Below are 47,779 nucleotides of genomic sequence, written 5' to 3'. Positions count from 1 at the left end.
AGGGACAAAAAAAAGACTTCATTGCTGAAGTCTTTTTAGATATATCAAATACAATTAAGCATCGATCTTGGCATACTTGGCATTTTTCTCAATGAAATCCCTTCTTGGCGGAACTTCATCTCCCATCAGCATAGAGAAAACGTTGTCCGCTTCTACGGCATTATCGATAGTGACCTGTTTCAGTATCCTGTGTTCAGGGTTAAGCGTAGTTTCCCACAGCTGCTCAGGATTCATTTCCCCAAGACCTTTATAACGCTGAATTTCAACTCCTCTTCCATCCGGAGACATTTCCAGCGTAAATTCTTCACGTTCTTTTTCATTATAGGCATACTGCTTCTTGTTACCTCTTTTCAATAGATATAAAGGAGGCTGTGCAATATAAATATATCCGTTTTCAATCAGTTCCTTCATATACCTGAAGAAGAAGGTAAGGATAAGGGTCGAAATGTGGGAACCGTCGATATCGGCATCGGTCATAATAACGATCTTATGGTATCTCAGCTTAGACATATTCAATGCTTTACTGTCCTCTTCCGTTCCTACGGAAACACCTAAAGCCGTATAGATATTCTTAATCTCCTCGTTATCGTAAACCTTGTGCAACATCGCTTTTTCAACGTTCAGGATTTTACCTCTTAATGGAAGGATTGCCTGGAAGTGTCTGTCGCGACCTTGCTTAGCCGTTCCACCCGCAGAATCTCCCTCCACCAGAAATAATTCTGATTCGGCAGGATCTTTAGAAGAGCAGTCTGAAAGTTTACCCGGCAGCCCGGAACCTCCCATCGGAGATTTTCGCTGAACCATTTCACGGGCTTTTTTTGCAGCCTGTCTGGCTTTTGCGGCCAATACGACTTTCTGTACGATGATCTTGGCCTCGTTAGGATTTTCTTCAAGGAAGTTCGTCAGCATTTCCCCTACGATTTTATCCACCGCACCGGAAACTTCGGAGTTCCCAAGTTTTGTTTTGGTTTGCCCTTCAAACTGAGGCTCCATTACTTTTACGGAGATTACAGCCGTTAATCCTTCACGGAAATCATCTCCTGTAATTTCAACTTTTTCCTTGGCAGGAAGCCCTAATTCGTCAGCATATTTTTTCAGTGTTCTCGTTAAAGCACGTCTGAAACCGGCAAGGTGGGTTCCTCCTTCATGGGTATTGATGTTATTTACATAAGAGTGAAGATTTTCTGTAAACGAGGTGTTGTAACGCATGGCTACTTCCACCGGAATATCGTCTCTTTCCCCTTCCATGAAGATTACGTTTTCCATGATCGATTCACGGTTTCCGTCGATATAGGCTACAAACTCCTTCAACCCTCCTTCGGAGTGGAAAACTTCCGTTCTGAAAGATCCGTCTTCCAGTTTTTCCCTTTCGTCGGTCAGGGTAATGGTAATGCCTTTATTTAAATAGGAAAGCTCGCGCAGACGGCTTGCCAATGTATCGTAATTATAAACGAGTTCGGTAAAAATCGTATCGTCTGGCTGGAAAAACTGCTTGGTCCCTCTCTGGTCGCTGTGGCCGATCTCTTCGACACCCGTTTGTGCTTTTCCTCTGGAATAGATTTGCTGATAAACGTTTCCGTCTCTATAAACGGTAGTCACCATTTCGTTGGAAAGGGCATTCACACAAGATACACCCACCCCGTGAAGACCTCCGGAAACTTTATAGGAATCTTTATCGAATTTACCTCCGGCCCCGATTTTGGTCATTACAACTTCAAGCGCAGATTTTTGCTCCTTTTCATGGAAATCTACCGGGATTCCTCTACCGTTATCGCTAACCTCAATCCCGTTTCCTTCTTTGATGCTGACGAAAATCGTGTCGCAGTACCCTGCCAACGCTTCATCAATAGAGTTATCTACTACTTCATAAACCAAATGATGGAGACCTCTTACTCCCACATCACCAATGTACATCGAAGGACGCATACGTACATGCTCCATTCCTTCTAATGCCTGAATACTACTCGCTGTATATTGTTTCTGACTCATATAAATATTAAAAAATTCTGCTGTACGCAGAGACCTACAAATATCGTGATTTTTTTCGAGTTGTGAAAGTTAAAATATGTCAAAAAAGACAGCATTTTCCGATAAATAAAAAGGAGTATTTTACTTAAAAAATATCAAAGTTAAGATCTATTTCTCAAATGATTGCTGTTGTAAATCATACGGTGCTTCTCCAATTTATACGTACCTTTAATTACCCAAAAATTCAATTCATGGACGACTTTCTTGCAGCCCGCGCCCAGATGGCCATGTCACTGGGATTTCATATCATTTTTTCCTGTGTCGGTATGGTGATGCCTTTTCTTATGGCTTTTGCGCACTGGAAGTATTTAAAAACAAAAGATGAAGTCTACAAGGGATTAACGAAAGCATGGAGCAAAGGCGTAGCGATTCTCTTTGCAACAGGTGCGGTTTCCGGAACCATGCTTTCTTTTGAGCTCGGACTTCTCTGGCCTCAATTCATGAAACACGCCGGGCCGATTTTCGGAATGCCTTTTTCGCTAGAAGGAACCGCTTTCTTCATAGAAGCCATAGCTATTGGCTTTTTCCTGTATGGATGGGACAGGTTCAATAAATGGTTCCACTGGTTCTGTGGATTTTTGGTAGGGCTGAGCGGACTGGTTTCGGGTATTCTCGTGGTTGCAGCCAATGCCTGGATGAATTCTCCCGCAGGATTCGATTACATCAATGGGGAATATGTAAATATAGATCCTATAAAAGCGATGTTTAATGAGGCGTGGTTCTCACAGGCACTGCACATGACGGTAGCTGCCTTTTGTGCCACAGGGTTTGCCGTTGCGGGGGTTCACGCTTTTATGATCCTGAAAAAAAAGAATGTGGAATTCCATATGAAAGCATTTAAAATTGCAGCAGGATTTGCCCTGATCGGAGCATTCGGAGCACCTTTAAGCGGCGATACCGCAGCTAAGTCAGTGGCTGAACGGCAGCCAATCAAATTAGCGGCGATGGAAGCTCATTTTGAAACAGAAAAAGGAGCGGCTTTCGTCATCGGCGGAATTCCCGATGAAAAGAAAGAAGAAATAAAATATGCCCTCAAAATCCCGAAGCTCTTAAGCTTCCTTGTAAGCAGCGATTTCAACAGCGAAGTAAAAGGCCTTAAGGACTTCCCAAAAAACGAATGGCCACCGGTAGCGGTAGTGCATTATGCCTTTCAGACCATGATTTTCTTTGGGGGTATTATGATCATCATCGGAGCTCTTTTTTTATATGCAACGTTTTTCAAAAAAGAATGGCTGACCAAAAGCTGGCTGCTGAAAACCTTTTTAATCGCGACACCTTTTGGATATATTGCCCTGGAAGCCGGCTGGACGGTAACCGAAGTGGGACGGCAACCGTGGATTATCTACGGAATCATGCGCACGGTGGACGCTGTAACACCAATGCCGGGCATCCAGTATTCGTTTTATTTCTTTACAGCAGTTTTCGCTTCTCTCTCCCTTCTGATGGCCTTTCTATTAAGTCGTCAGATCAAAATGGTCCCGAAATTATATGATCCGAATGATCCTAATTTTAACCCTAAAAGCAAATAATCATGATATATGTAGTAATAGGTTTTCTCTGGCTTTCCATCTGCCTCTATGTTATTCTGGGCGGGGCTGACTTTGGTGCTGGAATTGTGGAACTGATGACCAGGAAAAAAAACCGTCCGAAAACACAGGTAATCATGTACGAATCCATTGCTCCGGTATGGGAAGCCAATCACATGTGGCTGATTATTGCGGTCGTCATTTTATTTGTCGGGTTTCCTGAAGTCTATACTACTCTTTCCACATACCTTCATATTCCGCTGGTGATGATGCTTATCGGTATCATCGCACGGGGAACCTCTTTCACGTTCCGGCATTATGATGCGATAAAAGATGAATGGCAGAAGGTATACATACAGATTTTCTATTTCTCAAGCCTGTTCACACCGTTTTTCCTCGGGCTGATTGCTGCGGCTACAATTTCACGTTCCATTCAGCCTGACGCGAATAATTTCCTTGACCTGTATATCTTCAGCTGGCTGAACTGGTTCGGTGTGGCTGTGGGATTATTCACCATCTCGATCTGTGCTTATCTGGCCTCTGTTTTTGCATTAAGGGAGACCTGCGACCGCATGGAACTCAAACTGATGATCAAAAAATCGAAACAGACCATGGTTTTCGTAGTCATTACCGGGATTTTGGTTTTTGTAACCGCCTATATTTCAGGAATCCCTCTCGTTATGTGGGTATTTTCCAAGCCATTGGGAATTATGGCAACCGGTTTTGCAACCATCTGCCTGTTGCTGATTCTGAGAGCGATACATACCGGAAAAATGCTCCCTGTTCGTGCCCTGGCAGGCTTTCAGGTGATTATGATTCTTGTAGCTGCAACATATCAGCACAATCCCAACATCATTTTGTTTGGAAACGGGCAGCACCTTTCTCTGCTGGAGCATGTCGCCGCCCCGAAGACTATTAATGCTCTGGCATGGGCACTGATGCTGGGTTCGCTATTTATTCTTCCCTTTCTGTTTTACTTAATGGTTTCTTTCAGTAAACAGAGAAGACAGCTTAAAGAAACAGCAAAACCTGAAACGCCGATTAAGCCGTAATTAATGTCTGGCAGATAAGAATGCCGCGAAATATCAGCTTAAAGATTCAACGTTTTGTCTGTAGAACCCAAACATAGTATTAGAAGAGAACAGATGGGAGAGATACCCCAAATGACGCTGATTCTCACAGACTTTTGCAGGCTGCTTTATCAGATTCATTTACAAAAATATCAATCCGTTACTATTTTAAATTCAAAACCATCAACAGTAAATACGATATAAAACTTCCAGCATGCGGATTTCCTCTTCCAGCCTCCTACTTTTTAAGTAGGACAATTTCTACCCTCCGGTTTTTGCTGAAATCGTCTTCCGTTCTTTCGGGATAAACAACTGGATTAAGATGTCCCTGGCCGGTAGCTTTTATCCGTGATGCGTTAATTCCCTGCAATTTCAGGAATTCTTTGATCGCATTAGCCCTAGTGAATGACAGATTAAATGTTTTCAGATCAAGGTCCTGACCGTCAAAATTATCATAGTCACAGCAGATATGCCCCTGTAATTCCACTTCAAGAGACGGATTATTCTTTAAAAGATCCGCAAGCTGGGCGAGAACTTTATTTGCTTTGGGAAGCCAGACGTGACGTCCTCCGATAAAATTCACCTGGGGTAAGGAAAACGTATCTTTTACTTTCATCTCAGAAATCTTTTTACTGAAGAAACTCGCATATATTTTTCCGGATCTAATTTCCCCAGATGCCATCACGCGATCAATGAATATGTCGACCCTTCTGTTTCTGCTGCGCAGCTCCTCCGTACTGTTGTCGTTGATCTGTTTTTCCTTTCCCAGCCCTTTTACACTCTGCAGTTCGATATTACGTCCGATTTTTTTCTGAAGATAGGCACTGACACTGCGCGCACGGTTTTCCGACAATATTTGATTATAATATGAAGTTCCGGAAACATCACAATTTCCGAAAATCCTGAATTTCAACTCCGTGTTTAAACGGCTTAGGCTGTCGAGTTTTTTTTCTGAATCTTTGCTGAGTTTCGTACTGTTATAATCAAAATATACCGAAGTGAGCATCTGCGCCTTACTGTTAAGACATAAGAAAATCAATATGATAAGAATTCTCATCTTATTTGTTTTTCATTAAACGGGAAATTGAGGAAAATAGTTTGTTGGCAGTCTTTATAAATTTTTAATTCAGTGAAATCAGATATTACTTTTCACAGACAAATGTAAAATCTGATATGAAAGTCATGACATGCCAGAAATAAAGAAACCGGCGAAAGCTTGCTTTCACCGGCACTGAAATACATTATTAATCTACCCCCCTACTAATTAAGCATTCCAGATGAAAATATTATTCTGCTTTGATTAATTTGCAACTGCTTTCTTGAACTTTTTTTCGGATACCGTAATGATTTTCACAAAGGGTCCCTTTTAAAAGTGATGATGGATCAAGCTTGCAGAAAACATACTTTTTAATTCACACAAATGTACAATATTTTTTTAATCCCAATATGGGCATTTTAAAAAATATTTTATGAAAAGTAAATTAAAAAAGGTCGTCTGACGACGACCTTCCAGTATTTTTACCTGATAAAACTTACATCAGTTTCATCAAAATATTCTCATCTGTTTTCTCGACCTTTACGAGATTATTCTTTGTTAATACTTTGGAGGCTTTATCCCATTTTTTACCGGACAACTGACTTCTTTCTTTTACCTCAGCCAATGAAAACGGCTCTTCACGGGAGTTTAAAATTTCCAGAATCACTTTTTCATCCTCTCCAAGTTCGATCTGCGGCACTGCTTTTTCCGGTCTCATCTGCGGGAAAAACAATACTTCCTGAATGGAAGCGTTGTTGGTAAGGAACATGATAAGTCTGTCCATACCGATTCCCAATCCTGAGGTCGGCGGCATTCCGTATTCCAATGCTCTCAGGAAGTCCTCGTCGATAAACTGCCCTGCTTCATCATCTCCTTTCTCAGATAACTTAAGCTGATCTTCAAAACGTTCTCTCTGGTCGATCGGGTCATTAAGCTCGGAATAGGCATTCGCGATTTCCTTTCCGCAGACCATCAATTCGAAACGCTCCGTAAGGCCTTCTTTGCTTCGGTGCTTTTTGGTTAAAGGTGACATTTCAACCGGATAATCGGTAATAAACGTCGGCTGGATGAAGTTTCCTTCACATTTCTCACCGAATATTTCATCGATCAGTTTTCCTTTCCCCATCGTTTCATTCACTTCAATACCGATTGATTTGGCAAAGTCGAATAACTCCTGTTCCGTTTTACCGGTAATATCGAAACCTGTGAATTTAAGAATCGCATCTGTCATTGAAATTCTCTGGTAAGGTGCCTTGAAATCTACCTCGTGCTCACCGAAAGTCGCTTTGGTCGTTCCATTTACCTGAACAGCACAGAATTCCAATAACTTCTCCGTGAAATCCATCATCCAGTTATAATCTTTATACGCCACATAGATTTCCATAGCGGTGAATTCCGGGTTATGGGTACGGTCCATCCCTTCATTCCTGAAGTTTTTGGAGAATTCATACACCCCGTCGAAACCTCCTACGATCAGTCTTTTCAGATATAATTCGTTGGCAATTCTTAAATATAACGGAATATCCAAGGCATTGTGATGCGTAATAAACGGCCTTGCTGCCGCTCCGCCAGGGATGGCCTGCAGAATCGGCGTCTCTACTTCAAAATATCCGGCATCATTGAAGAATGTCCTCATCGCGTTGAAAAGTTTTGTTCTTTTCACAAAAACCTCCTTTACCTGAGGGTTTACCGTCAGGTCTACATAACGCTGTCTGTATCTCATTTCCGGATCGTTGAAGGCATCATAAACGACTCCATTTTCATCGGTTCGCGGTTGAGGGAGCGGCCGCAAAGATTTGGTAAGAAGCGTAAAGTTCTTTACCAGAACCGTCTTTTCGCCTACCTGTGTAGTGAAAAGTTCGCCTTCTACCCCGATGATGTCGCCTATATCCAAAAGGTGCTTATACACTTCATTGTACAATGTTTTATCTTCCCCGGTACAGATTTCATCCCGGTTAAAGTACACCTGGATGCGTCCGGTAGAATCCTGCAATTCAGCAAAAGAAGCTTTCCCCTGAATTCTTCTGGACATCAATCTTCCAGCGATTTTTACCTGTTTACTTTCTGCGAAATCCTGTTTTATCGATTCTGTAGTATCTGTAATGACATATTCATTCGCCGGGAATGCATTAATTCCCATTTCAACAAGCTTATTCAGCTTTTCTCTTCTAATGATTTCCTGTTCTGATAATTGCATTTCTTATTTTTCTAAAAGCGTACAAATTTAGTGATTATTTATAATAATTAAGTTTAAAAGTTGGATCAAATATGATATCCATTAAATCAAAAATATTTAAAAAAGTAATTAATCAGATATCAAATGGTATAAAAAATTTAAAATTAAATTTAAAATTTCACTAAATAATGAATTAAAAATCACTATCTTTGGATTACACCACGAATCAAAAATAAATAAAGTATGAAAAAATGATGACTTTGTTTCCCCGTATTTTTATTATGTCCTAGCTGAATATGCCGGAATTGATTGATACGGGCGGGTTAGAGAAAAAAAATACAAAAACCCGATTTTTCAGGATGATTCTAGAAACACAATGCTCTAAGCACCTTACCATCCGTAAGGTGTTTGCTTTTGGTTAACATTCAGCCAGTTCTTCTGCTTTTGCTGCGGAACAAATGTCCATGCAAGCGCCCGGCTTATCTTCTGGCCCTGCGCCATTTCAATTACCCTGAATTCTACAGCTTTTACCTTCTTCAGCAGAGAAGTGAGTTTAAAGAGGTTGTCTTTTTTGGAAACCAGACAGGTAAACCATAGGACCTGTGAAGGATACAGCCTGCTTTCCAGTATCATTTTCGTGATAAATGCCAACTCACCGCCTTCACACCACAGTTCGGACTGCTGTCCTCCAAAATTCAGGACGGGTTTACGGACTTTTGATTTGCTCAGATTCTTTGTTTTTCTCAGGTTTCCTTTCAAGGCCGAAACTTCGGAATCGTGGAACGGCGGGTTACATATGGAAAAGGCAAACCGGTCTTCAGGTTCAATGATATTTTTAAAAATATGATCCGGTTCCTGCTGTTTCTTCAGACGGATAACCGGTAACAGATCCGGATTGTAATCCAGAATTTTTGCTGCATTATTTAAAGAGTATTCATTAATATCGGTTCCGAGCATGGTCCAGCCGTATGACCGGTGCGCAATTAAAGGATATACCAGATTGGCACCCGTCCCAATGTCAAGACCTTGTATCTTTTGGCTTTCCGGAAGTTCACCGAAAGATTCCGCCAGCAGATCGGCAATGTAATGAATGTAATCTGCCCGGCCGGGAATCGGCGGACATAGATTGGTATCGGGAATATCCCAGTGCTGAACCTTATAAAAGTGTAACAACAAAGCTTTGTTCAGGAGCTTAACGGCCTGCGGAAGGCTGAAATTAATCGTTACACTTTGATAAGCGTTCACAAAAACATATGGTTTCAGTTCGGGTACACCGGCAATCAGCTGATAGAAATCGTACGGATCCCGGTGGAGATTCCTGGGGTGCAGGTTAGACTTTTCAGCCATTCCTTANTATGGTTTCAGTTCGGGTACACCGGCAATCAGCTGATAGAAATCGTACGGATCCCGGTGGAGATTCCTGGGGTGCAGGTTAGACTTTTCAGCCATTCCTTATTTTTTCAGGCTTAAAATATACTTCACCATTTTTTTGGCATGTTCTTTAGAAACCTGAGGATGAGGAGACATCGGTACCCCGCCCCAGACTCCGCTGCCACCTTCAATGATCTTGGAGGCCAGCAGTTCCGTATCTTTTTCAGAATATTTGTCTGCAATCTGCTGATACGACGGGCCGATCATCTTTTCGTTTACGGCGTGGCATCCGGAACAGTCCAGCGTCTCGATGATCTGGTCCCCGGAAAGATTGCTTTTTCCGGGATCCGGAGCCTGTGCTGTTTCTGCACCTGAATCAGCAGAAGAGGTTTCTTTTTTAGAACAGGAAAACATCAGCATGGCCATACCTCCTGCTAAAAACAGATTTCTCACCATTCCCGTAATTATTTTTTGGCAGCCGTAGCCGTATCTGGTTTTGCCTGGCTGGCCGGTAAAGATTCCGCTGCATTCACCTGGGAATTTTCTGTTTTTCTGGCGGTGGAATCCACTACCGTAGGGGCATCCGGTTCAGGCAACATCGTGTTGCTGTCCTGTAAGTCATGATTTGGCTTCTTTGAGCAGCTTGCTGCTACCAAGCCACCGATAAACGCGATTGCTAATACTTTTTTCATTATTTTTTCCTATAAAAATTTAGACAAAAATATAAAAAATAAACGTTCAAACTCATGATAAATGTCCATTTAAAGATATTTACGCAAGAATAAATTCAGGAATGATTATCTTTAATATTGTTTTTTAAAATTAAAACATGGTTTTCATTTCAAAAATTCTCTTTTTCATGAGCCATCACGGTTTTCTGACGGTGGTGTTTTTATTTATCATTTTCGGGGGGGGTATCCGCTCTTACCAAAAAATGGTACTTGTTGGGCATTGCCTTTATTTTGTCCATTGGAAATGTGATAGGAGGACAGTTCCTGAACGCATGGTTTTTAAATAAATACGGCACAGAAAGCACGGCTGTTATTACCTCCGATGTGGAGACCAGCTCTACCCTTAATGATCGGTATATCCATGATTACGAAGCCATTGTGAAGAAACAGAACGGCAGCTATGTTACGACTTTCTTTTCTACGACAACAGCAGCCATTTACCCTATTAAGAATGCGATCAGGATTCCCCGTAAAGAAACACGGTTTCCCGTAAAATTCATTCCAGGCTATGAAAAAAACATCGTGATCCTTTATGACAGATCCGATGAAGGAAAGATGCTGCTGAAATACGAAAAACGTAAACCGTTGAAAAAGCAAGGATACAATACGAAGCCGATCCCGGGAATCCTGAATTTATCAGCCACTACCGCTCTGCCCTCCAAAACTATTTGAAAGAATACGATGATCCTGAATATCGGGAAAGGCTTAATCAGCTTGAAAACAGATCTTTCTAGAGCTTTAATTTAAATTTTTTAGCTTAAAAACTGATTTGAATTCCAACATTAAGCAGTTAAGATATTTTAGCTTAAAAAAGTCAACTTTAATGCATACCGTTTTTAACCATTAAAATTGAGTTTTTCAGGCAAAGATTCTGCAGCGGTAAAAGTTAAGGATAAACAAAGTTTATTTTAATTCAGAAAATTAAGATGAAGAGAGAGAACGAAAAATTTCTGAGTTAAAATTTAAACGGGCTTTGAGATCAAGAGGCAGGAAATTTTAACAAACTACAAAAAAGGAACGGGATTTGTTGTAAGGTTTGAGATTTATTTTAATCATTTTGTTTTTCGTATTAAAAAAATATATACATTTGTACCATGTTTAGTAACAGCAACAATATTTGGTGGTGGCTTTCAAACTCTTCGTCGGGTCTGAGGCTGTTGTCGTGCTGTTAATCCATCTTAACGCATCAATAATAAAACAATATACAAAGAGACTTTGACGGATACCGTTGAAGTCTTTTTTATTTAATCCCAATTAAAAATAAACTGCAGATGTTCAGTAAAAAAATAAAAGTAAAAACCGTTTCAAGAAAAACCTTGGGCGATCTCCGGACGCCAATGACCATTTATCTCCAGATCCGCGATCAGTTCAGGGATACGATCCTGCTGGAAAGCTCGGATTCCAAGAATATCGACAACAATTTTTCATTTATTGCCGTTAATGCCATTGCCGGAATCGAGATTAAAACCTTAACGGATTTTGAAGTGAAACTTCCCGGTCAGGAACCGGTAAAGCAATCCATCGGCGGACAGAACATTACTCAGATCCTGCAGGATTTTGCCCATGTATTTGAATGTGGAAGCACAAGTGATCCGATTGAAAAAACGGCACAGAGCCTTTTCGGATATACCAGTTTTGAAGCCGTCCAGTTTTTTGAAAACCTGAGTTTCAAACCCCAGAGTCCTGAGGTGGAAATTCCTGTGCTACGGTACCGGCTGTATCAGTATGTTATTGCCATTAACCATTACAATGATGAAATGCACATCATCGAAAACCAGATGGAAGGGGTAAAACCTGAACTGTATGTGCTGGAAAGTCTGATCAAAAACCACAATTCCGTTATTTATCCTTTTGAAAAGGACGGCGGGGAAACTTCAAACATCACCGATGAAGAATACACCGATCTGGTAAAGACCGCCCAGAAGCACTGCATGCGGGGCGATGTCTTCCAGCTGGTTTTAAGCAGAAGGTTTGAACAGAAATTCAAAGGGGATGAATTCAATGTATACCGGTCTTTGAGAAACATCAATCCCTCACCTTACCTCTTCTTCTTCGATTATGGAAGTTATAAACTCTTCGGATCCAGTCCGGAAAGCCAGCTGATCATCAAAAACAACAAAGCCATTATTCACCCGATTGCCGGAACCTTTAAAAGAACCGGACATCTCGAAACCGATCTTCAGTCGATTGAAGCCCTGAAAAATGATGAAAAAGAAAATGCAGAACACACCATGCTGGTAGATCTGGCCAGAAACGATCTTGGAAAACTCGGAAAAAACGTTACGGTAACTAAATTAAAGGAAATCCAGCTTTTTTCCCACGTTATCCACATGGTGAGCGAAGTAACGGCTGATCTGGCAGAACAGACCAATCCCTTTGAAATGGTGGCAACCACTTTCCCACAGGGAACGTTGAGCGGAGCCCCGAAGCATAAAGCCTTACAGCTGATTGATAAATACGAAAAGGATTCCCGCGGCTATTACGGCGGCTGCATCGGAATGATCGGTCTCGACGGCGAATGCAACCAGGCCATTATGATCCGTACTTTTTTAAGCAAAAACAACACTTTATATTACCAGGCCGGTGCCGGACTGGTAGCGAAATCCAATCCCGAAAGTGAGCTTCAGGAAGTAAACAATAAGCTGAATGCGCTGAAAAAGGCTGTAGAGAAAGCAGAAAGACTGGTAGAAAAATACTAATAAAGAAGAACAAAATGACACATACCGAACCATCAACCGTTAATCAACTGTCAACCGCCAGAATCCTTGTATTCGATAACTACGACAGCTTTACCTATAACCTCGTTCAGATGATCGAAAGAATTCTTGATACCAAAGTGGACGTAGTGAAGAATGACCAGATTACTCTGGCTGAGATTGACCAATATGATAAGATCGTGCTTTCGCCCGGTCCTGGAATTCCTGAAGAAGCGGGAATTTTACTGGACGTAATCAGAGAATACGCACCAACTAAAAGTATCCTGGGTGTATGCCTTGGTCAACAGGCGATTGCAGAGGCTTTCGGTGGGAGTCTGATCAACCTTACCGAAATTTATCATGGGGTCGCTACACCCGCAGATTTTGTAAAGGATGATACAAAAATTTTCAGGAACCTTTCCAGCGGGATTGAAGTCGGACGATACCACAGCTGGGTGGTAAACCGTGAGGATCTACCGGAAGAACTGGAAATCACCGCTGTAGACAAAGACGGCATGATCATGGCCCTGCAGCATAAAACTTACGATGTGCACGGGGTCCAGTTTCACCCGGAAAGCATTCTTACCCCAGAAGGGGAAGTGATTATCCGAAATTTTTTAAATAATTAAATGACCAGAATAGAATTTGACGAAATATTCAGTTCAAATGTAAATAACAAAACAAAAAGTAAAGATTCTGAGTTGTTGGAAATTTATGCTTATCTGCTTGAACATGAGAATTTTGACAGCGACTGGTGGAATGATCATCATGGTACTAATGATCTAATGTATATCATAAGAAATTGCAGTACTAATATTTTTGAAAAGATAAAGACCGATATTTTTAACTGGACTGCCTATCAAATTGAATTGTTTGCCCAAACCTTAAATTCAAATGATTTAAAAGATTTTAAAGTAAATGAAAGAATCGAACTTTATCTTCATTTATTTGAAATACAAAGAACAGATTTTGATTTATATGATGCTTTTTATTACGGCAGAAATATAAATTTAAGTTTAGGAAGTAATGATCTTTTAATCCGATTAGCAGATCGATTACATTATGAATCAATAGAATGTCTATTAAATTCGAAGTAAAAAAATGACACCTAAAACAATAAAAAGAAACCTCAGATGAAAGAAATTCTTCAATATCTTTTCAATCACCATACGCTTTCCAAATCGCAGGCGAAGGCCATCATGATTGAAATTGCACAAAATAAATTCAACGCAACGGAAGTAACGGCTTTCGTAACCGTTTTTCTGATGCGGAATATTACCCTGCCGGAACTGGAAGGTTTCCGTGAAGCCCTTCTGCAAATGGCCGTTCCGGTGAATGTTGATGCAGAAGATACCATCGATATCGTAGGAACCGGAGGTGACGGCAAAAACACCATTAATATCTCTACCCTGGCGAGCTTCGTGGTAGCCGGCACCGGACAGAAAGTAACGAAACACGGAAATTACGGAGCTTCTACCATCACGGGATCATCCAATGTACTCGAAGCGCTGGGTTATGAATTTAAAAACAGTCCCGAACAGCTTCAGGAAGAACTGGATAAAGCCAATATCTGCTTTTTGCACGCTCCGTATTTTCATCCGGCCCTGCAATCCGTCGGTGCGCTGAGGAAATCATTGGGACTGAGAACTTTTTTCAATCTCCTCGGCCCGCTGGTAAATCCGGTGAAGCCGCAGTTTTCGGTGATTGGCGTTTATAATCTTGAGATTGCACGGATTTACCAGTACCTTCTCCAAAAAGACAGCCGCCAGTTTACTTTGGTTCACGGCATGGACGGCTATGATGAAATCAGTCTGACAAGTGACAGCAAGATCATCAGCAAAGAAGGCGAAGCGGTATACACAACCGAAGATTTAAGTTTTTCAGCTGTAACACCCGAAAGCATCCTGGCTGCCGATACGCCAGAGGAAACGGCAAAGATTTTCAGGAATATCCTTGAAGGCAAAGGAACGGACGAACAAAATTCCGTGGTATTGGCCAATGCAGCCGTTGCCTTATTTTACACCGCTAAATTCGGAAGTTATGAAGACTGCCTTTCCATGGCGAAAGAGAGTTTATACGGCGGAAAAGCTTTGCAAAGCCTGAAATTGTTGTTGAATGAATAAATGACCGGTTATGAATATTTTAGATAAAATCATCCAAAAGAAAAAAGAAGAAGTAGCCTTATCGAAATCGAAAGTTCCGGTTCAGCAGCTTAAAGATTCGGAATTTTTCGGGAGAAAGGGTTTTTCGTTAAAGGAAACCTTAAAAACCAAAAGCGGAATCATTGCTGAATTTAAAAGGCAATCTCCTTCCAAAGGAATCATCAATGACAAAGTTTCACCGCTGGAAGTGGCCTCTGCTTACGAAAATTCCGGGGCCAGCGCAGTTTCGGTTCTGACAGACCGGGAGTTTTTCGGCGGAAGTTTTGATGATATTTTAAGCATCAGAAACCATATCGATATTCCTGTTTTGCGAAAGGATTTTATGGTAGACGAATACCAGTTCTATGAAGCCAAATCTATCGGTGCAGATGTTATTTTACTCATCGCCGCCTGTCTTTCCCCTCAGCAGGTGCAGGAATTTACGGCTCTCTCTCATGAACTCGGACTGGAGGTACTACTTGAAATCCATTCGCAGGAAGAATTGAAACATATTAGCAATGACATTGATTTTGCAGGCATTAACAACAGGAACCTGAAAGATTTCAAAGTGGACCTCCAGCATTCCGTTGATCTTAAAAACAAACTACCTGAAGGAATTCTATCTGTGGCCGAAAGCGGCATTTACAGCGAAAAAGATTTTAAATACCTGAAAGAAAAAGGCTTTGACGGATTTTTAATGGGCGAATACTTTATGAAAGACGAAAACCCGGGAAATAAATTCACAGCATTTATTTCCAATGTAACAATATAACAGTTTATTAATATCACAATGATGGAAAGCCAGAAACCATTAGCCAAAAGCCATCAGCTAAAACTTAAAGTTTGTGGATTGACTCAGATCGAACAAATTCAGGAACTGATTTTGATGGAAACCGATTTCCTTGGTTTCATTTTCTATAAAAAATCACCGCGGTATGTACTGAATCATCTGACGTTGGAAGAAATTTCAAGGATTAGGCATCAGGCAAAAGTCGGGGTTTTTGTAAACGAAAGCCTGGAAAAAATTACAGAAACAGCAGAAACGGCAAAACTGGATTTTATTCAGCTGCATGGTGATGAGGATGAATATTTTATTGCTGAACTAAGAAAATTAATCCATCCCAAAACCGGAATTATTAAAGCCATCCGGGTAGGAGATCAGAGCCGGGATGAATTACAGGAAATCATCGACAGCATTTTGCCGACGGTCAACTATCTGCTGTTTGATACCGATTCCAAAGCATTCGGCGGGACCGGGAAAACATTCGACTGGAATGTATTGAATACAATAGATATTGCCCTTCCCTATTTTTTAAGCGGCGGGATTTCAGATGAAAATTTTGATAACATAAAGACATTGCATCAGCAACCTTTTGCTTTGGATATAAATTCAAAATTTGAAATTGAACCGGGTAGTAAGGATTTGGAGAAAATAAAAAAATTTAAAAAAGAAATAAGAACAAAATGAATTATAAAAACCCGGATGAAAACGGATATTACGGAGAATTCGGAGGGGCATTCATCCCCGAGATGCTGTATCCGAATGTAGAAGAATTGCAGAAAAGCTATATTGATATTATTGAATCGGAAGATTTTCAGCAGGAATACCAGGAACTGCTGAAAAATTATGTCGGCCGTGCAACACCACTGTACTTTTCCAGGAATTTAAGCAAGAAGTACAACACCAAAATATACCTGAAACGGGAAGACCTCAACCATACCGGAGCACATAAAATCAACAATGCTTTGGGGCAGGTTTTATTGGCCAAACGGCTCGGGAAAAACAGGATTATTGCAGAAACCGGTGCCGGACAGCACGGCGTGGCCACCGCAACGGCCTGCGCGTTGCTGGGACTGGAATGCATCGTTTATATGGGAGAAGTGGATATCCAGCGGCAGGCCCCGAATGTAGCGCGGATGAAAATGCTTGGGGCAAAAGTCGTTCCCGCCACTTCAGGTTCGAAAACCCTGAAAGACGCGGTGAATGAAGCCCTGCGAGACTGGATCAATAATCCCGTAACTACCCATTACGTGATCGGGAGCGTGGTTGGTCCCCATCCTTTTCCGGACTTGGTGGCAAGGTTTCAGAGCATTATTTCAAAGGAAATCAAAGAACAGCTTCTGGAGCAGGCCGGGCGGGAAAATCCGGATTATGTGATTGCCTGTGTCGGCGGCGGAAGCAACGCAGCGGGAACCTTTTACCATTTCGTCAACGAGGCAGATGTCAGAATCATTGCGGCTGAAGCCGGAGGTTTCGGCGTGGACTCCGGGAAATCGGCCGCGACGACCTTTCTTGGAACATTAGGCGTTTTACATGGCAGCAAAAGCCTGGTGATGCAGACACCGGACGGACAGGTGATCGAACCGCACTCCATTTCCGCAGGACTGGATTATCCGGGAATCGGACCCTTCCATGCCAATCTGTTCATGGAAAAACGCGCGGAATTTTTCAGCATTACGGATGACGAAGCATTACAGTCGGCCTTTGAACTCACTAAACTGGAAGGTATTATCCCTGCACTGGAAAGCGCCCATGCCCTGGCTGTCTTGGATAAAAAGGAATTTGACGAGAACGATATTGTGGTCATCTGCCTGAGCGGCCGCGGCGATAAGGATATGGAAACGTATTTGAAAAAGCTGGATGAAGGAAGCAGGAAGATGGAGGATTAATCCACAATAAAAATAAATCAATTTAAGCTAAACTAACTTTATGAATGATAATAACATCCAGCACCCGGCCTCCGGCTTCCAGCTTCAAAAAAAACTAAACATCTACTTCACCGCAGGAGTTCCGCAACTGGAAGATACTGCCGATATTGTAAGACTGATCCAGGCTTCGGGAGCCGACATGATGGAAATCGGGATGCCATATTCGGATCCGGTAGCGGACGGCCCGGTGATCCAGCAGGCCCATGAACGCGCCCTGCAAAACGGAATGACGATCGAAAAACTGTTTGCCCAGCTAAAATCCGTTAAAGACGAAATTACTGTTCCCGTGATTTTAATGGGATACATCAATCCCGTTCTGAGTTTCGGATTTGAGAATTTCTGCCGGGAATGTTCGGAAAGCGGGGTGTCAGGACTGATTATTCCCGATTTACCGCCGATCGAATTTGAGAAAAAATACCGTGACGTTTTACAACAGTACCAGCTGAACTTCACCTTCCTGGTCACTCCGGAAACTTCGGATGAAAGGATCCTGTACCTGGATTCTTTAAGCTCGGGATTTCTGTACGCCGTCAGTTCCTCATCCACCACAGGAAATGAAAATACGGTTCTGAAAAATGAAAGTTACCTCTCAAGGCTGGCTGCTCTTCCGCTGAAAAATCCGGTGATGATCGGTTTTGGCATCAAATCCAGGGAAGATTTTGAAAACGTGACCGAAAAAGCGGACGGCGGAATTATCGGAACTGCGTTTGTAAACGTCCTTTTACAGCATGAAGACTGGAAGAACAAAGCCGCTGATTTCATCCGTTCCATTAACGGGTAAAAATCACTAAATTTGTACAGTCAAAAAACGATATGAATACCATTCAGAATAAAACCGTCGCATTTGAAGATTTAGGAACCCGCGAATACCAGTCAGCCTGGGATTACCAGGAATCGCTGATGAAGAACATCATTGATCTTAAAATCAAAAACCGTTATCTTCCTGCCGAGCAGCATCTGGCAACGCCCAACCATTTTTTACTGGTGGAGCATCCGCACGTTTATACGCTGGGGAAAAGCGGCCACGAAGAAAATATGCTTGCCGGAATCGATAAGCTGAAGGAAATCGATGCCACTTTTGTGAAAGTCAACCGCGGCGGCGATATTACCTATCACGGTTACGGACAGATTGTCGGCTATCCGATCCTGGACCTGGAAAATTTCTTTACCGATATCCACAAATACATGCGGAACCTGGAGGAAGTCATCATCCGCACCATCGCCGAATACGGTCTGAAAGGAGAACGTTCCCCGGGTGAAACCGGTGTATGGCTGGATGTGGGAAAACCGTACGCCCGGAAAATCTGTGCAATGGGCGTAAAAGCGTCCCGCTGGGTAACACTGCATGGTTTTGCCTTAAACGTAAACACCGATATGCGGTATTTTGAATACATCATTCCGTGCGGGATCAAAGACAAGCAGGTGACTTCGCTGAAAAGGGAGCTTGAAAGGGCACTTGAGCCTGAGGAAATGGAAGGGATCAAAGCGAAAATCCGGAAACATTTTGAAGAGGTTTTTGAAGCGGAACTGCAATTCAATAATTTGTAACGATAACAGTAAAACATCAGGTGGTTTTTTAAACCGCTTTTGTTTCATCAATAACTTATCCCGTCATCTGTATGGCGGGATATTTTTTTATCCGTTCCCTGATTTTTAAGGCAGGATTGAATTATTAATTTTATTTTTGCCGCTTAAATAAAAACTTAATGACACGGACTTTTAAATGCATCTGCCTTCTCCTGTTTTTGTCGTTCATCAACTCATTTGCGCAAGATCAATATGTTTTTGAGATCGACAGCCTGATCGGTACTAAAAATCCCAGAAACTTTAACGGCGTTGTCCTGATTACCAAAAAAGGGAAAGTACAATATTCCAGAGCTTACGGGATTAAGGACATCTACAATCCGGTCCCGCTGAAGATGGATGATCAGTTCGAAATTATGTCGAATACAAAACAGATAACAGCCGTCTTGGTGTTGCAGGAAGCAGAGAAAGGAAAAGTCGATCTGCAGGCACCTGTCGGAAGGTATCTGGATGACCTTACCCAGCCCTGGGCAAATTCTGTTACCGTCCATCAACTGCTAAACCACACCCATGGAATTACGGATCTTAACAAACCGCTGGCGTTTAAGCCCGGATCGGATTTCAAATATGGCAATCTTTCCAATATTCTTTTAGGAAAAATCCTAGAAAAAGTGTCGGGGCAGTCCTATAAATCTGCAGCTGAAAATTTATTCCTGAAACTGGGCATGAATGATACTTTTTGCTACTCCAAAGAAGATAAAAGAAAACTGGTAACCGGACACATGGCAGACCGTAATGTGTTCAGTGCGGTTGAAGAATCTTTTATTACGGACGAAAACCTGCCGGCAGACGGCATCATCACGACCGTAAAAGACCTCTCGATATGGAATGATGCCCTTCACAAAGGAAAAATCCTGACTCCTGAAATGTACCGGTTGATGACCACTCCATCTGCAAAATCCCAACATGATGTATTCGGAAAAGATAAAGTGGGTTATGGTTACAATATCAGAATAGTAGACGATCAGGAAATTCCATACTTCGGGCATACGGGTTTGGGTGACGGTTTTGCTTCGCTCAATGTTTACTTTCCCAAAAGTGAAGTAAGCCTTATTATCCTGGAAAACCAGATGAATGAAAACAGTGATCTGTATTATTACTTTGAAAAAGAAATCAAAAACATCATTTTAAGCAGCAATCTGGTGAAAGAATAAACCATTCGCACATTTTAAAAACCGGTGTCCCACAGAATTTTCTGCCTTCCGTATCTCTTGTTATTCCTTTAAATAACAGGAATTTACCTGTATTCCTGTAAATATTCAGCATCCGGTTATTTTTTTAATAAAAATCTTTTTTGTATTCTTTTTTTTGCTACATTTAATATCACAATGCAGTGAACTAATACTCACTAAATACTAACCAAACAAAATAAAACTATGAAACAACTTCTGTTATCCATGATGGCATTTGTGACCATTGCGTCCTTCAATGCCTGTGCAGATTCCAATGCGGGCCAGGATCCTGTGCTTGCAAAAGAATTCAGTGAAAATGTCCAAAACTTCGGAAGAACGGTTCCGGTAACCATGGAAAAAGAAAACGGCAAATACCGGGTGAACTTTATCATTACCGCCCAGAATTTTGAAATCCGGGACAGCAAAGAAAATGCAGTCTACATTTCCATGATTGGGGAAGCCGTAAAAAATGAAACCCCAATCCAAATTTTCCTGAAAGCCAATACTAATGAAATTGTAAAAGTAGGCCAACCGACGGAAGAAGATATACGTTATTTTAAATCGCTGCTTATCAGGGAAACAAGTACGGAAGCACAGAAAGCCGTAAGCGTGATTCCGAACCAGGCGACGCTGAACAGCCTTTTCACCCAGATTAAGAACCAGTCCTGCGGAACATCTACCGCATCTTCTCCCTGCATCACCTTCAGATATGCCGTCGACGGATGTTATGCCAGGGCTCATAAAATGAGACAGATCCTTCTTAACGCCGGTTACGACTGTGAAAAACAATTCGTCTACGGAAACCTGAAAGCTTCTACCGGCACCTGCTGTGTATCCTGGGGATACCATGTGGCCATATTGGTCAGCTTCAAAAATTCTTCAGGTACAGTTGAAAAAAGAATCATCGATCCTTCCCTTTTCACCAGCGGACCGGTAACGGATACGGCGTGGAGAAATGCTTGTGTAAATACCAGCTGCGGCTCTGCCTCGGCTTCCTCTTACGCCAACACGGCAGGAAATGTGTACTACAGAAGCCCATCGGGATCTTTACTGTATGACAACAATTATGTGAATACCAATTGTGTACTGACTACTTTCGCGTCTCTTTCCGGATGCTCTCCAAGCCCGGCACCAAGCGTGGCCAGTTGTGGATTTTAAGTTAAAATGATTACGATACAGCTCTTGCCTTTTTACGTAAGCTTAACTGATATAAAATGAAATTGTTAATCCCTACAATCTGTTTCCTCATGATAACAGCTTCCTGTTCTGGAAATTCGTCCCCTCAGAATTTAACCTGGTATAATGATTCTTCCATCACAAACATTATCGAAGATCCCGAACACCCGGAAGAGCAGATGCGGATTTCCATCGGGATAAGTGCACAGGTATTTTATATTTCAAAAAAATCTCCCGATTATAAAAGCCTGATGGAAAAGGCTGATCTGAGTCTTAAAAAAAACATATCTTTTGACATCAGGATTGAAAATAAAACCAATATTATTAAAAGGATTAAATAACCAATCAATAAGAATTTGTACTCAATTGTATTTCAATGTCCGGCCTTGGCTTATTGCCATGGCTGGTTTTTTTTACCGTTGAAAAGCTTTTCCAAATTTAATTTAAATAAAATTTAACAAAATTAAATTGCACACAATTTAATTTGGCAATATCTTTGCAGTATAAAATTCACTAAAAATTTAAAACAATGTCATTAATAGAAGATTTAAACTGGAGACACGCGGTAAAAGCTTATGATCCGACTAAAAAAGTATCGGAAGAAGATGTAAATAAAATTTTAGAAGCAGCAAGGTTAGCTCCCACTTCATCGGGCTTGCAGCCGTTCCGTGTCATCGTAGTGGAAAATCAGGCGCTGAAGGAGGAAATGGTAAAAGGGGCTTTAAACCCGGAAGTGATGAGAGACTGCTCCCAGGTATTGGTTTTTGCAGCATGGGACAGCTATTCTGATGAAAAGATCGATAAGGTGTACGATTATCACACGGACGTTAGGGATTTACCGAGAGGACGTTTTTCAAGCTACACTGATAAAATCAAAGAAATCTACGGAGCGCAGACCCCGGATGAGCATTTTGCACATACGGCCAGACAAACCTATATCGCTTTAGGACTGGCCATGGCACAGGCAGCGGAACTGAAAATCGACAGTACGCCGGCAGAAGGGTTCAGCAATGAGGTGGTGGATGAAATTTTAGGATTAAGAGATTTAGGACTAAAAAGTGTGAGCCTGCTGTATCTGGGTTACAGAGACGAGAAAAATGACTGGCTGTCCCACATGAAGAAAGTAAGAATTCCAATGGAGGAATTTATCATCAGAAAATAACAGTAAACTTTTCATTTTCAAAACATGGAAAAACAGGAACCTTTAAAACTGGAAAATCAGCTCTGCTTTCCGCTGTATGTGATTGCCAAAGAAATTACGGGCATGTACCGCCCGTTTCTGGAAGAGCTTGATATGACCTATCCGCAGTATCTCGTTATGATGGTACTCTGGGAGAACGACGGGCTTCCTGTAAACCATATCGGCGAAAAGCTGTACCTGGACAGTGGCACTTTGACGCCGCTCCTTAAAAGACTGGAAAACAAAGGCTTCATCCGCAGGGAACGAAAGAAAGAAGATGAACGGGTGGTTGAAGTTTATATTACTGATTCCGGGAAAGCCCTGAAGCAGAAAGCCTGTGAGATTCCCGGGAAAATCCATAAAAAAGTGGACGCTTCGCCTGAAGACTGGATGGCACTGAAGGAAAGCGTACAAAAAATATTAAGCAAATTAGAAAAATAAATGAAAACCTTATACACAACAAAAGTTACCGCCACAGGAGGCAGAAACGGAAAAGTAAAGAGCGAGAACGGAGTCCTTGACCTGGAAGTAAAGATGCCAAAGGCACTGGGCGGTGCCACCGACGATTTCACCAACCCTGAAATGCTGTTTGCCGCAGGCTATGCCGCCTGTTTCGACAGTGCCCTGAACAGGATTATTTCCCTTTCAAAGATAAAAACCGGAGAAACCACCGTAACCGCAGAAGTAAGCATCGGCCAGATTGACAATGGTGGCTTCGGACTTGCCGTTCAGCTGGATGTGAATATTCCTGAAGTTTCTATTGAAGAAGCCCGGTCGCTGACGGAAAAGGCACACGAGATTTGTCCGTATTCCAATGCGACAAGAAATAACATCGAAGTTAAACTTTCGGTAACGAATAATTAAGAGTATATCTTTTGAATAATAGGAAATCTGCTTTTTAGGAAGCAGATTTTTTTATTAGGATTCTGATAGTGATTGCTGAATGGTAATTTAATGAAGATATTATTTGGTAAGTGGTGAAAAAAATACGTTGGTGAGTCCAGCCGATAAACACCATACATACCGAACTTAGCAGGAAACCTTTAGAGAATAATCGGGAATATTATCGACAATTCCTGCAAAAATATCAGTATGTTTGACAATCAAAATTTTCAACACTTTAAGCATCACTCTTGAAACCTATCCTTTTCCTTATCATTTTTGTCATAAGCTTATCTAAAGCTCATGCTCAGCACACATATGCCTTCTTCGGGTCCTTCAACCGCGCTCAAGATACGGAAGGACTTTATGTGTACGAACTGGATACGCTCAGCGGGAAATTGTCGAAAGTAACTTCTTTTGCCGGAATTTTAAATCCTTCTTTTCTTATAGTTTCTCCCAATGGCAAATATATTTTTGCCTGCACGGAAAGCAAGACAAAAAACGGAGGAAGTGTCAGCAGTTTTGCATTCGATCCTGAAAAAAAGTCGCTTGCGTTTATCAGTAAACAGAAAAGCGGCGGCGAAAATCCTGTTTATCTCACCCTCCATCAAAACGGGAAATGGCTGGTGAACGGAAATTATACAGAAGGCAGCGTATCGGTGTATCCTGTTTATGAAAATGGCCAGATCCAGCCATATGTCCAGAATTTTAAATTTACCGAAGGGAGTGTAGACCCAGGCAGGCAGGAACGGGCGCATATCCATTCCACCGTTTTTTCTCCGGACTTTAAATATGTCTTTCTTCCGGATCTGGGAGCGGATAAGATCAGGATCTACCGGTTTGAAAATGAAAAAGACCAGCCTTTACAGCCGGCAGAAATTCCTTTTACATTCACTGTTCCGGGAAGCGGACCGAGACATTTCACCTTTCATCCCAACGGGAAATTTGCTTATTGTATTGAAGAGATGGGTGGATCGGTAAGTGTTTATTCATATAATAATGGAAAACTAGACAGCCTCCAACGTATCAACACGCATTCCGCAAAATATAAAGAAGATTTTGAAAGTTCGGACATCCATATTTCGCCCGACGGCAAATTTTTGTATGCGTCCAACCGGGGAAATGAAAATAACATTGCCATTTTTTCAACTCATCATGACGGAACTTTAAAAACCGTCGGTTATCAATCCACCAAAGGAAAGCATCCGCGGGTTTTCAATCTTGATCCCACCGGAAAATTCCTGATTGCCACCAATGCCGGCACCGGTACTGTTGTCGTGTTCAAACGGAATCCGGAAACCGGATTGCTGAAAAAAGTGGGCAGGAAGATTAAAATTAAGGGGGTTTCGTGTGTGGAGATTAGGAGATATTGATTAAATATTATAATTTAGATTAAATCTTTTAACCATGGCGACTACCGAAAACCTTTACGTCCAATATCATAATGCAGATAAACTTGGATATTTCCCAACAGAAAATATTGATTTTGATTCTTTAGTTTCAGATCTTACTCTTGATGACACTGAAAAAACAAAAGAACCTTGGATCTACACAACAAAGAAAACAATATCAAAAGCTAAAGGAAGCAGATGTTTTTTAATTGTAGGAAAAACTGAAAATAAAATTAAAAATTACTATTTGTGGTACTCCTTTAAAATTGAAAGTATAGAAGAAGCAGCTGCGGATTTAATTGCCATAGGAACAGGTAAAAATTTAAAGCATCCTGTACTGCTCAATAATTTAGAAGATTTTGAAAGTTTTAAAAAATTCTGCGGAAACTTTGGAATTGGTTTTCAGAAGATTGATAAACATAAATTCTCTGAAACATTGCAGTCATATATCAATGAAACTACAGTAAATGACACATTTTCTGACAGAAAGATATTTCTAGAGAATGAAATTCAGAAATTTAATGATAAAATGCTTTTAATTGAACCTGAAAGAAGAATACAAACTATAAATAAATTAATCCGAAAAGACAGTAAAATAGTTAAACTATTAAAAGAATATGTTGACTATAAATGTCAGTTTCCTGATTGCCATTCTGTTATTCCAGATAAGAAACGGAAAGTAAATTATGTTGAAGTAGCCCATATAAAAGCTGTTGCAGAAGGCGGAAAAAGCATCATCGGAAATTTGGTCGTACTATGTCCTAACCATCATAAAGAATTTGATTTGGGAGAAAGAAATATTTTTAATGTGATTAATAATCAGATTTCAGGAATACTGAATGATAAAAACTTACAGATCAATTTAATCAATAATTATAGTTACAAAATAAATGATAAATCGAACGAAATATAATTTTCTATAGCATCATTTTCCTAAAAGCATCCACCTTTTCATATCGGTCATTGAATTCCCTTTCCTTTTTATCTGAAATCAAAATTCCGGAAAGATGATCGATTTCATGCTGGAAAATCACAGCGGTAAATCCTTCGACAATTTCCGAATGTTTCTGTCCTTTCAGATCAACATACTCCAGTTGAATGACCTGGCTCCGGTAAAACTGATCCCTGAATTCGGGAATGGAGAGGTCGCCTTCCGGACCAAAGTTCTGGATTTCCGATTTCCAGGTAATCAAGGGGTTGATAAAATATTCCAGCGGTTCTCCCGGCTTGTCGAAACGCTGCACCCAGATCACTTTTCGGTTAATTCCCACTTGCGGCGCTGCGATGCCTACTCCTCCGTCCGTTGACATCAGGGACTTCTTCATTCTTTCTATCAGAACCGCCGTATTTTTATCCAGCGGATCGATTTCCGCAGAAAAGCTCAGTAAGGTTTTATGCTGATTTTCATCGGTCGTCTGGTAAATCGGCAAAGCAGTATTGATGTCGCCCTGGTTAATCAGCTTAACCTCATCGGCAGTCAGTTTTTGGGCATGGATGAATCCGACATAAAGGATCAATAGAAGAGAAAGTTTTTTCATGCTAAGGAATCTTGGACAAAGATAAACGATGTTTTTTAAGTTTTGACATAACAAGACACGATTTTCCAGATTCCCTATGGAATGTAATACTGAAAAGCTATACGCAAAGATTCGGATTGAAATTCCTACCGGAATGACAATAGGGCATTAAAGCTTACTTTATAAATTTAAAATACGAAATAAAAACGCATCAGGAATTATGCGCCATCATCTGTGAAAATCTGAGCAGATCTGTGGTTTAAACAATCACTCTACGCGAATCTCTAATACTACGTCCAGATTCCTGGAATGACAAAAGTGCGGAAAATTCATCGATGATCTTCATTAAAAATCAATCATACTATTCGCAGCCAAAAACACACTGTCATCCCGCAGGGATCCAGACCTGGTATTAGAGAGCAGCCCGGAAGGATTCGCAGAAGCTAAATTAACGTGAACCCGAAGTAAAAACTGAGTTTAAAGGCTGTAAGAAGGGAAGCTGAAGACTGAAAGTTTCTTCGATCACCATATCGATAACAGTCTCAAATATCAAATGATCGCAAAGAAAAAACGCTAATTAAAATTCCAGATCATTTCCTGTGTTTTTTATTTTAATAACTGAAAACAAATTAAGCATCATCGGATTCACGTTAAATTAGAAAATAATCTTCCCACTTAGAGCCTGTTTAAATTTACCTTTTTCTATTTTAACATTAAGAATTTAAGGCATTTTATAACTTAAAAAATCAATATGTCGGTTGCCCGGCAATATTCAATTAAATCAATTGAAATCATCGTATTAAAGTGAAGAATAAACAAAGTTTATTTAATTCAGAAAATTAAGAGAAATAACGGAAAGTTTGATGAATTAAAATTTTAAACATGCTCTTAAAAAACCTGGCTCCTTTTACTTTCTCCCTGGTTCTTCAATACGTTTTCGTCATATCCTCCGGGATCACCAGGTTAAAATCCGTGGGGATATAATCTTTCGCCGGGACTTTCAGTTCGGGGTCTGCGGATTCAAAGACGGAGATCACCGCTATTTTCAGATTAGGCTTTTGCTGTTTGATATACCAGTAAATACCGCCGAATTCTTTACTATGGTAATTGCCGTTGTAATGGATGAACGTCTTTCCTGGTTGCAGGTTTTTCAGGATCGATTCCGCCATGGTGGCATCCTTGATGGCCTGGGCGGAAACAAAATTCATCACCTTCATTTCTTCTGCGTGGTCGCCCATCATCTTTTTCATTTCGGAATAACCGGGCGTATCCAATGTTACTTTAACCGGAAGCCTGGCCATATAAGTTTTATCTTGCGCCGTTAAATTATTTAAAGATTCCAGTCCTTCTTTTGAAACCTGGGAAGCATATCTTCGGGGAACATTGGTCGCAATAAAAGGTATTTTTCGATCCTTCGCAAAATCAACCAGCGGTTTGTAATCCGTCGCAAAATTGTTCCATAATCTAGCTGAGTCCTTTAGGGTTTTGGCATCCATTTTTCCGGCCAGATATTTATTCAGCTGAGGCTGGTTGTCCCTTTCAAACATTTCCGCTCCCAATACAACTTGTCCGTTTTTCTTGGCGACCAAAGCTTCGGTTACTTTCAGCTGCAGCCAGTGGTTGATCGAACTGTTATGATTTTCCCCGAAGAACACTACATCATACTCCGCCAGTTCGTTGATTAGTTTCTCCGTTCCGGTTTCATTTCCTTTTTTATCATAAAACTGATAGGCTTTAAATTCCTGGGCTTTTAGCAAACAAAACCCTGATAATAATATGGCGATGAAGATATTTTTCATAATGATTTTTTTTACACAAATAAGGATTGCAAAGATCACAATATAATTTTAAAGTTAATACTCCCGAACGTTTAAAAACGCTCAATAACCTCAGCATCATTCTTGCAAATATGTGTGAAATTTGTGGTAAGAAAGATAAAAAAGCCGCTCTGCATAACACAAAACGGCCCTAAAAATAATCTAACTATTTATTTAGGTCTGCGACCAGGTCTTTCCATTCCTGCAGCTCAGGGATTCCCGGTTTTCTTTTTCCGAAAAACTGAACGATAAAATCCCCTTCCTTATTAAACACTTCAATCGCAGTAACCTCACCGTCTTCCGTCGGTTTTTTCACGATCCAGGCTTCTGCTATTTTTGTAACGTCAAGGTGTAAGTTGAAATCGGGATCCATCACGTTGAACCACTGCTGGTGCCATAAAGTTTTATGGACATTTCCGGTATGGATCTGGATGATTCCCCGGTTTCCGACGAAAATCATGATGGGCAGTTGTTTTTCAGATGCGTCTTCGAGGACATTCACCACTTTCGAGCTGTCGATTTTTTTGGTAAAACCTTCCGGCGCCAGTCTCAGGGCCTGTGTTCTGCTTACGCCGAATTTCCGGGTCATCATAAAGAAATCATGCGTATCTTTCAATGTTTTCCACGCATGCTGAAATCCTTCCACATCAATTTCGGAATCCGGTTTTTCTTCCGCTTTCGGAGCTACCGGTTCAAATTCAAAAGATGAATTCTGACCATCGGCTTTATATTTTTCCACGATGGCATCGAAAGCCGTTTCGTTGCTGTCTTTCGTCAGGTAAATTTTATGCAGGGCTAGTCCGTCCTTTCCAAAGAACTGCAGACTTTTTTTATCGCCTTCCGTTACAGCAAAAGCGAATTTCCAGTGGTTGAGGAAAATCCTCAGATCGATATCTTCACCCACGAATAGCTGGGCATGCGGACTGCTGAAATCACCGTTCAGGTAGGTTCCTTTTCTTTCGTGAACGCATTCGTCGTTGCGGGTAAGTGCCATTACTTTCCCCAGCTGCTCCGCTTCCGTTAAAATATGCTGAAATTCCGGTCTCAGAACCGTTACTCCTTCTCCAACGTTCGTCGAAAGCAGTTCCGCTTCGCTTACGCCCAATTCTGCCGCAGCATTTCTTATTCTAAGATGTGGATTTTCTGCTTTAAGAGCTTCCCATTTTTCTTTCAGGTCGTTTACTAATGTGCTCATTATTTTTATTTTTTTATGGTTAAAATCGTGTAATGTCTTGTCATGGTTTCGTCTCCCGTTTTGCTTTTCACTTCTTCCTGCTTTTCGAAAACCGTCATACTTTTGAAATAGCTTTTTGATACAACCTCCTCCATTTCATCCGTATTGTAAAGGGTAAAACCGAATTCGGTAAAAGGCAGCGTTTCCATAAAATCCCGCAGTCCGAACGTCAGAACAAATGTCCCTGTCCTTTTCAAAACCCGGTAAATTTCATTTAAGTATTCTACCGGCTGCTTCCAGAAATAGACGGTATTTACGGTGAATATCTTATCGAAAGTCTTATCCTCAAACGGCAGCTTCTCCCCGTCATACAACATAAAATCTGCCTGATCCCTGAAAGCTCCGTTCAGTTTTAAAGCTTCCCTGTGCATGGTTTCGGAAATATCAATTCCCGTATACTGTACGTCCTGGGCTCTGTTCAGGATACTTTTTACGTGGCCGGCGTTTCCGTGCCCGATCTCCAGAATATGTTCATGATCCTCAATCAGAAGGGCCTGAATGCTTTCTAAAGTCATTCCGATGTTGGTGGCATTCATCATTTCGCCGATCTCAATACCTTTTTCACCTTCTGGATGAGCAAGGTGCTGAGCTAATATTTTCAGTTTGTCTTTATCCATCATCCGAAAATTATCATAGGGTTATGGCTAACGGGATGTTCGCAGATCGTGCACGGAAAATTATAGGCATTGCTGATGTTTTCAGCCGTAAATACTTCTTCCGGTGTTCCGCAAGCGGCTGCCCTGCCTGATTTCATTAATAAGATCTTATCCGCATACTGGGCCGCCAGGTTCAGGTCGTGAAGAACTACGACTGCGGAATTGGCTTTTTGCGTAAACTCTTTAATGGTTTCGAGCACTTTGTACTGATGTTTTACGTCAAGATTATTTAAGGGTTCGTCAAGAAATAGAAGCTTGTGGGCAATCCTGTTCTGAAGCTGAGCCAACACCCGCGAAAGGTGAACCCGCTGTTTTTCTCCGCCCGATAAAGTGTTGTATTCACGGTCTTTCAAATAATAGACATCGGTTTCGTACATCATCTTGTTCATCGCTTCGAGGTCTTCCTGTTTCGGCTGTGCATCAAAATACGGGTAACGGCCCATCATCACGACATCCTTTACTTCAAGCGGAATATCGTTGCTGTTATGCTGGGAGAACTTTGCCTTGTGTCTGGACAATTCCTGCACCGGCCAGTCGCTGATGTTTTTATCTTTGAATACAATCTGCTGTCTGGATTTCACCTCATTCGCCAGCATACTCAGCAGGCTGGATTTTCCGGCTCCGTTCGGCCCGACAATCGCGAGGAATTCCCCGTATTCCAGATGAACATCTACCGCATCGAGGATATGGAAGTCTTTGTATTGGTAACTGATCTGATGCGCCCTGATCATGACAGTGATTTTTTAAATTTAATTAAAATTGAAATAAAGATCGGTCCTCCCATTAAAGCGGTCAGAATCCCGATCGGCAGTTCCGAAGGTTCAACAATGCTTCTGCTGAAGGTATCCGCAGTCAGCAGTAAAATACTTCCGAAAATAGCCGACAGTGGCAAAATGAAAGCATAATCGGATTTAAATAACAATCTTAAAATATAAGGAACGATAAGGCCTACAAAACCGATGGTTCCCGAAAAGGCCACGCAGCTCCCGATCATCAAAGCGGTAATGATGATGATCTGCTTTTTCAGCCGTTCTACATTGATTCCCAAATGCTGCGCATCTTTTTCGCCGAGCATCATGGCATTTAAGGCTTTTCCTTTCGGCAGCAAAATGAAATAGGAAATAAGCAGGACAATCGTCAGAATGATATTCTTCGTCCACGTTGCGGCAGCCAGGCTTCCCAGGTTCCAGAAAGTCAAGTCTCTCAGCTGGTCGTCTTTCGAAATATAGATCAGGAACCCGGTGATGGAAAAGCCGATCGCGGTAATGGCAACTCCGCTCAACAGCATCATGACGACATTGGTTTTCCCTCCGTTTGTCGAAATCCTGTATACCAAAAGCATAGATAAAAAAGAACCGATGAAAGCGGCTATGCCTACCAGTGAAAACTGTACCGCTTCAGGAAGGTACTGTCTGAAGTGCCCTCCTAAAACGATCGTAACAGCAGCAAGTAAAGTAGCTCCCGATGTAAGCCCGATTAAATCTCCCGTGGCCAAAGGATTTTTGAACAATCCCTGTAAACCGGTTCCCGAAACCGCAAGCATGCTTCCGATCAGGATCGCCATGATAATCCGGGCTGCCCGTACGTCCCAGATAACATACCGGTCGCTTAATGCCAGATCCGGATCATTTTTTATCATTTTTCCCAAAACTTCAAATGCAGATTTCCCACCGAAATCATAGACGCCAATGTTGAGAGACCATACTGCTATGATGGCTAGCAGTATGGCACTTATGGTTACGTAAACGTATAATTTACTTTGTGTTCTCAATGAGCAATTTGTTTAATCCTACGGCAGCTTCTCCCAGTCTCGGCCCGAACCCTGAAACCAGGCCTCCGTCCATGGCAATGATCTTCTTATTTTTCCCGGCATTGGTCTGGGAAACGCCCGGCATCTTTAAGGCCCCTTCATTTCCTCCTGCTCCCTGCAGTCCGCTGGTAAAGAAAAACAATATATCAGGGTTTGCTTTTACCACCGCTTCCGGGGTCAATGGTTTGAAATCTTCAAAATCATTTACCGCATTTTCTCCGCCTGCGATTTCAATCAGCGAGGCCATCGGGGTATTCTTCCCGGCAACCATCAGCATATTTCCTCTGGCATAAATGAATAATACTTTTGGCTTTTTGGCGATCGGCTGGATCTGTTTTAAATCGGCATCGATCTTATCGTTGAGCTTCTGGTAATCCGCATTTCCGATAGCTTTTGCCACTTCGGCGATTAACTTTTTAGTACCGTCTACCGTAAATTCCTGATCGAAAATTTCCGTTCTGATCCCGGAAGATTTTATTTTTCCCATCAAAGCAGGATTGATGTCTTTATCCGAAGCCAGAATTAAGGTCGGAGAAACCGCCATGATCGGCTCGATCGTCATTGATCTTACGTGTCCCAGATCTACCGCCGTGCTTTTCAACGATGCGGGATATGTACTGGTCACATCGGTTCCTACGATTTCTTTTTCGTGTCCCAAAGCGGCTACGATTTCCGTAATGCCTCCGTTAAGCGTTACGATTTTATTATTGGATTTTGGTGTTTCCGAATTGACTTCCGTAGCATTTCCGGTTTTGGTGTTTTCCTCTTTTTTACATGAGTACACGGCAACCAGCAATGAAGCGGCAAGAATGATTTTTTTCATGATCTATTTATTATTTGATTTATTATAAAGGTTTGTATTCGAACTGAGGAAAACCTCTTTCTCCCTGTACGCTGGTGAGCCTGGTAAATCTTAGTTTGAAATAATATCCGGTTGCATCTTTAATGATATAGAAACGGTTTCCGTATACTTCCAATCCATTGGCTCCTACAGGATTTCTCCAGTTTGCCCCGATAATCCTTTGGTCATTATAAACCAGTTTAGACGGATTAATATCAGAAGCTTTGAAATTATTATATGCTTCAACACCGGATCCTGAATTTACAACAACCTCATAAGCTCCCACTCCACCTATATTATTATGGGTAACAAAATCTGCATAAATGTAGCTTCCTGCGCCGGCAATGACATTGGTAAAGACGCTAAAACAGAGATCCCATTTTTTCTTTTCGGGCTGAATAAAAACTTCTTTATTGTTTTTCAGGCTAACAAAATTATAATTGTATGCAGCATTTTTGGCTACTGTGATTTCTTTATGGGTAGTGGCCCCAAGCTCAGCATATTTTATTTTATACCCTTCTCCGGATCTTACGATCTGAACCTTCATCCATCCTCTGGAATCACCGCCGGTAACTACCGAACCCTGCGCTACCGCTCCCTTATAAAGTTCTTTACCCATGTTAATCAGATAGACTGCATTTTCAGCATCATCAGCCTTAATTTCTTCTATCGCTGTATATCCCGTCGGGAAATTTCCTTTCACATCGTCAATATAAGCTTCATTGGATGGGTTGAAGTTGGCTACCTGTACTTGGTTCTTTAGTGCAGAAACACCGGATTCGGTCACCAGGTCTATATCAGAAGCATTGGGAATTTTTCCGGCTGCCATCATGATGGATGAATTAAGAATAACTTTAAAGGAACTCCCTGAGTAAAAGGCAAGATCCCAGTCGGTTCTTTTGGTAACAATTTCCTTATTTTCGCTCAGATCAAACCATACCTGATTGGGCTGCGTCGGCCCTCCTACCAGCGGATTTGCAACATTCCCTTCTATCGGAGAAACAGGAACCGGATCTTCATTATAATTGATGCAGGACTGGCTGATAAATAAAGTTGCCAACAAAAAACCAAATAGTATTTTCTTCATGGTAAATATTTTAAAAATTATAATTTAAACGGACAAAATAACTTCTGCCGTAGAAAAGATTCTGCTCAGATGCTGCCGCATTATGTACTCCACCGGACTGTATGGAATTCCTCACGCTGCTTACATCAAATATATTTTTCACACCGGCACCGAGTTCAAAATGGTTTTTGAAAAAAGGCTGGGTTACGGTGAAATTAAGCATGTTAAAACTGCCTACTTCCCCAAGAATAAAATTGGGAGTTGCAGAAATATTGGCTGTTGTCTCCTGTACAAACTGTTTTCTCTCTCCGGTATATTTGTAGTAAAGCGCAAATAAAGTTTTTGTTTGAGGAAGTGTATAATTTATTGCGAGGTTAGCTTCCGCGTAGAAATTATAGTCATCCGGCGAAGTGATGTTTCCGGCAACCAGTTCCTGGGAAATTCCCATCACGGAAATTCCGGCATTTAAAGAAAAATGATCACGTCTTGCAGAGAAACCGCCTCCAAAAAGAATTGAATTATATTTGTTGATATTAAGATAGGTATATCTCAAAGGGCTATTGCTGATAATAACACTTTCTATTCTGTCCTTTACATCAAGATATAAACCGGAAAGGCTGATATCGAATTTCCAGGCATTGGCAATATTGATTTTATAATCCCAGAACAATCCTGCAGAATAGCCTGTTTCCGGGCTCAGGTTTTCATTTCCGCGGATATCATGATTGGCATCTACGGTGTAAGTATAAAGTTCTTCGTAAGTCGGAAACCTGTTTGAAGAGCCGAACACGGCACGAAGATCCGATTTCTGTGAAGTACTGTATCTTGCCGTCAGTGAATAATTGCTCTGGGAATCGAACCTGTCGCTTAAGGCCAGCCTGTATCCAGGCCTTAGCGAGAATTGGTCTGACACCTTCCATTCTGCTGAGATAAAATTGGCATAGCTGAAAATAGCCCTGTTGACATCGTCTCTTTTTTCTATACTCTGAAACGTAGCGGAGTTGGCAAAACCGCTGGTCCTGTCCACCTCATAGCCCAACTGAAAATTGATCTTTTCACTGTCCAAAAAATTACTGAACATCCCTCTGGAATAAAAAACTTTGGAGTCATAATACGTATTTTTCGGATCACGGGACCTTTCCTGTCTGGCCGGGACATCGTACTGGTAATCCTGGGTTTGTCTTTCCTGAGTCTGATAAGAAAAATCTCCTAAATAATTGATTCTCCCCAACCTGGTCTGAATGTTGAACTGATGAATCCACCTGTTGGTAAAATAGTCCTTATCATTACCGATATAGGTTCTTTTTCCCCCACCCAGGGAAAGTTCATCTACATTCTGACTGTAGAAATTAATTTCTTCGCGAAGATAATTGACTTTATAAAACAATGAAGTATTGTTTTTTGCATATTTTATGGCAGCGTTGGTGACCAGAAGGTCTTTCGGAAGCCATTCATATCCCCTGAAACCGTTTGTGTTTTCGCTGAAATAGGTATAGCCGTTGTATTTTCCTTTGTATCCCTGAAAATCGTTGTGATTAATGTCAGCAGTTACCGTCCAGCGGTCATTGATCTTGTATCCGAGGTTCAAGGATTGCACATGTCTGCCGTTTCCTTTTTTGAACCAGTCATAATCCTTTCCTACCGTCTCTTCCTGTAATGAAATATTGGCGTTGAATTTTTTGGAATATGTTTTTTTCGTGATAATATTAATAACTCCGGTTACGGCATTATTACCGTATTCTACCCCCATTGCACCCTTCACGACCTCAATACGCTCAATATTATTCACGTTCATTTTACTGAGATCGGTCTGGTTTCCGCTTCCGCGGTCATTGACTACCGGAATATTATCAATAAGAATTTTAGTATAAGCACCGTTAAGACCAAGAATATTGGCACTGGAGTTTCCGTTTCCTGAATCGGGTACAATCTGAATATTGAGATTTTGATTAAGAACTTCTGCTGCTGTAGTCACTGCCATATTTTTAATCTGCTGTGCATCGATAACCTCAACCTTATAAATGGATTTGTTGATCGACTGCTGCATATATTGTCCGGTAATCACTACTTCTTCTATTTTCGTCTGATTAAGAGAATCCTTTTCCTGCGAATGTGCGTAGAACACAGCGGATAATGACAGAACGGAAAGCAGTTTCTTCTTCATAAAGCACAAAAATTTTCGGCAAATATAACATTTTATTTAGAATAATTAAAAATAAATATATAATTTTATATAATAATTCTAAATAAAAATAAAATGAAGTTAGGACTACTTTTAGGAGGTTTACTGCTTACGGCTGCAGCGAATGCACAGGTAGCGACGATTAATGAAAATTTCAACAACTTTACGGCAGAGAATACTACGTTCCCGCAAGGAGGCTGGTCTGCCGTTGTAGCTTCTCCCACTTCTACCCCACCACCCGTTTCCCCGAGAATGATTATAGCGGCTGATACCAATGATGCCAATAATAAAATGGTGCAGTCGTATGCCGGAAACAACGGTTCTACGCCATCTTATCTGATTACACCACAAATCGCAGCGCCAAGCGGTGATAAAACTTTAACCTTCCAGGCTATGCTGGTTTCACCGTCACCCGGTCCGGGAACCATCCAGATCGGTCTGGCTTCCAGTGCGACGGATATGAGCAGCTTTACGGCCGTAGGAAATCCGGTGACGCTGTCGGCGGTGGGCACCGTGCAGAATATCAGCGTTAACATTCCGGCTTCCGCTTTACATCAGATTTACCCCTTCCACGAGCCATGTTGCCGTACAGATGGATAACATGGTGTACAATAATTCTTCCATTCTTGCCGTTTCCCAACAGGTAAAATCAAAACAAGACGTCCGGTTTGCGGTGAATGCCAACAACACCGCTCTGGAATTTATTACTAAAAAAGACCCGAAAAGAATTCACATCTATTCTGCGAGAGGGCAGCAGGTTGCCGCCGGAAAGGTATCCGGAAGATCATTTGATATCAGCAGCCTTCAGACCGGCATTTATTACATCCTGATCGAAACGGTGGAAGGTGAAATAGTACAATCAAAGTTCATTAAGAAATAGATTTATTAAATCCCTTTTTACCCTAAACCAGTGTATGGATTTCATAGATCAGTTTTTTTGTTTTACAGATTTTTCAATCTGGATTTCTTTTAATCTTTAAAAAATGTTGATTGAGCTGCTCCCGGAAAAATCAAAAGTTTGAAGTTCAGTTTTGTCTTCACAGCGGATCAATATCCGTGTAGCAAGATTATCCGATATTTAAGAACATCGAAAGAAGAAGTTTCCAGTATTCGCTCCATATTATAAACATAAAGCTTACCTTTTAAATTTTAAAAAAACCAATAAATAAAATTTAATAAAGTGCTAAATAGCGTATTAAAGGACTTTCATATAAAAACCAATCTTAAAACATGATAAATATTATTTTATCTATTTAGAATAATTAAAAATAATTATTTAGTTTTGTAGAACAATTCTAAATAATAAATTTAATTATATCGTATGAAAACAAAGTTATTTTTTGCGACCATGCTCGCTCTTGGGATACAGCAGACGGTACTTTCCCAAACAGATCCCAATGGATATACCACAGTCAACATGTCGATGGGATCAGGCTACCAGAACCGGGTGTTTTTTGACCTGAGTGCAAATTCCATAGTTTCCCAACCTGCCAATACCTGGGACATCGCTTTTTACAGGAATTCGAGCATGAGTTTCGGAACCCGGATCAACGATGCGCAGAATATCGAAGTATACCAGGCTTCAAATAATCCGAACGACTGGAACAGCATTACCACCAATAGTGTTGCCGGCTATGGATCACCATTGTACAACCCTGATAACACAACGACCATCCAGAAAGGAGCTTTCGAGCTGGGAACTGCCACCTACGGCTGGGGAGAATACAATCCGGGAAACCACCACATCGAAGGAAAAGTGATTTTCATCCTGAAATATGCCTCCACTAATACGTATTATAAGTTTATGATCGACGATTATTTCGGAGGCTATACTTTTAAATATGCCAAATGGAATACCGCCACTTCTTCATGGGATGCTACCACTTCCAAAACAATCGCCAACGGAACCGACGATGCGTATTTCAATTATTTTTCTTTTGCAACAGGAGATAAAGTAAACGGTCTTGAACCGTCAAAAGCAAACTGGGACTTTATGTTTACGAGATACTGGACCGATTATCCGTACACCGATCCCAACACAGGACAACCTGCCACAATGAAGTACAGAATGGCGGGTGTGATCCAGAATACGAATATCACCGTGGCAAAGGTACAGCCTGAGACACAGGCTACTGCTACGTCTTCCGTACCTGCTTCCACAGCGTTCTCCAACAATATTACGGCTATCGGCCACAGCTGGAAGCCGACCCAGGGAGTATACAACGATGTGGTCTATTACATCAAGCAGGGCTCCGAATATTACCGGATGTATTTCATTTCCAATGAAGGATCCTCTACCGGAAACATGTATTTCAAATACAAAAACATCACCTCAACGTTAGGAACCACGGACATTGCCGCGAAAAAGGCATCTTTCGGAATTTATCCTAATCCGACGACTGCAGACAAACAGGTTACGGTTTTGTTTGACGTAAAAGAAAAAGCAAACAGCAAAGGCCAGGTTGAAGTCTATGACCTGTCCGGTAAAAGAGTGTATTCTGCTGAACTCACGAACCAGACCGGATTTTACAAGCAGGACCTGAATCTTTCCCATCTTTCTTCAGGAAGTTACCTAGTAAAGATCACTTTCGGCGGAAAAACGGAAACCAAAAAGCTGATCGTGAAATAAGTGAATAGTTAATGGTTAATGGTTAATGGTTAATGGTTAATGGTTAATTTACTAATTATAATTTAAAATTGATTATTCACCTTTAAAATAATACTTTCTATTTTTTCTAAGAAGGGAGTTGTCCAAATTTTGGGCAGCTTCTTTTTTTTGTATAAGGAAGAACGCCCCCAAAATTACGTAGCAGCAGAACCTGTGAATTGACGAATTCATTGGTGGTTCATGGCTATCATCCAGTTTGTTCTGGAATTAGAATGATTATCTTTGATCTATTCTATGGCCTGAAAAATTTAATCAAGTAAGATGTAACAAACCGGATTACGCTACAGGTTATTTGGAAGTCATCTGCCGCATTAACTAACTTATCAAAATTTAAAATGTACAGTCAATTAAAAAAATATATCAAAACCCGAACAGAAATTGACGATAAGACACTTTCTTATATCTGCTCGTATTTTCAATTAAAAAAAACCAAACGAAACGAACTTCTGCTGAAAGAAGGTGAGATCTGCAAGTATTATTATTTTGTAAATAAAGGATGTACAAGGCTTTTCAGCATTGCTGACGATGGAGAAGAAAGCACAAGGTATTTTCATTTTGAAGAGGCCTTCGGAACTGCGTTATCAAGCTTCATTAATCAAAGACCTGCTTTCGAATTTATGCAGACCATCGAGCCTTCGGAATTATTGGTGATTAACCGCGACGATTATTTTCATCTGGTAGATACCGTGCCACAGTTCAGTTTTATTTACCGACAGATTCTGGAATCGGCCTATATCAAATCCCAGGAACGGATCTATTGTTTTCAGAAGTTAGAGGCCATAGAAAAAGTCCGTTGGGTTTTAACCAATCAGTCAAAATTACTGACCAGACTTTCGAACAAAATGGTCGCGTCTTATCTGGGCCTGACTCCTCCAACGTTAAGCAGATTAAAATCAAAGCTCTGAAAACGTTAATCTAAGACAACGTTTATAAAAAATAGGCTCATCATCTTTGTACTTCATTAAACAATAAAAAAGTTCAATTATGATTTTGGTAACGACGCCGACAGGCAATACGGGTTCGCTGATTCTTCAACAGTTGGTAGAGCAAGGACAACAGGTTAAAATTTTTGTCAGGGATCCTGAAAAAATACCGGCCGCTATTTTAGAAAAAGTGGAAGTTACCACAGGCTCTTTACTGAACGAACATGCTTTTACAGAGGCCCTGCAAGGTTGTAAAACGGTTTATTTCTGTGTACCACAGAGCAACAACCAGAAAGATGTAAATGCCTATTACGAAGAATTTGCAAAAGTAGCTTCCAAAGCCATTAAAAATGCCGGGACAAAAAGGGTGGTTTATCTGTCCGGCGGCGGCAAAGGAAGTCATCTGCAGGCAGGTCTGATAACGGCACTTCACCGGAGCGAAGATATCATCAGCCGATCAGGCGCATCTGTAAGAGCACTGCGCTGCCCGGTATTTTTTGAAACGCTTCTGTATCAAAAGAATTCTCTAAAAGAAACGGGAACTTTCTCTTTACCCATGGACGGAAATTATAAATTTCCACAAATTGCCGTTAAAGACATCGCTTCTAAAGCTGTAGAATTTCTGGCGGATCAGAGCTGGACAGGGGTGGAAGGTTTTGCAGTTCATGGTCCAGAAGAACTGACTTATCATGAGATCGCATCACAATTGAGCGAATTAACAGGAAAGACTATTCGATTTCAGCAGGTTTCAGGAGAGGATTATATAAAGACGCTCTTGGAAAAGCATCATACAAGCGAAGCATTTGCCAACGCTCTGACAGATATGCTGACGGCAATCGGCAACGGCTTACATGACACCGAACTAAAAACAGAAACTTCTTTAAAACCAACCACCATCAAAGAGTGGATGAATGAAAATCTGGTTCCTGAACTAAAGTAAAACCAGACAATGTTATAAACGCTGATAAGATAAATGGAAACAAGGGTTTTGCGATAATGGAGCATCTGTTCAATCTGAACATTTTAGTTGAATACTTCACCACTGCAAAACCCTTAATATTACAATGCCTAACCTAAAAATAGTAATCTTTCAGGACAAGCATATGTTATTCCTTAATTACAGCGTTTTAAATCCTTTGTAAACCATTGTTGAGCTTTCCAGCATTTTGGAAACATCCCTTCTGAAATCCAGCAGATGGTCCTGCCCGTTATGGCGATTCAGGTGGTCCTCGCTTTCCCATAATTCGACCATGAAAAATGTTCCTTTGTTGTCTTTGTCTTCGATGAGGTCATACTGAAGACAGCCTTCTTCCTTGCGGGTTTCCCGAACCAACGTCTGAAACAGCTCTACTGCTTCCATCAGGTAGTTTTCATTAAATTTAAAAACAGCCACTACATGTATATTCATTGTTAATTTTTTAGCGGTGTAAATGTAGAATATTTTCAGGCCCGAAAAGATATTCCGGAACTTTATTTTTCAACATTTCATGGAATTTGCTCCTAAAAAACTGATTTATAAATGGTAATGGAACTCATGATGATGACCAAGGTTCCGATCACCACAAACATGCTTTTCACCGGAAGTTTTGCCGTCAGCATGGCAGAAAAAGGAGCCGTGACGATACCGCCGATCAGCAGGCCCAGAATGATGTTCCAGTGCTGGATGCCCAATGTGAAAATAAAGGTAATGGCTGCCGTAAGGGTTAAAATAAATTTGGCTACCGTAGAACTTCCCACCGCAAAACGTGGCGTAAAGGAATTTTTTATCAAAGTTCCGGTAACCAGAGGCCCCCAGCCGCCGCCGGCAAAAGAATCGATGAATCCACCAATGAGCCCGAGCTTGGTAAGATTGGTCTTTCTTTTAAGCTTCTTATCCTGCTTCTCTTTAAAGGCATTCGATAAGATCTGGATTCCCAGGTATAACGTATAAAACGAAATGATTGTTTTGGTAATTTTCGAGTAATATTCCCCGAGATAAGTGAGGGAAACCGCCCCGATAATGGCTCCGACCACTGCCGGAATAGCCATTCTTCTAACCAGGTTCTTGCTTACATTTTTCAGTTTGATATGGCTGATGCTTCCGGCCGCCGTGGTAAAGCTCTCCGCCGAATGAATGCTGGCACTTACCGCATGCGGAGGAATTCCTATAAATAAAAGCGTGGTGGTGCAGATTACCCCATAGCCCATGCCCATCGATCCGGCAACCATTTCCGCCAGAAACCCTACCAGAAGCATCCAGTAGAAAATATAGTTATCCTTTGCCAAAACGGTCAGCAGCTCGTCGAGGTAGCCCGCTTCATACATTGAAAAAACAACGATCAGCAGGACTGCAACCGTGGCAAAAAACACATTCAGCCGAAGCTGGATTTTCCTCGAGATTACCATTTTTACTTAATTTTTTAGATTGCAGAAATTTAATCAACGATCCATTGAGATTATAACATCATTACCGCGCCCACCGTTGAGTTGCTGGTTTCATCTATCAATATGGCATTGCCCGTGGATCTGCTGTCTTCAAAACGGTCAAAAACCAACGGTGAAGCGGTTTTCAGCCGAACTTTTACCACTTCGTTCAGCTTTACGCTTTCGGAAACCGGTATTTTTTCCAAGGTATTCACATCAATTTTATAATCGATTTCTTTGACAATGGCTTTCAGCAGCCGGCTTTTATGCTGTATGAAATATTTGTTGCCTTCATTCAGCTCTTTTTTATCCAGCCAGCAGACGATGGCCTCTATTTCATTTTCAACCTTCGGTATGGCTTCTGTTTTCACCAGGAAATCGCCGCGGCTGATGTCGATATCGTCTTCCGTATGGATAACGGCCGGCTGATGGGCAAAGACAGCATCCGTTTCTTTTCCGCCGGTTTCAATTTTTGAGATTCTGGTCCTGATGCTTTGAGGCAGAACGGTAATTTCATCTCCTTTTCGATAGACTCCTGAAATCACTTCCCCGGCATATCCTCTGTAGTCATGGAGTTCATCCGTCTGCGGACGGATAACATACTGTACCTGGAATCTTGGGCTTTCAAAATCTTCAGCGTTTACCTCAACCGTTTCCAGAAAATCCAGCAGCGCGGGGCCTTCATACCAAAGCATATTTCCGGATCTTTCTACAATATTGTCTCCGTGAAAAGCGGAAATCGGAAAATACTGTATATTTTCCAGTCCTAATTTATGGGCTACCAATTGGTACTGGGCTTTGATATCCTCATAAATTTCCTCGGAATAGTCTACCAGATCCATTTTGTTTATGGCTACCACTACATTTTTCATTTTTAACAAAGAAGCGATGATGGAATGCCTTCTGGTCTGCTCGATCACCCCTTGCCTGGCATCAATGAGAATGATGATGAGTTGTGAATTTGAAGCGCCGGTGATCATATTCCTGGTGTACTGGATATGTCCCGGTGCATCGGCAATAATGAACTTCCTTTTTGGGGTCGAAAAATAGCGGTAGGCTACATCAATCGTAATCCCCTGTTCCCTTTCGGCTCTCAGACCGTCCGTTAAAATGGCAAGGTCTACCCCGTTTTCATTCTTATTTTTCGATTGTTTTTCCAAGGCTTCCAGCTGGTCGATCAGTATATTTTTGCTGTCGTACAGAAGCCTTCCGATGAGTGTGCTTTTCCCGTCGTCCACGCTTCCTGCAGTTATAAATCTTAGTATGTCCATTGTTTATGGGTAATAAGTAATGGGTACTGAGTAATTTTCAATCACCAATGCCTCATTATTTTTGTTTAAATTTTCTAATTTATCCGAAGAATTTCAAATGATCCAATAAGCATATGATATTACCCATTACTTATTGCCCATCACTCATCAAAAATAGCCTCCTTTTTTCCGGTCTTCCATTGCGGCTTCCGTTACTTTATCGTCGATACGGGTTTCGCCGCGCTCGGAGATCCTGGATGCTGTGATTTCGTTGATCACTTCGTCCAAATTTTCTGCAGAACTTTCTACCGCGGCTGTGCAGGTCATGTCGCCTACGGTCCGGTACCGGACTTTTTTAGTCATTACCGTATCATTTTCATCAATCTGAATAAAATCCGATACGGCAATCAGCTGTCCTTCATGCCCGATAACTTCGCGGTCATGGGCAAAATAAATCGATGGCAGCCGAATATTTTCTTTTCTGATATAATTCCAGACATCCAGCTCCGTCCAGTTTGAAATCGGGAACACCCGTACATTTTCGCCTTTGCTGATCCTGCCATTATAAATATTCCACAACTCAGGGCGCTGTAACTTCGGATCCCACTGTCCGAATTCGTCGCGGACTGAGAAAAAACGTTCTTTCGCCCTGGCCTTCTCTTCATCCCTTCTTGCACCTCCGATGCAGGCATCAAACTGAAACTCTTCGATCGTATCCAGCAGCGTATGCGTCTGCAGCCAGTTCCGGGAAGCAAATTTACCTTTAGGTTCGGTCAGGTTTTTAGCTTTAATGGTATCTTCCACTTTTCTCACAATGAGCCTGGCACCGATGCTTTCAGCAAGATCATCCCTGAACTGAAGGGCTTCCGGGAAGTTATGCCCCGTATCGATATGCACCAGCGGAAACGGAATTTTCATCGGTGCAAAAGCTTTTTTTGCTAAATGAACCAAGGTAATAGAATCTTTTCCTCCACTGAACAGCAAAGCGGGCTTTTCAAACTGGGCCGCCACCTCACGCATAATGTAAATACTTTCGGCTTCCAGCTGTTCCAGGTAGTCTAATGTATATGTAGTCATTTCAAGTTTAAATTGGTTGAATTAATGCGAATGCAGTCCGCATTCCTTTTGTGAACTTTCCCACCACCAGCGTCCGGCGCGTGGGTTTTCCCCTTCTGTAATCGCTCTCGTGCAGGGTTGGCAGCCCACACTGATGAAGCCTCTTTTATGCAGGGACAATTCCTGAACCTGATTTTCAACAAGGTAATCCAGAACCTGCTGATAGCTCCAGTGCATCAGCGGATTGTACTTATAGAATTGCCTTTCTTCGTCCCATTCGATAACCGGCATATTTTCCCGGTTTTCAGACTGTTCCGCACGCAGGCCGGTAATCCAGACGTCCGCACCCTGCAAAGCACGATTTAGAGGTTTAACCTTCCGGATAAAACAACAGGCTTTCCGGTTTTCAACGGAATGATAAAAAGCATTGATCCCTTTTTCATTAACATATTGTTCCACATCATTGCTTTCGGGGAAATATACTTCTGTTTTTATTTTATATCTTGAATTGTTCTTCGCCAGCAGCTCGTAATGTTCCGGGAAAAGCCTTCCGGTATCCAGCGTAAATACTTTTACAGGAAGCCGGTTTCTGAAAATAATATCGGTAATCACCTGGTCCTCCTGGCCCAGCGATGTGGAAAATACAGCTCCTTCCAGAAATTTTGACGAGATGAATTTCAATCCCTCTTCCGCTGAAAGCTGTTTCAGAATATCTGCTTCTTCTTTTGAAATCATAGTTTATCCATTTGAAGTAATACAAATATCTGACAAAATAATTATCCTACCAAATAAGTAGACTGATTATTCAAAAAAAGGGCCCGGATTAATCCACCAGATCCATCAAAGTCCTTTTCTCCAGAATATTCAGGGAAGCATCACGAACTTCGATCAGGACGTCATGCAGGCCGCAGTGGTCTTCGCTGCAGTCGTCGCATTTTTCGTAAAAATTCAGGCTTACACAGGGTAAAAGTGCAATAGGGCCGTTTACCAGACGGATAATTTTTGCCAGCTTTACATTTTCGGGATTTTCCTTAAAAAAATATCCGCCCCCTTTTCCTTTTTTACTATCGAGGATATCCGCTTTTTTAAGTTCCAGCAGAATATTTTCCAAAAACTTCAAAGGAATTTTCTTGCGATCCGCAATTTCGGAAATAAGAACAGGACCGTCATTCCTTTTTTCTACGAGGTATGACAGTGCCTTAAACGCATATTGAGATTTTTTAGACAGCATTACAACAAAAATAAGAAAAAAAATGGATTATAAAAGAGCCAGGTAAAAAGGCAAAAGAATCAAGTATCGGAACTTTTCCAAACTGAGTATCAAAAGTCTTTTACTTTTACCCCAGGCTCTTTTACCTTGGCTCTTCGTTACTTTTTACCTGGCTCTTTATTTTTCCCTACCTTTGTCCTTATGTTCAGCAAACAGGAAGCACAGCAGTTAAAAAAGGAATTCTGGACGGCTTTCGGAAAGTCTTTCCCCAGAAAATGGATTTTGTACGATACCAAGATCAAAGATATGTCATTCAAATTTTACGCAGATAATAAAAAGGCGGAAGTTTCACTGGATATCGAAATGAAAGACGAGATTTTCCGGAATGCCTATTATGAAAAGATCTGGTCACTCGAAGATATCCTGAAAGATTTTATCGGCGATTTTTACAAAGATGAGTATTACACATTAGAAAACGGAAAAGTAATGGCGCGGATCTGGGTGGAAAAACATGGCGTTTCCATTTTCAATAAAAATACCTGGCAGGAAGTTTTTGAATTTTTTGTAGAGAAAATGGATGGTTTTGAAAGGTTCTATTACGAGTATGAGGACTTTATAAAAGATGTATGAGTTATAAAGTAATATGAATCATAAATCATAATTTCATATCCGAAATTCTGCTATGGTATCAAGAGATAAACACAGATTTTGAATTTTTACCAGATAATTAAGCTGGGAAACATATAATTCCTATTTAAAAGTATTGGTTTTACTGAAAATTTCGCGCAAAATTTATTTGTATATTAGTAAAAATTTAAACCATGAAAAAAATAATTTTACCATTACCAATCTTCTTTATATTATTTGCTAACGCCCAAACAAAAAAAGAAGAAAAATTTGTAGAAAGCAATAATTATATACTGACATCAAATACCGGTATTTTAATGCAGAAATATTATCTTGATACTAAAGCTGTAATTAACTCTCATGAAAAAGAATTAGGAGAAAATTTTAATAAATTGCTTATTCTTAATCAAAAAGAATACAGAAAAGCTATAAAGGATAATTTATGGAAAGATGATCTATCAAAGCAGGATAAAGAGACAGCAAAGGTGGTTTATCTTAATAATTTAACTTCAAAACTTGAAAACTACAAACTAGAAGTTTTAGAAAAATTAGATAATATTTTACAAAATAAAAAATAATATTATGAAGAGAAACTTTCGGGTTTCTCTTTTTAATTAGGACAGGATTCAGCATATTTGGCTTATCAAAATCTGATGTTATGAAAAAGTTTTCTTCCCTATCAGCCATTCTCTGCCTCATGTCTCTGCTGTTCTCGTGCAGCAAAGAAAGCAAGTCTGCTCCACAACCTGCCGGAACAGAGAAAACTACTGAAAAGCTAACTTCTGAAATTTCTTTACCAAAATTAAAAGGCGACTACTGTTTTGTAAAAGCAGAAAATAAGGACACGACCTCTGTACACCTCAGCATCTCTGCAACGGGCCAAATAAAAGGTGAAATGAGGTGGCAGCCATGGGAAAAAGACGGAGCTGTCGGTACACTGTCCGGAAAGCTGATTTCAGAAAATGAAATGGACCTTTTGTACGATTATACCATTGAAGGAAGCCAACAGACGGAGACGAAGATCATGAAGATCGAAAACGATAAACTGTACCTTAAAAACGGGGAACTGACCGATCCGAAAAACGATGGCCACCTGGTCTACAAAAATCCCTCAAAGGCCGCCTACAGCGAAGTGCTTGATAAGACTTCCTGCCCATAAGATCATAAACAGGCACAAATGTTGTGCTGGCTATCCTGAAAATCCATGCTATGAAAACAAAATCCCATTTTACCGCATTGCTGACCTACGATTCTACTGAAGCGGGCGGGCTTACTGCACCTGTATCTTCGGACCACAGGCCCATCATCAAATTTCCTTTTGATGAAAACCTTTTTATTGCCATTCAGAAATTCAGCGGCGAAGAAGACCTGGTATTTCCTGGAGATACCGTTAATTCGGAAGTTACCCTGCTTCAGCCGGAAAAGCTGACGGGAAGCCTGTACGAAGGGATGGATTTCGACTTTTTCGAGGGTGATAAACCGATAGGACACGGTACCATTACCGGAATTTTCAATAACTGTCAATAAAAAATACGCCCTTCAGTTATGAGGAGCGTATTTTTTAACTATATCTTCCGAAAGATTGCGGGACGGACCCGATCTTCCCGGCAGTCCTGAATTAGTTCGAAACTTTGGCTATATTAAAATTAG

General features: G+C 41.1%; 52 protein-coding genes (1 of these 52 running past the window's edge). 29 read left to right on the top strand and 23 right to left on the bottom strand.

What is annotated here, in order from left to right; genetic code table 11:
• Positions 1-54 precede the first annotated feature (54 nt).
• Entirely contained in the window at positions 55-1,989 is a 1,935-nt protein-coding gene (gene gyrB, locus ACED20_RS17150; protein WP_294200903.1) for a DNA topoisomerase (ATP-hydrolyzing) subunit B, read from the bottom strand.
• Positions 1,990-2,219: 230 nt separating this feature from the next.
• Here gyrB and ACED20_RS17145 point away from each other — a divergent pair, with 230 nt between their 5' ends.
• Together ACED20_RS17145 and ACED20_RS17140 are read left to right on the top strand one after the other, a co-directional pair.
• Entirely contained in the window at positions 2,220-3,557 is a 1,338-nt protein-coding gene (locus ACED20_RS17145; protein WP_378105951.1) for a cytochrome ubiquinol oxidase subunit I, read from the top strand.
• Positions 3,558-3,559: 2 nt separating this feature from the next.
• Positions 3,560-4,606: a cytochrome d ubiquinol oxidase subunit II gene (locus ACED20_RS17140; protein WP_378105948.1), complete on the top strand. Its 1,047-nt coding sequence runs from the start codon at positions 3,560-3,562 to the stop codon at positions 4,604-4,606.
• Between the two features lie 256 nt (positions 4,607-4,862).
• Here ACED20_RS17140 and ACED20_RS17135 read toward each other — a convergent pair whose 3' ends face one another.
• The 6 genes from ACED20_RS17135 to ACED20_RS17110 form a co-directional block, all read right to left on the bottom strand.
• The gene (locus ACED20_RS17135) at positions 4,863-5,681 is read right to left on the bottom strand and encodes an OmpA family protein (RefSeq protein WP_378105946.1); all 819 of its coding nucleotides are present in this window, start codon (positions 5,679-5,681) and stop codon (positions 4,863-4,865) included.
• A 475-nt stretch (positions 5,682-6,156) separates the two neighbouring features.
• Positions 6,157-7,857, bottom strand: a complete 1,701-nt coding sequence (gene lysS, locus ACED20_RS17130; RefSeq protein ID WP_294200896.1) for a lysine--tRNA ligase — start codon at positions 7,855-7,857, stop codon at positions 6,157-6,159.
• Positions 7,858-8,226: 369 nt separating this feature from the next.
• Complete coding sequence (rlmF, locus tag ACED20_RS17125; protein WP_345767667.1) at positions 8,227-9,183, bottom strand: 23S rRNA (adenine(1618)-N(6))-methyltransferase RlmF; 957 nt, start codon at positions 9,181-9,183, stop codon at positions 8,227-8,229.
• A 3-nt stretch (positions 9,184-9,186) separates the two neighbouring features.
• Complete coding sequence (locus ACED20_RS17120) at positions 9,187-9,285, bottom strand: RlmF-related methyltransferase (protein WP_378105942.1); 99 nt, start codon at positions 9,283-9,285, stop codon at positions 9,187-9,189.
• A gap of 3 nt (positions 9,286-9,288) precedes the next feature.
• Positions 9,289-9,663, bottom strand: coding sequence for a c-type cytochrome (locus tag ACED20_RS17115; RefSeq protein WP_378105939.1), 375 nt, complete (start codon positions 9,661-9,663; stop codon positions 9,289-9,291).
• Between the two features lie 8 nt (positions 9,664-9,671).
• Positions 9,672-9,899, bottom strand: a complete 228-nt coding sequence (locus tag ACED20_RS17110; protein ID WP_294200893.1) for a hypothetical protein — start codon at positions 9,897-9,899, stop codon at positions 9,672-9,674.
• A gap of 252 nt (positions 9,900-10,151) precedes the next feature.
• Between ACED20_RS17110 and ACED20_RS17105 the strand changes: the two genes are divergently transcribed.
• The 18 genes from ACED20_RS17105 to ACED20_RS17020 all read left to right on the top strand — a co-directional run bounded on the left by ACED20_RS17105 (position 10,152) and on the right by ACED20_RS17020 (position 25,782).
• Positions 10,152-10,610: a hypothetical protein gene (locus ACED20_RS17105; RefSeq protein WP_378105936.1), complete on the top strand. Its 459-nt coding sequence runs from the start codon at positions 10,152-10,154 to the stop codon at positions 10,608-10,610.
• A gap of 599 nt (positions 10,611-11,209) precedes the next feature.
• Positions 11,210-12,637 carry an anthranilate synthase component I family protein gene (locus ACED20_RS17100; protein WP_294241207.1) on the top strand — a complete coding sequence of 476 codons (1,428 nt, stop codon included), beginning with the start codon at positions 11,210-11,212 and terminating at the stop codon, positions 12,635-12,637.
• Positions 12,638-12,651: 14 nt separating this feature from the next.
• On the top strand, positions 12,652-13,263 hold the full coding sequence (locus ACED20_RS17095; RefSeq protein ID WP_294267020.1) for an aminodeoxychorismate/anthranilate synthase component II: 612 nt from the start codon (positions 12,652-12,654) through the stop codon (positions 13,261-13,263).
• Positions 13,264-13,731 carry a hypothetical protein gene (locus tag ACED20_RS17090; RefSeq protein WP_294229750.1) on the top strand — a complete coding sequence of 156 codons (468 nt, stop codon included), beginning with the start codon at positions 13,264-13,266 and terminating at the stop codon, positions 13,729-13,731.
• 36 nt (positions 13,732-13,767) lie between these two features.
• Positions 13,768-14,757, top strand: a complete 990-nt coding sequence (gene trpD, locus ACED20_RS17085; RefSeq protein WP_378105932.1) for an anthranilate phosphoribosyltransferase — start codon at positions 13,768-13,770, stop codon at positions 14,755-14,757.
• Positions 14,758-14,767: 10 nt separating this feature from the next.
• Positions 14,768-15,547 carry an indole-3-glycerol phosphate synthase TrpC gene (gene trpC, locus ACED20_RS17080; protein WP_378105930.1) on the top strand — a complete coding sequence of 260 codons (780 nt, stop codon included), beginning with the start codon at positions 14,768-14,770 and terminating at the stop codon, positions 15,545-15,547.
• 21 nt (positions 15,548-15,568) lie between these two features.
• A complete protein-coding gene (locus tag ACED20_RS17075) occupies positions 15,569-16,243 on the top strand; it encodes a phosphoribosylanthranilate isomerase (protein ID WP_294292685.1) in 675 nt (224 codons plus the stop codon).
• Positions 16,240-17,445, top strand: a complete 1,206-nt coding sequence (trpB, locus tag ACED20_RS17070; RefSeq protein ID WP_294292687.1) for a tryptophan synthase subunit beta — start codon at positions 16,240-16,242, stop codon at positions 17,443-17,445. The genes ACED20_RS17075 and trpB overlap by 4 nt, the downstream gene beginning before the upstream one ends.
• Before the next feature lie 40 nt (positions 17,446-17,485).
• Entirely contained in the window at positions 17,486-18,265 is a 780-nt protein-coding gene (gene trpA, locus ACED20_RS17065; RefSeq protein WP_294241199.1) for a tryptophan synthase subunit alpha, read from the top strand.
• A gap of 32 nt (positions 18,266-18,297) precedes the next feature.
• Positions 18,298-19,032 (top strand): lipoyl(octanoyl) transferase LipB, encoded by a 735-nt coding sequence (lipB, locus tag ACED20_RS17060; protein ID WP_294241197.1) that lies wholly within the window; start codon positions 18,298-18,300, stop codon positions 19,030-19,032.
• 158 nt (positions 19,033-19,190) lie between these two features.
• Entirely contained in the window at positions 19,191-20,222 is a 1,032-nt protein-coding gene (locus ACED20_RS17055) for a serine hydrolase (RefSeq protein ID WP_294200876.1), read from the top strand.
• A 222-nt stretch (positions 20,223-20,444) separates the two neighbouring features.
• Entirely contained in the window at positions 20,445-21,398 is a 954-nt protein-coding gene (locus tag ACED20_RS17050) for a protein-glutamine glutaminase (RefSeq protein WP_378105925.1), read from the top strand.
• 56 nt (positions 21,399-21,454) lie between these two features.
• Positions 21,455-21,757 carry a hypothetical protein gene (locus ACED20_RS17045; RefSeq protein ID WP_378105922.1) on the top strand — a complete coding sequence of 101 codons (303 nt, stop codon included), beginning with the start codon at positions 21,455-21,457 and terminating at the stop codon, positions 21,755-21,757.
• Between the two features lie 188 nt (positions 21,758-21,945).
• Positions 21,946-22,578 carry an NAD(P)H-dependent oxidoreductase gene (locus ACED20_RS17040; protein ID WP_294200872.1) on the top strand — a complete coding sequence of 211 codons (633 nt, stop codon included), beginning with the start codon at positions 21,946-21,948 and terminating at the stop codon, positions 22,576-22,578.
• A 24-nt stretch (positions 22,579-22,602) separates the two neighbouring features.
• A complete protein-coding gene (locus tag ACED20_RS17035; RefSeq protein WP_294200871.1) occupies positions 22,603-23,037 on the top strand; it encodes a MarR family winged helix-turn-helix transcriptional regulator in 435 nt (144 codons plus the stop codon).
• Positions 23,038-23,460, top strand: a complete 423-nt coding sequence (locus tag ACED20_RS17030; protein ID WP_294200870.1) for an organic hydroperoxide resistance protein — start codon at positions 23,038-23,040, stop codon at positions 23,458-23,460. It begins immediately after the preceding gene.
• Positions 23,461-23,729: 269 nt separating this feature from the next.
• Positions 23,730-24,851 (top strand): lactonase family protein, encoded by a 1,122-nt coding sequence (locus tag ACED20_RS17025; RefSeq protein WP_378105919.1) that lies wholly within the window; start codon positions 23,730-23,732, stop codon positions 24,849-24,851.
• A 34-nt stretch (positions 24,852-24,885) separates the two neighbouring features.
• Positions 24,886-25,782 carry a hypothetical protein gene (locus tag ACED20_RS17020; RefSeq protein WP_294241189.1) on the top strand — a complete coding sequence of 299 codons (897 nt, stop codon included), beginning with the start codon at positions 24,886-24,888 and terminating at the stop codon, positions 25,780-25,782.
• A gap of 4 nt (positions 25,783-25,786) precedes the next feature.
• Here the strand turns inward: ACED20_RS17020 and ACED20_RS17015 are convergent, their stop codons facing one another.
• The 9 genes from ACED20_RS17015 to ACED20_RS16975 all read right to left on the bottom strand — a co-directional run bounded on the left by ACED20_RS17015 (position 25,787) and on the right by ACED20_RS16975 (position 35,974).
• Complete coding sequence (locus ACED20_RS17015) at positions 25,787-26,407, bottom strand: peptide deformylase (protein WP_345767659.1); 621 nt, start codon at positions 26,405-26,407, stop codon at positions 25,787-25,789.
• Positions 26,408-27,312: 905 nt separating this feature from the next.
• Positions 27,313-28,185: a ChaN family lipoprotein gene (locus ACED20_RS17010; protein WP_378105916.1), complete on the bottom strand. Its 873-nt coding sequence runs from the start codon at positions 28,183-28,185 to the stop codon at positions 27,313-27,315.
• A 184-nt stretch (positions 28,186-28,369) separates the two neighbouring features.
• Positions 28,370-29,398, bottom strand: a complete 1,029-nt coding sequence (locus tag ACED20_RS17005; protein WP_294291155.1) for a hemin-degrading factor — start codon at positions 29,396-29,398, stop codon at positions 28,370-28,372.
• A gap of 5 nt (positions 29,399-29,403) precedes the next feature.
• Positions 29,404-30,057 carry a class I SAM-dependent methyltransferase gene (locus ACED20_RS17000; RefSeq protein ID WP_378105912.1) on the bottom strand — a complete coding sequence of 218 codons (654 nt, stop codon included), beginning with the start codon at positions 30,055-30,057 and terminating at the stop codon, positions 29,404-29,406.
• A complete protein-coding gene (locus ACED20_RS16995) occupies positions 30,054-30,824 on the bottom strand; it encodes a heme ABC transporter ATP-binding protein (RefSeq protein ID WP_294241182.1) in 771 nt (256 codons plus the stop codon). The genes ACED20_RS17000 and ACED20_RS16995 overlap by 4 nt, the downstream gene beginning before the upstream one ends.
• Complete coding sequence (locus ACED20_RS16990; protein WP_294241181.1) at positions 30,821-31,864, bottom strand: iron ABC transporter permease; 1,044 nt, start codon at positions 31,862-31,864, stop codon at positions 30,821-30,823. Before ACED20_RS16990 ends, ACED20_RS16995 begins: the two co-directional genes overlap by 4 nt.
• Positions 31,848-32,726 (bottom strand): hemin ABC transporter substrate-binding protein, encoded by an 879-nt coding sequence (locus ACED20_RS16985; protein ID WP_294241180.1) that lies wholly within the window; start codon positions 32,724-32,726, stop codon positions 31,848-31,850. Before ACED20_RS16985 ends, ACED20_RS16990 begins: the two co-directional genes overlap by 17 nt.
• A gap of 22 nt (positions 32,727-32,748) precedes the next feature.
• A complete protein-coding gene (locus ACED20_RS16980) occupies positions 32,749-33,831 on the bottom strand; it encodes an HmuY family protein (protein WP_294241179.1) in 1,083 nt (360 codons plus the stop codon).
• A 10-nt stretch (positions 33,832-33,841) separates the two neighbouring features.
• The gene (locus tag ACED20_RS16975) at positions 33,842-35,974 is read right to left on the bottom strand and encodes a TonB-dependent siderophore receptor (RefSeq protein WP_294241178.1); all 2,133 of its coding nucleotides are present in this window, start codon (positions 35,972-35,974) and stop codon (positions 33,842-33,844) included.
• A 93-nt stretch (positions 35,975-36,067) separates the two neighbouring features.
• Between ACED20_RS16975 and ACED20_RS16970 the strand changes: the two genes are divergently transcribed.
• The 5 genes from ACED20_RS16970 (at position 36,068) to ACED20_RS16950 (ending at position 40,523) form a co-directional block, all read left to right on the top strand.
• Positions 36,068-36,592, top strand: coding sequence for a choice-of-anchor J domain-containing protein (locus tag ACED20_RS16970; RefSeq protein ID WP_345767656.1), 525 nt, complete (start codon positions 36,068-36,070; stop codon positions 36,590-36,592).
• Between the two features lies 1 nt (position 36,593).
• A complete protein-coding gene (locus ACED20_RS16965) occupies positions 36,594-36,872 on the top strand; it encodes a T9SS type A sorting domain-containing protein (protein ID WP_294306861.1) in 279 nt (92 codons plus the stop codon).
• A 441-nt stretch (positions 36,873-37,313) separates the two neighbouring features.
• Complete coding sequence (locus ACED20_RS16960) at positions 37,314-38,621, top strand: T9SS type A sorting domain-containing protein (protein ID WP_345767655.1); 1,308 nt, start codon at positions 37,314-37,316, stop codon at positions 38,619-38,621.
• A gap of 374 nt (positions 38,622-38,995) precedes the next feature.
• Positions 38,996-39,565, top strand: coding sequence for a Crp/Fnr family transcriptional regulator (locus tag ACED20_RS16955; RefSeq protein WP_294241173.1), 570 nt, complete (start codon positions 38,996-38,998; stop codon positions 39,563-39,565).
• A gap of 79 nt (positions 39,566-39,644) precedes the next feature.
• Positions 39,645-40,523, top strand: a complete 879-nt coding sequence (locus ACED20_RS16950; protein ID WP_294241170.1) for an NAD(P)H-binding protein — start codon at positions 39,645-39,647, stop codon at positions 40,521-40,523.
• A 177-nt stretch (positions 40,524-40,700) separates the two neighbouring features.
• On the opposite strand, the gene ACED20_RS16945 is transcribed toward ACED20_RS16950, so the two are convergent.
• From ACED20_RS16945 to ACED20_RS16920, 6 genes are all read right to left on the bottom strand, one after another.
• A complete protein-coding gene (locus ACED20_RS16945) occupies positions 40,701-40,991 on the bottom strand; it encodes a putative quinol monooxygenase (RefSeq protein ID WP_294241168.1) in 291 nt (96 codons plus the stop codon).
• 92 nt (positions 40,992-41,083) lie between these two features.
• Complete coding sequence (locus ACED20_RS16940) at positions 41,084-41,968, bottom strand: sulfite exporter TauE/SafE family protein (RefSeq protein ID WP_294241166.1); 885 nt, start codon at positions 41,966-41,968, stop codon at positions 41,084-41,086.
• A gap of 50 nt (positions 41,969-42,018) precedes the next feature.
• Positions 42,019-43,257 carry a sulfate adenylyltransferase subunit 1 gene (locus ACED20_RS16935; RefSeq protein ID WP_294241164.1) on the bottom strand — a complete coding sequence of 413 codons (1,239 nt, stop codon included), beginning with the start codon at positions 43,255-43,257 and terminating at the stop codon, positions 42,019-42,021.
• A 147-nt stretch (positions 43,258-43,404) separates the two neighbouring features.
• Positions 43,405-44,313: a sulfate adenylyltransferase subunit CysD gene (gene cysD / locus ACED20_RS16930; protein ID WP_294202571.1), complete on the bottom strand. Its 909-nt coding sequence runs from the start codon at positions 44,311-44,313 to the stop codon at positions 43,405-43,407.
• 21 nt (positions 44,314-44,334) lie between these two features.
• A complete protein-coding gene (locus ACED20_RS16925) occupies positions 44,335-45,027 on the bottom strand; it encodes a phosphoadenylyl-sulfate reductase (RefSeq protein ID WP_294202572.1) in 693 nt (230 codons plus the stop codon).
• 88 nt (positions 45,028-45,115) lie between these two features.
• Positions 45,116-45,523, bottom strand: coding sequence for an Rrf2 family transcriptional regulator (locus tag ACED20_RS16920; RefSeq protein ID WP_294202573.1), 408 nt, complete (start codon positions 45,521-45,523; stop codon positions 45,116-45,118).
• 180 nt (positions 45,524-45,703) lie between these two features.
• Here ACED20_RS16920 and ACED20_RS16915 point away from each other — a divergent pair, with 180 nt between their 5' ends.
• From ACED20_RS16915 to ACED20_RS16900, 4 genes are all read left to right on the top strand, one after another.
• Positions 45,704-46,132: a DUF4268 domain-containing protein gene (locus ACED20_RS16915; RefSeq protein ID WP_294202636.1), complete on the top strand. Its 429-nt coding sequence runs from the start codon at positions 45,704-45,706 to the stop codon at positions 46,130-46,132.
• 191 nt (positions 46,133-46,323) lie between these two features.
• Positions 46,324-46,707 (top strand): hypothetical protein, encoded by a 384-nt coding sequence (locus ACED20_RS16910; protein WP_345767651.1) that lies wholly within the window; start codon positions 46,324-46,326, stop codon positions 46,705-46,707.
• A gap of 80 nt (positions 46,708-46,787) precedes the next feature.
• Entirely contained in the window at positions 46,788-47,288 is a 501-nt protein-coding gene (locus tag ACED20_RS16905) for a hypothetical protein (protein ID WP_294241159.1), read from the top strand.
• A gap of 50 nt (positions 47,289-47,338) precedes the next feature.
• Positions 47,339-47,656: a hypothetical protein gene (locus ACED20_RS16900; RefSeq protein WP_294202578.1), complete on the top strand. Its 318-nt coding sequence runs from the start codon at positions 47,339-47,341 to the stop codon at positions 47,654-47,656.
• 91 nt (positions 47,657-47,747) lie between these two features.
• Here ACED20_RS16900 and ACED20_RS16895 read toward each other — a convergent pair whose 3' ends face one another.
• On the bottom strand, positions 47,748-47,779 hold the final stretch of the coding sequence (locus tag ACED20_RS16895; RefSeq protein WP_294202580.1) for a hypothetical protein. 703 nt of this gene lie beyond the right edge of the window; 32 of the gene's 735 nt are visible here — the last part of the coding sequence; the start codon falls outside the window, past its right edge; its stop codon occupies positions 47,748-47,750.

The organism is Chryseobacterium sp. sg2396, from assembly GCF_042610505.1.
GTDB lineage: Bacteria > Bacteroidota > Bacteroidia > Flavobacteriales > Weeksellaceae > Chryseobacterium.
The sequence above is the reverse complement of the archived record's forward strand: the minus strand, read 5'-3'. Positions and strand labels throughout refer to the sequence as shown.

Coding starts and splice junctions, on each gene's coding strand:
- ACED20_RS16905 (WP_294241159.1), top strand. CDS start 46,788: ATGAAAAAGTTTTCTTCCCTATCAGCCATTCTCTGCCTCATGTCTCTG.
- ACED20_RS16985 (WP_294241180.1), bottom strand. CDS start 32,726: ATGAAAAAAATCATTCTTGCCGCTTCATTGCTGGTTGCCGTGTACTCA.
- ACED20_RS17115 (WP_378105939.1), bottom strand. CDS start 9,663: ATGGTGAGAAATCTGTTTTTAGCAGGAGGTATGGCCATGCTGATGTTT.
- trpD (WP_378105932.1), top strand. CDS start 13,768: ATGAAAGAAATTCTTCAATATCTTTTCAATCACCATACGCTTTCCAAA.
- ACED20_RS16915 (WP_294202636.1), top strand. CDS start 45,704: ATGTTCAGCAAACAGGAAGCACAGCAGTTAAAAAAGGAATTCTGGACG.
- ACED20_RS16960 (WP_345767655.1), top strand. CDS start 37,314: ATGAAAACAAAGTTATTTTTTGCGACCATGCTCGCTCTTGGGATACAG.
- ACED20_RS16965 (WP_294306861.1), top strand. CDS start 36,594: ATGGTGTACAATAATTCTTCCATTCTTGCCGTTTCCCAACAGGTAAAA.
- ACED20_RS17035 (WP_294200871.1), top strand. CDS start 22,603: ATGGAAAAACAGGAACCTTTAAAACTGGAAAATCAGCTCTGCTTTCCG.
- ACED20_RS17010 (WP_378105916.1), bottom strand. CDS start 28,185: ATGAAAAATATCTTCATCGCCATATTATTATCAGGGTTTTGTTTGCTA.
- ACED20_RS17095 (WP_294267020.1), top strand. CDS start 12,652: ATGACACATACCGAACCATCAACCGTTAATCAACTGTCAACCGCCAGA.
- cysD (WP_294202571.1), bottom strand. CDS start 44,313: ATGACTACATATACATTAGACTACCTGGAACAGCTGGAAGCCGAAAGT.
- ACED20_RS17015 (WP_345767659.1), bottom strand. CDS start 26,407: ATGAAAAAACTTTCTCTTCTATTGATCCTTTATGTCGGATTCATCCAT.
- ACED20_RS16970 (WP_345767656.1), top strand. CDS start 36,068: ATGAAGTTAGGACTACTTTTAGGAGGTTTACTGCTTACGGCTGCAGCG.
- ACED20_RS16935 (WP_294241164.1), bottom strand. CDS start 43,257: ATGGACATACTAAGATTTATAACTGCAGGAAGCGTGGACGACGGGAAA.
- ACED20_RS17050 (WP_378105925.1), top strand. CDS start 20,445: ATGAAACAACTTCTGTTATCCATGATGGCATTTGTGACCATTGCGTCC.
- trpC (WP_378105930.1), top strand. CDS start 14,768: ATGAATATTTTAGATAAAATCATCCAAAAGAAAAAAGAAGAAGTAGCC.
- ACED20_RS16950 (WP_294241170.1), top strand. CDS start 39,645: ATGATTTTGGTAACGACGCCGACAGGCAATACGGGTTCGCTGATTCTT.
- ACED20_RS17075 (WP_294292685.1), top strand. CDS start 15,569: ATGGAAAGCCAGAAACCATTAGCCAAAAGCCATCAGCTAAAACTTAAA.
- gyrB (WP_294200903.1), bottom strand. CDS start 1,989: ATGAGTCAGAAACAATATACAGCGAGTAGTATTCAGGCATTAGAAGGA.
- ACED20_RS16975 (WP_294241178.1), bottom strand. CDS start 35,974: ATGAAGAAGAAACTGCTTTCCGTTCTGTCATTATCCGCTGTGTTCTAC.
- lipB (WP_294241197.1), top strand. CDS start 18,298: ATGAATACCATTCAGAATAAAACCGTCGCATTTGAAGATTTAGGAACC.
- ACED20_RS17020 (WP_294241189.1), top strand. CDS start 24,886: ATGGCGACTACCGAAAACCTTTACGTCCAATATCATAATGCAGATAAA.
- ACED20_RS17110 (WP_294200893.1), bottom strand. CDS start 9,899: ATGAAAAAAGTATTAGCAATCGCGTTTATCGGTGGCTTGGTAGCAGCA.
- ACED20_RS16955 (WP_294241173.1), top strand. CDS start 38,996: ATGTACAGTCAATTAAAAAAATATATCAAAACCCGAACAGAAATTGAC.
- ACED20_RS16995 (WP_294241182.1), bottom strand. CDS start 30,824: ATGATCAGGGCGCATCAGATCAGTTACCAATACAAAGACTTCCATATC.
- ACED20_RS17040 (WP_294200872.1), top strand. CDS start 21,946: ATGTCATTAATAGAAGATTTAAACTGGAGACACGCGGTAAAAGCTTAT.
- ACED20_RS16910 (WP_345767651.1), top strand. CDS start 46,324: ATGAAAAAAATAATTTTACCATTACCAATCTTCTTTATATTATTTGCT.
- ACED20_RS17005 (WP_294291155.1), bottom strand. CDS start 29,398: ATGAGCACATTAGTAAACGACCTGAAAGAAAAATGGGAAGCTCTTAAA.
- ACED20_RS17100 (WP_294241207.1), top strand. CDS start 11,210: ATGTTCAGTAAAAAAATAAAAGTAAAAACCGTTTCAAGAAAAACCTTG.
- ACED20_RS17090 (WP_294229750.1), top strand. CDS start 13,264: ATGACCAGAATAGAATTTGACGAAATATTCAGTTCAAATGTAAATAAC.
- trpA (WP_294241199.1), top strand. CDS start 17,486: ATGAATGATAATAACATCCAGCACCCGGCCTCCGGCTTCCAGCTTCAA.
- ACED20_RS17045 (WP_378105922.1), top strand. CDS start 21,455: ATGAAATTGTTAATCCCTACAATCTGTTTCCTCATGATAACAGCTTCC.
- ACED20_RS16925 (WP_294202572.1), bottom strand. CDS start 45,027: ATGATTTCAAAAGAAGAAGCAGATATTCTGAAACAGCTTTCAGCGGAA.
- trpB (WP_294292687.1), top strand. CDS start 16,240: ATGAATTATAAAAACCCGGATGAAAACGGATATTACGGAGAATTCGGA.
- ACED20_RS17030 (WP_294200870.1), top strand. CDS start 23,038: ATGAAAACCTTATACACAACAAAAGTTACCGCCACAGGAGGCAGAAAC.
- ACED20_RS17055 (WP_294200876.1), top strand. CDS start 19,191: ATGACACGGACTTTTAAATGCATCTGCCTTCTCCTGTTTTTGTCGTTC.
- ACED20_RS16940 (WP_294241166.1), bottom strand. CDS start 41,968: ATGGTAATCTCGAGGAAAATCCAGCTTCGGCTGAATGTGTTTTTTGCC.
- lysS (WP_294200896.1), bottom strand. CDS start 7,857: ATGCAATTATCAGAACAGGAAATCATTAGAAGAGAAAAGCTGAATAAG.
- ACED20_RS16920 (WP_294202573.1), bottom strand. CDS start 45,523: ATGCTGTCTAAAAAATCTCAATATGCGTTTAAGGCACTGTCATACCTC.
- rlmF (WP_345767667.1), bottom strand. CDS start 9,183: ATGGCTGAAAAGTCTAACCTGCACCCCAGGAATCTCCACCGGGATCCG.
- ACED20_RS17000 (WP_378105912.1), bottom strand. CDS start 30,057: ATGATGGATAAAGACAAACTGAAAATATTAGCTCAGCACCTTGCTCAT.
- ACED20_RS17145 (WP_378105951.1), top strand. CDS start 2,220: ATGGACGACTTTCTTGCAGCCCGCGCCCAGATGGCCATGTCACTGGGA.
- ACED20_RS16980 (WP_294241179.1), bottom strand. CDS start 33,831: ATGAAGAAAATACTATTTGGTTTTTTGTTGGCAACTTTATTTATCAGC.
- ACED20_RS16900 (WP_294202578.1), top strand. CDS start 47,339: ATGAAAACAAAATCCCATTTTACCGCATTGCTGACCTACGATTCTACT.
- ACED20_RS17140 (WP_378105948.1), top strand. CDS start 3,560: ATGATATATGTAGTAATAGGTTTTCTCTGGCTTTCCATCTGCCTCTAT.
- ACED20_RS17135 (WP_378105946.1), bottom strand. CDS start 5,681: ATGAGAATTCTTATCATATTGATTTTCTTATGTCTTAACAGTAAGGCG.
- ACED20_RS16945 (WP_294241168.1), bottom strand. CDS start 40,991: ATGAATATACATGTAGTGGCTGTTTTTAAATTTAATGAAAACTACCTG.